46 protein-coding genes and 1 pseudogene (1 of these 47 cut by a window edge) are annotated in these 49,652 nt (G+C 60.0%); 22 read left to right on the top strand and 25 right to left on the bottom strand.

Annotation, left to right across the window (positions count from 1 at the left end; translation table 11 throughout):
- The 3 genes and pseudogenes from KUH32_RS18535 to KUH32_RS18650 form a co-directional block, all read left to right on the top strand.
- A pseudogene (locus KUH32_RS18535) lies at positions 1-136 on the top strand (succinyl-CoA--3-ketoacid-CoA transferase); the annotation flags it as partial.
- The gene (locus KUH32_RS17040; protein WP_217779791.1) at positions 129-1,337 is read left to right on the top strand and encodes a benzoate/H(+) symporter BenE family transporter; all 1,209 of its coding nucleotides are present in this window, start codon (positions 129-131) and stop codon (positions 1,335-1,337) included. The pseudogene KUH32_RS18535 and the gene KUH32_RS17040, both read left to right, overlap by 8 nt.
- Complete coding sequence (locus KUH32_RS18650) at positions 1,223-1,504, top strand: phosphate acyltransferase (protein ID WP_348541141.1); 282 nt, start codon at positions 1,223-1,225, stop codon at positions 1,502-1,504. Before KUH32_RS17040 ends, KUH32_RS18650 begins: the two co-directional genes overlap by 115 nt.
- Before the next feature lie 67 nt (positions 1,505-1,571).
- Here KUH32_RS18650 and KUH32_RS17030 read toward each other — a convergent pair whose 3' ends face one another.
- Positions 1,572-3,494, bottom strand: coding sequence for an FAD-binding monooxygenase (locus KUH32_RS17030; RefSeq protein WP_217779864.1), 1,923 nt, complete (start codon positions 3,492-3,494; stop codon positions 1,572-1,574).
- A gap of 208 nt (positions 3,495-3,702) precedes the next feature.
- Between KUH32_RS17030 and KUH32_RS17025 the strand changes: the two genes are divergently transcribed.
- On the top strand, positions 3,703-4,071 hold the full coding sequence (locus KUH32_RS17025; protein WP_348541135.1) for a MarR family winged helix-turn-helix transcriptional regulator: 369 nt from the start codon (positions 3,703-3,705) through the stop codon (positions 4,069-4,071).
- 623 nt (positions 4,072-4,694) lie between these two features.
- Here the strand turns inward: KUH32_RS17025 and KUH32_RS17020 are convergent.
- The gene (locus KUH32_RS17020; RefSeq protein WP_217779789.1) at positions 4,695-5,459 is read right to left on the bottom strand and encodes an IclR family transcriptional regulator; all 765 of its coding nucleotides are present in this window, start codon (positions 5,457-5,459) and stop codon (positions 4,695-4,697) included.
- A gap of 214 nt (positions 5,460-5,673) precedes the next feature.
- Here KUH32_RS17020 and KUH32_RS17015 point away from each other — a divergent pair, with 214 nt between their 5' ends.
- The 12 genes from KUH32_RS17015 to KUH32_RS16960 all read left to right on the top strand — a co-directional run bounded on the left by KUH32_RS17015 (position 5,674) and on the right by KUH32_RS16960 (position 15,112).
- The gene (locus tag KUH32_RS17015) at positions 5,674-6,510 is read left to right on the top strand and encodes a cyclase family protein (RefSeq protein WP_217779788.1); all 837 of its coding nucleotides are present in this window, start codon (positions 5,674-5,676) and stop codon (positions 6,508-6,510) included.
- Positions 6,511-6,579: 69 nt separating this feature from the next.
- Complete coding sequence (locus KUH32_RS17010) at positions 6,580-6,936, top strand: cupin domain-containing protein (RefSeq protein ID WP_217779787.1); 357 nt, start codon at positions 6,580-6,582, stop codon at positions 6,934-6,936.
- A 3-nt stretch (positions 6,937-6,939) separates the two neighbouring features.
- Entirely contained in the window at positions 6,940-7,737 is a 798-nt protein-coding gene (locus tag KUH32_RS17005; RefSeq protein WP_217779786.1) for an SDR family NAD(P)-dependent oxidoreductase, read from the top strand.
- 3 nt (positions 7,738-7,740) lie between these two features.
- On the top strand, positions 7,741-8,667 hold the full coding sequence (locus KUH32_RS17000) for a 3-hydroxyacyl-CoA dehydrogenase family protein (RefSeq protein WP_217779785.1): 927 nt from the start codon (positions 7,741-7,743) through the stop codon (positions 8,665-8,667).
- Positions 8,668-8,706: 39 nt separating this feature from the next.
- Positions 8,707-9,981 carry an ABC transporter substrate-binding protein gene (locus KUH32_RS16995; RefSeq protein ID WP_217779784.1) on the top strand — a complete coding sequence of 425 codons (1,275 nt, stop codon included), beginning with the start codon at positions 8,707-8,709 and terminating at the stop codon, positions 9,979-9,981.
- A gap of 56 nt (positions 9,982-10,037) precedes the next feature.
- Positions 10,038-10,766: an ABC transporter ATP-binding protein gene (locus KUH32_RS16990; protein ID WP_217779783.1), complete on the top strand. Its 729-nt coding sequence runs from the start codon at positions 10,038-10,040 to the stop codon at positions 10,764-10,766.
- Complete coding sequence (locus KUH32_RS16985) at positions 10,759-11,466, top strand: ABC transporter ATP-binding protein (RefSeq protein ID WP_217779782.1); 708 nt, start codon at positions 10,759-10,761, stop codon at positions 11,464-11,466. The genes KUH32_RS16990 and KUH32_RS16985 overlap by 8 nt, the downstream gene beginning before the upstream one ends.
- Position 11,467: 1 nt before the next feature.
- Positions 11,468-12,331 (top strand): branched-chain amino acid ABC transporter permease, encoded by an 864-nt coding sequence (locus tag KUH32_RS16980; protein ID WP_217779781.1) that lies wholly within the window; start codon positions 11,468-11,470, stop codon positions 12,329-12,331.
- Positions 12,328-13,344 (top strand): branched-chain amino acid ABC transporter permease, encoded by a 1,017-nt coding sequence (locus tag KUH32_RS16975; protein ID WP_217779780.1) that lies wholly within the window; start codon positions 12,328-12,330, stop codon positions 13,342-13,344. Before KUH32_RS16980 ends, KUH32_RS16975 begins: the two co-directional genes overlap by 4 nt.
- Positions 13,345-13,354: 10 nt before the next feature.
- Positions 13,355-14,290, top strand: coding sequence for a 3,5-dioxohexanoate:acetyl-CoA acetone transferase (gene kce, locus KUH32_RS16970; protein WP_217779779.1), 936 nt, complete (start codon positions 13,355-13,357; stop codon positions 14,288-14,290).
- 9 nt (positions 14,291-14,299) lie between these two features.
- Positions 14,300-14,932, top strand: a complete 633-nt coding sequence (locus tag KUH32_RS16965; RefSeq protein ID WP_217779778.1) for a glutathione S-transferase family protein — start codon at positions 14,300-14,302, stop codon at positions 14,930-14,932.
- 42 nt (positions 14,933-14,974) lie between these two features.
- Positions 14,975-15,112: a hypothetical protein gene (locus tag KUH32_RS16960; protein WP_217779777.1), complete on the top strand. Its 138-nt coding sequence runs from the start codon at positions 14,975-14,977 to the stop codon at positions 15,110-15,112.
- Positions 15,113-15,169: 57 nt separating this feature from the next.
- Here KUH32_RS16960 and KUH32_RS16955 read toward each other — a convergent pair whose 3' ends face one another.
- Genes KUH32_RS16955 through KUH32_RS16945 form a run of 3 tightly spaced genes read right to left on the bottom strand, consistent with a single transcriptional unit; the run spans position 15,170 to position 20,006 of the window.
- On the bottom strand, positions 15,170-18,274 hold the full coding sequence (locus tag KUH32_RS16955; RefSeq protein ID WP_217779776.1) for an efflux RND transporter permease subunit: 3,105 nt from the start codon (positions 18,272-18,274) through the stop codon (positions 15,170-15,172).
- Entirely contained in the window at positions 18,271-19,407 is a 1,137-nt protein-coding gene (locus tag KUH32_RS16950; protein ID WP_217779775.1) for an efflux RND transporter periplasmic adaptor subunit, read from the bottom strand. The genes KUH32_RS16955 and KUH32_RS16950 overlap by 4 nt, the downstream gene beginning before the upstream one ends.
- Positions 19,404-20,006 carry a TetR/AcrR family transcriptional regulator gene (locus KUH32_RS16945; RefSeq protein ID WP_217779774.1) on the bottom strand — a complete coding sequence of 201 codons (603 nt, stop codon included), beginning with the start codon at positions 20,004-20,006 and terminating at the stop codon, positions 19,404-19,406. The genes KUH32_RS16950 and KUH32_RS16945 overlap by 4 nt, the downstream gene beginning before the upstream one ends.
- Before the next feature lie 78 nt (positions 20,007-20,084).
- Here KUH32_RS16945 and KUH32_RS16940 point away from each other — a divergent pair, with 78 nt between their 5' ends.
- From KUH32_RS16940 to KUH32_RS16915, 6 genes are all read left to right on the top strand, one after another.
- Positions 20,085-20,810 carry a DUF1499 domain-containing protein gene (locus KUH32_RS16940; protein WP_217779773.1) on the top strand — a complete coding sequence of 242 codons (726 nt, stop codon included), beginning with the start codon at positions 20,085-20,087 and terminating at the stop codon, positions 20,808-20,810.
- A gap of 43 nt (positions 20,811-20,853) precedes the next feature.
- The gene (locus KUH32_RS16935) at positions 20,854-22,692 is read left to right on the top strand and encodes an ABC transporter ATP-binding protein (protein WP_217779772.1); all 1,839 of its coding nucleotides are present in this window, start codon (positions 20,854-20,856) and stop codon (positions 22,690-22,692) included.
- Positions 22,689-24,578, top strand: coding sequence for an ABC transporter ATP-binding protein (locus KUH32_RS16930; protein ID WP_217779771.1), 1,890 nt, complete (start codon positions 22,689-22,691; stop codon positions 24,576-24,578). The genes KUH32_RS16935 and KUH32_RS16930 overlap by 4 nt, the downstream gene beginning before the upstream one ends.
- Positions 24,575-25,114 carry an RICIN domain-containing protein gene (locus KUH32_RS16925; protein ID WP_217779770.1) on the top strand — a complete coding sequence of 180 codons (540 nt, stop codon included), beginning with the start codon at positions 24,575-24,577 and terminating at the stop codon, positions 25,112-25,114. The genes KUH32_RS16930 and KUH32_RS16925 overlap by 4 nt, the downstream gene beginning before the upstream one ends.
- A 123-nt stretch (positions 25,115-25,237) precedes the next feature.
- The gene (locus tag KUH32_RS16920) at positions 25,238-25,774 is read left to right on the top strand and encodes a cytochrome b (RefSeq protein ID WP_217779769.1); all 537 of its coding nucleotides are present in this window, start codon (positions 25,238-25,240) and stop codon (positions 25,772-25,774) included.
- A 131-nt stretch (positions 25,775-25,905) separates the two neighbouring features.
- Positions 25,906-27,456: a phospholipase D family protein gene (locus KUH32_RS16915; protein WP_217779768.1), complete on the top strand. Its 1,551-nt coding sequence runs from the start codon at positions 25,906-25,908 to the stop codon at positions 27,454-27,456.
- Positions 27,457-28,014: 558 nt separating this feature from the next.
- Here the strand turns inward: KUH32_RS16915 and KUH32_RS16910 are convergent.
- From KUH32_RS16910 to KUH32_RS16815, 20 genes are all read right to left on the bottom strand, one after another.
- Positions 28,015-28,287 carry a DUF2274 domain-containing protein gene (locus KUH32_RS16910; protein ID WP_149884418.1) on the bottom strand — a complete coding sequence of 91 codons (273 nt, stop codon included), beginning with the start codon at positions 28,285-28,287 and terminating at the stop codon, positions 28,015-28,017.
- The gene (locus KUH32_RS16905; protein ID WP_254899194.1) at positions 28,284-29,483 is read right to left on the bottom strand and encodes a TraB/TrbI/VirB10 family type IV secretion system protein; all 1,200 of its coding nucleotides are present in this window, start codon (positions 29,481-29,483) and stop codon (positions 28,284-28,286) included. The genes KUH32_RS16910 and KUH32_RS16905 overlap by 4 nt, the downstream gene beginning before the upstream one ends.
- Positions 29,480-30,460, bottom strand: coding sequence for a P-type conjugative transfer protein TrbG (gene trbG / locus KUH32_RS16900; RefSeq protein ID WP_217779767.1), 981 nt, complete (start codon positions 30,458-30,460; stop codon positions 29,480-29,482). The genes KUH32_RS16905 and trbG overlap by 4 nt, the downstream gene beginning before the upstream one ends.
- The gene (gene trbF / locus KUH32_RS16895) at positions 30,457-31,140 is read right to left on the bottom strand and encodes a conjugal transfer protein TrbF (protein ID WP_217779766.1); all 684 of its coding nucleotides are present in this window, start codon (positions 31,138-31,140) and stop codon (positions 30,457-30,459) included. Before trbF ends, trbG begins: the two co-directional genes overlap by 4 nt.
- Positions 31,140-32,426 carry a P-type conjugative transfer protein TrbL gene (gene trbL, locus KUH32_RS16890; RefSeq protein ID WP_217779765.1) on the bottom strand — a complete coding sequence of 429 codons (1,287 nt, stop codon included), beginning with the start codon at positions 32,424-32,426 and terminating at the stop codon, positions 31,140-31,142. Before trbL ends, trbF begins: the two co-directional genes overlap by 1 nt.
- Positions 32,427-32,430: 4 nt before the next feature.
- The gene (trbK-alt, locus tag KUH32_RS16885) at positions 32,431-32,700 is read right to left on the bottom strand and encodes a putative entry exclusion protein TrbK-alt (protein WP_217779764.1); all 270 of its coding nucleotides are present in this window, start codon (positions 32,698-32,700) and stop codon (positions 32,431-32,433) included.
- A 4-nt stretch (positions 32,701-32,704) separates the two neighbouring features.
- Positions 32,705-33,487 (bottom strand): P-type conjugative transfer protein TrbJ, encoded by a 783-nt coding sequence (trbJ, locus tag KUH32_RS16880; RefSeq protein WP_217779763.1) that lies wholly within the window; start codon positions 33,485-33,487, stop codon positions 32,705-32,707.
- Positions 33,471-35,951 (bottom strand): conjugal transfer protein TrbE, encoded by a 2,481-nt coding sequence (gene trbE, locus KUH32_RS16875; protein WP_217779762.1) that lies wholly within the window; start codon positions 35,949-35,951, stop codon positions 33,471-33,473. The genes trbJ and trbE overlap by 17 nt, the downstream gene beginning before the upstream one ends.
- A 4-nt stretch (positions 35,952-35,955) precedes the next feature.
- The gene (locus KUH32_RS16870) at positions 35,956-36,225 is read right to left on the bottom strand and encodes a VirB3 family type IV secretion system protein (RefSeq protein ID WP_217779761.1); all 270 of its coding nucleotides are present in this window, start codon (positions 36,223-36,225) and stop codon (positions 35,956-35,958) included.
- The gene (locus KUH32_RS16865; RefSeq protein ID WP_217779760.1) at positions 36,225-36,551 is read right to left on the bottom strand and encodes a TrbC/VirB2 family type IV secretion system protein; all 327 of its coding nucleotides are present in this window, start codon (positions 36,549-36,551) and stop codon (positions 36,225-36,227) included. The genes KUH32_RS16870 and KUH32_RS16865 overlap by 1 nt, the downstream gene beginning before the upstream one ends.
- On the bottom strand, positions 36,548-37,483 hold the full coding sequence (gene trbB, locus KUH32_RS16860) for a P-type conjugative transfer ATPase TrbB (protein WP_431358196.1): 936 nt from the start codon (positions 37,481-37,483) through the stop codon (positions 36,548-36,550). The genes KUH32_RS16865 and trbB overlap by 4 nt, the downstream gene beginning before the upstream one ends.
- 351 nt (positions 37,484-37,834) lie before the next feature.
- Positions 37,835-38,767 carry a hypothetical protein gene (locus KUH32_RS16855; protein ID WP_203198769.1) on the bottom strand — a complete coding sequence of 311 codons (933 nt, stop codon included), beginning with the start codon at positions 38,765-38,767 and terminating at the stop codon, positions 37,835-37,837.
- Complete coding sequence (locus tag KUH32_RS16850) at positions 38,767-40,458, bottom strand: AAA family ATPase (RefSeq protein WP_217779758.1); 1,692 nt, start codon at positions 40,456-40,458, stop codon at positions 38,767-38,769. Before KUH32_RS16850 ends, KUH32_RS16855 begins: the two co-directional genes overlap by 1 nt.
- Positions 40,459-40,471: 13 nt before the next feature.
- The gene (locus tag KUH32_RS16845; protein WP_217779757.1) at positions 40,472-41,449 is read right to left on the bottom strand and encodes a GIY-YIG nuclease family protein; all 978 of its coding nucleotides are present in this window, start codon (positions 41,447-41,449) and stop codon (positions 40,472-40,474) included.
- Positions 41,442-41,957: a hypothetical protein gene (locus KUH32_RS16840; RefSeq protein ID WP_217779756.1), complete on the bottom strand. Its 516-nt coding sequence runs from the start codon at positions 41,955-41,957 to the stop codon at positions 41,442-41,444. Before KUH32_RS16840 ends, KUH32_RS16845 begins: the two co-directional genes overlap by 8 nt.
- A gap of 9 nt (positions 41,958-41,966) precedes the next feature.
- On the bottom strand, positions 41,967-42,896 hold the full coding sequence (locus KUH32_RS16835; protein ID WP_217779755.1) for a DUF5655 domain-containing protein: 930 nt from the start codon (positions 42,894-42,896) through the stop codon (positions 41,967-41,969).
- Entirely contained in the window at positions 42,893-44,011 is a 1,119-nt protein-coding gene (locus KUH32_RS16830) for a restriction endonuclease subunit S (RefSeq protein WP_217779754.1), read from the bottom strand. The genes KUH32_RS16835 and KUH32_RS16830 overlap by 4 nt, the downstream gene beginning before the upstream one ends.
- Before the next feature lie 5 nt (positions 44,012-44,016).
- Positions 44,017-45,537, bottom strand: a complete 1,521-nt coding sequence (locus KUH32_RS16825; RefSeq protein WP_217779753.1) for a type I restriction-modification system subunit M — start codon at positions 45,535-45,537, stop codon at positions 44,017-44,019.
- Positions 45,537-48,953, bottom strand: a complete 3,417-nt coding sequence (locus tag KUH32_RS16820; protein WP_217779752.1) for a DEAD/DEAH box helicase family protein — start codon at positions 48,951-48,953, stop codon at positions 45,537-45,539. The genes KUH32_RS16825 and KUH32_RS16820 overlap by 1 nt, the downstream gene beginning before the upstream one ends.
- Positions 48,950-49,652 carry the 3' portion of a BrxR family helix-turn-helix transcriptional regulator gene (locus KUH32_RS16815; RefSeq protein ID WP_217779751.1) on the bottom strand. It continues 152 nt past the right edge of the window, so only the last 703 of its 855 coding nucleotides appear in the window; the start codon falls outside the window, past its right edge; the stop codon is at positions 48,950-48,952. The genes KUH32_RS16820 and KUH32_RS16815 overlap by 4 nt, the downstream gene beginning before the upstream one ends.

The raw sequence follows: 49,652 nt of genomic DNA, 5'->3' as shown, positions 1-49,652 counted from the left end.
CCGCGGCGTGGTGGACCTGATCATCACCAACCTGGGCGTGCTCGAGGTCGGCCACAAGGGCCTGCACATCCTGGAATGCGCCCCCGGCGTCACCCGCGACGACATCCACGCCGCGACCGAGGCGACGATTGTCTGAGGCTGCAGGATATAAAGGTCTACGCCTCAATGACATTTCCGGTTCCGCGATCGGGGCCGGATTTCTGGCGGTTCTCGTTTCCTACGCCGGTCCTCTCCTGATCTATCTGAGCGCGTCCGAAGCTATGGGGATCTCCAAGGACGGGTTTTCGTCCTGGGTTTTCGCGATTTCGGTTGCCGCTGGCCTGTCGAGCATCGGCCTCAGCCTTTGGTTCCGCGTTCCTGTCGCGATGGCGTGGTCGGCCCCTGGTACGGTCCTTCTGATTTCGCTCGGGACATCCTTGTCACCCGCCGAGATGGTCGGTGCCTACATCGCTGTGGCAGCAGTTCTGGTACTCATCGGCGTTTCCGGTGTATTCGAACGCCTTGTCCAACTCCTGCCGCCTTCGGTGACCAATGGGATGATGGCTGGCATCCTTTTCGGATTCGGGCTGAGGGCCGCGGGAGGATTGGCAACCGATCCCGCCGCGATTGCGCTGCTGATCATCGTCTTCGCCGTCTGCGCGATGGTCTTTCCCCGTTATGTCATGCTGGTCCTGCTGACGACGGCTCTGCTGATCAGCGCCGTCTTCTACGATGCATCGGTTGGAACCGTGGGCGTGGCTTTTGCGTCTCTTGAAGTCAGGGGACCGGCCCTTTCAACCGGGGCCATGCTTGGCTTGGCATTGCCTTTGCTCATCACGACGCTGAGTGGCCAGTACCTTCCGGGCATGGCGATCCTAAGGGCCAACGGCTTCCAGGTATCGGCAAATCCGATCCTGATCGTCGGCGGCCTTGTCTCTGTCCCGGCCGCGCTGTTGGGCGGCATCACAACCGCGCTGGCCTCGATCACTGCAGCCTTCTGCGCGGGACCCGATAGCCATGACGACCCCGATCGCCGCTATGTCGCCGGCATCGCCTGTGGCGTCTTCTTCTGTCTTGGCGGCGTTTTTGCTGGAAGCATAGTCGAGACGCTAGTCCTTTTGCCCTCCGCGCTCATTGCTCTGCTGGCTGGTCTGGCGCTTTTGCAGCCCATTCTGAAGTTCACCAGAGCGATGCTGGCATCTGACGATGCTCAGGCCGGGCTGCTCACGTTCCTGTTCACGGCATCCGGTGTGTCCTTGTTCGGGATCGGTTCGGCGTTCTGGGGTGTGGTCATTGGGATTGCCGTCCACTTTCTGGGCAGATCTGCGGCGTCATTTACGGGCGGCAAGAACGACTGAGGATCGCACTAAACCTGCTGCGTGAAATGGGCGAAGGGGTGTCTGTCGGACCGGTTTTGATCGGCGCCGCACGGCCCGTCCACGTTGCGTCTCAATCTGTGAGCGTGCGCGGGCTATTGAACCTGACCGCTTTGGCCGCGGTCGATGCAGCGGGATCGAAGACGTAACCTGACTCTGGGCCCGGAATAGCCGAAAGATACCATTCCGATTGGAGGCCCCGGCTGCTTGTTGCTGTTATTGTTGTGTGAGTATCCCGTTGAAAAATGCCGCCAGCTCGTCGAATGCATCCAATGGCAGGACATGCGCGACATACTGATCGGGACGCACGACGATCAGACACCCGCTTGTTCGGTAGATCCCGCGCATCTCGTAGATGTCATCGCCCAGCTTGTGGTCGACACAGAATACTTTCTCGAAATCGCGCAAGCCGTAGCGCCCCTTCGCGGGCCGAAGAAGAGAGGGCATGTCTTCGTGGTTCAGTGATCGGAAGCCTTGCTGGAACACCGCCCGCAGGTCGATCACGGCGTCGATGTCGTCATTTTCCCGCCTGAACCGCTGCAAGGGCGAGGCGGGGTCACTTCCCAGCCAGTCGCACAGCCGTTCGATGGTGCCGCCCTTGGCGCCCACGTCGCTTTGTCCGGCAAAGGCATAGAGTCGCCATCGGCCGTCCGCTTCGGCCACATGACCGAGGTGCAGCGGTTTCGCATCTGACAGCCGCAGCACTGGCGCGGAATGGAACCGTTTTCCGATGATCTGTCCGGTCGCAAGCTGCTGATGTGTGGGCTCGGCAATGATGCGCGACGGATCGTACTGTACGGCAAGACCGCCCGTGAATTCGAGGTTCTCGATGAACTGCTTCTGAAAGCGCGGCATGTCCGTGTCGTCCAGCTCGGACTCGCCCGGAGGCGCGCTCATGATGCGGGCCCATTTATGATCGGTCTCGACCAGACGCTTCGCCTCTTCCAGACGCTCGGCGGAGTAGCTGTGCAGCAAGCTGGCATCCGCCCGGCCCGTCAGAACATGGGCCAGTTTCCAGCCGAGGTTGAAGGTATCGCCCATGGAGACGTTCATTCCCTGGCCCGCTTTCGGGCTATGCGTGTGACATGCGTCTCCGGCAGTGAATACCCTTGGATTGCGTCTGGCCGTCTCGCCCTCCGGCACGTCATCGAACTTGTCCGTCAGCCGGTGGCCGATCTCGTAGATCGACCACCAGACCACCTCTTTCACATCGATTCTGTAGGGGCGCATGATCCGGTTCGCCGCAGCAATGATATGTTCGGACGTCAGCTTCCGGTTCGCGACGCGTTCGTCGGGATTGAGTTTGTCGAGTTCCACATACATCCGAAACAGGTAGCCGCCTTCGCGGGGGATGATCAGCACATTGCCTTCCATGGCCGACTGGATCAGGCATTTGCGCCGCAGATCCGGGAAGTCGGAATTGGCCAGGATGTCCATTACGCCCCACGCCTGATGCGCGGCATCGCCATGCAACTTGCCGCCGATGGCGCGGCGGACTGTGCTGCGCGCGCCGTCGCATCCGACGACATAGTTCGCCCGCGCCATCTCGGTCTTGCCCGCGCTGCCGTCCGCGTTCACACGCTCCAGCGTCACGGTCACGGGGTGATCCTGGGTGGCGGTGTCGATCTGCAGGTCCGCCACGCGCAGCCCGTAATGCGGTTCCAGCCGGGTCGGGGATTTCTTCATCACGTCCAGGAACAGCTGGTGAATCCGCGCCTGGTTGACGATAGTATGCGGCATCTCGGATTGGTCATCCGCCACGTCCTGAGCGATCCCGACACGAGTAATGTGGTCCGTGTTTGTGGGATCGGGCTTCCAGAACGTGGTCTGGTTCACCCAGTAGGCTTCGCGCTTCACCTTTTCGGCAAAGCCGAAGGCCTGGAACATTTCCATCGACCGCACATTCACGCCGTCCGCCTGACCTTTTTCCATGGGACCGTGCTTGGGTTCGACGATCATCGTCGTGATCTCAGGAAAGCCAGCCAATTGCGCCGCAAGGCACAGCCCCGCGGGCCCGCAGCCGGCTATCAGCACGTCGACGGTTTCCGGCACCACGCCGCCATGCGGTTGCTCTCGACCGGGGGCGGGGTCTTTGACGTCCGGATCGCCGGGTCTGAACCCGTCCACATGGTACTGCATGGCTTCCTCCGGGTGCTGTCTTTTCTGACTATGGTATCTATGCTTACCAATCCAACCAGGAGAAGGTATGTATGCATACCTTTTCGGTCGATCTGGCGTAACGAGACAGCGGTTGGGATGGCTGACTGAGGAGATCAGGAAGATGAAAGTCGCTTCTATGGCAGGACATCTGATCCGACGACTGAACCAGACGTCAACCCAAGTCTTCATGCAACGTGTGCAGGCAGCAGGATACGACCTCACGCCGGTTCAGTTCGCAGCCCTCGACGCCATTCATGCGACCCCCGGACTGGAGCAGGCGCGCATTGCTGCAAGGATCGCTTACGACAAGGCAACAATTGGAGGAGTTGTCGACCGACTGGAACAAAAGGGTTTGATAGAACGGTCGATCAGCAAATCAGATCGCCGAGCGAGAGAAGTCAGGCTCACAAATCGTGGCCGAGAAATACATTCCAAGCTATTACCTATCGTTGAGGATCTGCAGGCGGAAATACTGTCTGGTCTCGAACCAGCGGAACAAGAACAGTTCCTAGTGCTCGCAAGGAAGGCAATGCGTGTTGCCCAAGTATCTGAGTAGCGGTCGATATATGGCATACATCCCACTGCACTTAACGTAATGCTTTTTCCAATTGGTTCGGCAAACGTTTAGCGGCCCATCGGCCAAACTTAGCCCCAGTAATGATCGATTTGATACATTGGCGTCCTCCATCCAAATCATCCCAGAAAGGAGGGCCGGACAAACCGGCGGAGTGCCCTTGTTCCCAGTTTACGTTTGCGCACCAACCAAACGCCGCCGATTGCCTGTCTTTGTTCGGGGTAGGGTGGCAGTACGTGTATCGTGTGCGTATGGTGCGCAACGTGGGTCCGTTCAAAGAAATGGCGGTCCCGAGGAGATCGCTGAATGCCCCTGAACGCAGCCGCCAACGCAGCGCGGTTATCTACTGCGCCCATGATGGACGGGACGGGTTTAGTTTTACTTTCAGAGGCTTAATCGGAGTCGTGTGCATTGTGTGTACAACATGAAACCGCTTTCTAGCGCGGGAACGCGGAAGACCGCTGCGGGAGCGAACACGGCTGACAAAGCCTATCGAAACCGCTATTCAGGACTTCTCAAAAATAGTGAACCGCTCACGGCCAAAGACATGCCGAAGATCAGAGCCCCACTAGGAGAGTAGCAAAGTGCGCGCCGCAAGGTGACGCCTATTGATTAAAAGAAAACTCTGCCAGCACCTTCTCATGTGCCTCACGGAGGGTGGTTTCCAGAAGGGGTTTGATATCGGCAAAGCGCATCGTCGGGACAGGCACCGAAATTGCGTGATAGTTTCCGCTCAGGTCACAGAAGGCGAAGCCGATGGCAGAGATGCCATCGGTGTGCTCGTTCATGTCATAAGCCAGACCCGTTGCGCGGATATCATTCAGCTTGGCCCGCAAGGCATCCAATTCACCCTTCGACAGTTTTCCGGCGGTCTCATGTTCGATAAGGGACTGGGCCTCTTCTTCGCTCATAAGAGCAAGGCAGGCGAGACCGTTGGCGGTTGTCGTCAGGGGGAAAACCTCGCCTACGGATGACACCGTGCGCAGCCTGTGCAATCCCGGCACTTGATCCAGGAAGATCATGCCGCCGTTGCGCAGCACAGCCAGATCCGTGGTCTCTCCCGTCTTCTGGGTGATATCGATCAGGATGGCACGACAGCGTTCGACGATGTTGAAATTTGCCGCCTCAGCAAAAGCGCCCAGCTCGGGGCCAAGGCGGAAACCACGGCCATTCGGGTCCTGGATAATGAACCGCTCTGTGGACAGGGCACCCGTGATTCGCTGTACCGTAGAGCGGGGCAGGTCGACACGGCGAGCAATCTGGCCAAGGCTGAGCCCACTTCGTTCCTCTTTCAACGCACGCAAGATTGCGGCGGCGCGCGCAATGACCTGAATGCCTGAGCGGTCTTTTTTGTCATTCTGATCAAGCATCTAACATCAGCACCTTACAATTCCATCTACGTTATTGCCTGCTTATCTAATTTCGTTATGTACCGCAATGCGGTGCAGGTCAATCGGATTGCGGGTTTTCATTGACCGCATGGTGGGCAGTTTGTATCGTCATCCGGGACAGGGGGAGGAGCTTCCTGCCATGACATTCAATCCGACACCGGCCCATTGCTGGTGAACAGAGAAGGTGCATCCGATGGTCGAAATCCGCGGGATCGAGTTTCAAGGCAACACTGACAACGACATGGGGCTGGAGTTCTACAACCTCAGCCATCGGTTCGGTTTCCAGAACCCCAACTGGCCGTATTTCCAGGATACCAAGATCGAACGTATCCACTACATGGCCAAATCCGGCGTGCTGAGCCAGCGCATCACCACGACGATGCACGCCACCACCCATATCGACGCGCCGGCGCACGTGGTGCAGGGCACGCCTTTCATCGACGAAGTGCCGCTGCCGCATTTCTTCGGCACGGGCATCGTTGTCTCGATCCCAAAGAAGAAATGGGAGCCGATCACCGGTGAGGATCTGGAGAAAGCCTGTGGTCACGCAATCCGAAAGGGTGACGTGCTGATCATCAACACCGGCTGGCACCATGACTACGAAGACGGCGATTATTTCGCCTACTGCCCCGGACTTGTCCCGTCGGCCGGCGAATGGATGGTCGAAAAGGGCGTAAAGGTCGTCGGCCACGACACCCAGGCGAACGACCACCCGCTTGCAACCGCGATCGGCCCACAGCGCAATGGCCCGCTGCTGCCGCATCTGGAGCAGGAGTATAAGGAATGGTCCGGCGGAAATGACTGGAAAGACGATTTCCCCGAGTGGGAGCCGGTGCATAACATCCTGTTCAAGAACGGTATTCTGGGCATCGAGAACGTCGGCGGCGATCTGGATGCGGTGACCGGCAAACGCTGCACCTTCGCCTTCTTCCCGTGGAACTGGGACCGTGGCGACGGCTGTATCATCCGCCTTGTGGCAATGATCGACAAATCACAGAACTTCCGCATCGATGATGGCGCGAACTTCTAATCACTCCCTGACTGGCCGCCGGGGTGACCGGCGGCCTTTTTTGATGATGCAACCGCGCGGGAGGGCGCCATGCATGTGAAACGATTTGCCGATGCGCAATCCTACGAGGCGCCCAATCATTTCGGCTGCTACGGTCTGCGCTTGCAAGGCTTTGAGGACGGCGGGCCGACGAACCAATGGGTCGGGTTCAGCCAGTTCCTGCCCGGTGGCGGCGCGGGGCCGGACAGCACCCCGTTTGAAAAGGTTTACGTCGTTCTTGAAGGCGAGATGACGGTGATCATCAACGGTGCCGAAACCGTGCTGGGCCGGATGGATAGCTGCACCATTCCGGCAAACGAGGTTCGCAAGATCGAGAACCGCGCGAACGACGTCTGCAAGATGCTGGTCGTGATGCCCTATCCGCCACAACCCAAGCCGGAGACCTGAGACATGAACGCATTGGCAAATCCCCTTTCGATGTTCGAAGTGACTGGCCAGGTGGCGCTGATCACCGGAGCCTCTGGCGCGTTCGGCATGGTTGCCGCCCGTGTGCTTGCGGGGGCTGGCTGCAAGCTGGTGCTTGTTGCAGGAAATCAGGGTGCCTTGGATGAAATCGCCGAAGAGTGCCGCGGCATGGGGGCCGAGGTGACGGCGATCAACAAGCGCCCCTCGGACGAGGATACCTGCAACGGGCTGGTGGCAATTGCTGTCGAGGCCTACGGGCGGCTCGACATTCTTGTTGTGGCGTCCGGCATGAACAAGGTCGCGCTTATCAATGATATGGAGCCGGAAACCTTCGAGGCTGTCATGGACGCCAACGTCACACAAAGCTGGCTATTGGCCCGTGCCGCTGCGGGGCAGATGAAGGCGCAGGGCGAGGGGGGTAAGATCGTGCTGGTCTCTTCCGCGCGCGGGCTGCTGGGCCATCCGGCGGGCTACACTGCCTATTGCGCATCCAAGGCGGCGACGGACGGTATCGTTAAGGCTCTGGGCTGCGAGCTTGGCCCCACGGGCATCACAGTCAACGCCATCGCGCCCACCGTCTTCCGCTCGCCATTGACCGCGTGGATGTTTGGCGACGACGATAAGGCCAAGACTGTGCGTGCAGGTTTCCTTGCCCGTGTGCCCAAGGGCCGCCTGGGCGAGCCCGAAGACCTGGCCGGGCCGCTGCTGTTCCTCGCCTCCAAGGCATCAGATTTTTACACCGGGCATATTCTCTATGCTGACGGTGGCTATACGGCGGGTTGATCGATGGTTCCCAAGAAGCAGCAGATCGCGGTTATCGGTGCAGGGCTAATGGGCCACGGGATCGCGCTGACGCTTGCCCGCGCGGGGCAGTATGTGGCCCTCACCGATCCGCATGAGGACACGCTGAAATCTGCACCAAAGAGGATTTCCGACAGTCTTAAGGTGCTAGGGGCGGATGAGGACGAGATCGCCCGCGCGCTCAAGATGATCGAGCTGTGTTCCTCGGTTGGCGCAGCCGTGCGCCAGGCGGATTTCGTGTTCGAGGCCGCACCCGAAAAACTGGACCTGAAACGCCGGATTTTCACGGACATCGAACAGCACGCGCCGGCGCAAACGGTACTGGCCTCCAATACCTCGGTCATCCAGATCACCAAGATAATGGAGGGGCTCAAACACCCCGAACGGGCGCTTGGCACCCATTGGTGGAACCCGCCCCACATGATCCCGCTGGTCGAAGTGATCAAGACCGAATGGACCGATGCAGAGGTTGCAGACCGGATGTTTGCGCTGCTTTCCGACGCCGGCAAGACCCCCGTGACGGTCGAAAAGGACGTGCCTGGCTTTATTGGCAATCGCCTGCAGCATGCCCTTTGGCGCGAGGCGGTGAGCCTCGTGGAACGCGGCATTTGCGACGCGGAAGCGGTTGATACAGTTGTGAAATCCTGTTTCGGACGCCGCTTGGCCGTGCTGGGTCCGTTGGAAAACGCCGACCTCGTCGGCACCGATCTGACGCTCGATATCCATGAAAACGTGCTTTTCGATCTGGAGAGCCGTCAAGGGCCGTCACCCTATCTCAGGCAACTCGTGGAGGAGGGAAAGCTTGGGATGAAAAGCGGCGAGGGGTTCCGCAAATGGACCGAAGCCGAAGCCGAAGCCGTGCGCGCCCGCGTCGGAACGCATCTGCGAAAACTGGAAGGCATCCTAGATTAAACCAAAATGCCGGACGGAGACCGGCGAAAGGGAGGAAAAATGACCAAACTCAAGACATCATCACGCCGTGGATTTCTGGCCGGTGGCACAGCGCTCTTGGCGGCACCCGCGATCCTGCACAGCACCCGCGCCTATGCGCAGACCCCAACATTGCGGGTCGGCCATGTCAGCCCACGCACCGGCCCTCTGGCCGGATTTGCTGAGGCCGATGATTACGTGCTGGGCGCCATTCAGGACCATTTCAGCACTGGCATCGAAAACAATGGTAAGACATGGAACATCGAGATCATCTCGAAGGACAGCCAGTCAAATCCGAACCGGGCGGCCGAGGTCGCTGCCGATCTAATCCTTGGTGACGAGGTGGATATCATCGTCGCGGCGTCGACCCCCGACACCGTGAACCCCGTATCAGATCAGGCCGAGATCAACGAAGTGCCCTGCATCACCACTGATTGCCCTTGGCAGCCTTACTTCTTTGGCCGCAACGGTGTGCCGGGGCAGGGGTTTGACTATACCTACCACTTTTTCTGGGGCCTTGAGGACGTGATCGCGGCCTTCCTTGATATGTGGGATAGCTCGGGCGTGGCGAAAGTGGTTGGCGGCTTGTTCCCCAACGACGCAGACGGCAACGCCTGGGGTGACGCCGAACTGGGCTTGCCCAAACCACTCGCGGCTGCCGGTTACGATCTGACTGACCCCGGCCGTTACCAGCCGCTGAACGATGACTTTTCCAACTATATCAACGCGTTCAAAGAGGTCGGCGCGGAGATTGTCACAGGCAATATGATTGCGCCCGACTTTGCGACATTCTGGGCGCAGGCGGCACAGCAGGGCTTCAACCCCAAGATCGTGACTATCGGAAAGGCATTGCTGTTCCCGTCGGTGATCGAGTCCTTGGGCGATCGGGGCGATGGCCTGTCGTCCGAGGTGTGGTGGTCGCCCAATCACCCGTTCAACTCGTCCCTGACCGGCGCCAGCTCGAAAGAACTGGCGGACGGGTATACGGCCGCTTCCGGCCGCCCGTGGACACAGCCCATCGGCTTCAAGCACGCGCTGTTCGAAGTGGTGGCCGACGTGGTCAAACGGGCCGCGGATCTGGAGGACTATGAGTCCATCGCCGCCGCAATTCCTGAAACCAAACTCGACACCATCGTTGGGCCCGTCGATTGGTCCAATGGTCCGATCAACAACGTCACCAAGACGCCGCTCGTCGCAGGCCAATGGCAGAAAGAGGGGGATGCCTTCGATCTCAAGATCGTCGCCAACTCTCACGCGCCCGAAATCGCGACGACGGGCGAGCTGAGGCTGCTCTGATCCATGCGGGCGGCGGCGCAGGCTGCCGCCCGACGCCATTCACCCCGGAGATCGAAATGACGCAGATCCTGCAACTTGATGGCTTGTCGAAAGCGTTCGGTGCAGTCACCGTTGCCGACAGCCTCAGCTACACGCTGAAGGAAGGCGAGGCACTCGGGGTGCTGGGCCCGAACGGTGCAGGCAAGACTTCCATGTTCAACCTGATCACCGGCACCCTGCAACCAAATTCAGGGCATATTACTTTTGCGGGTGAGGACATCACCTCTCGCAGCGCGGCGCACAGATCCCGTTCTGGGATCGCGCGCAGCTTTCAAGTGCCGCAACCCTTTACCCATATGACGGTTTTCGAGAACGCTATGGTGGCAGCTACGCAATCGGCCGGATTGCGAGGCCATGAGGCGGAGCGGTTGTGCATTGACGTTCTGGAACAGACCGAATTGCTGGATAAGGCCAACGACCGCGCCGGCGGGTTGACCCTGCTGAACCGCAAGCGGCTGGAACTGACCCGCGCGCTCTGCGCAAAGCCGCGTCTGCTGTTGCTTGACGAGATCGCAGGCGGGCTGACCGAGGCGGAATGCACCTCGCTCATCGCCACGATCAAGTCGATCCACGCCAGCGGTGTTTCGATCATCTGGATCGAACATGTGGTGCATGCGCTGATGGCAGTGGTTGAACGCCTGATCGTGATCGATTTCGGCAGGAAGATCGCTGAAGGCGAACCGAAGGCCATCATGGACAGCCCCGAGGTGCAAGCAATCTATCTGGGGATTGAAGCCGATGTCTGAACCGATCCTAACGCTTGCCGGGCTAGATGCTTTCTATGGCGACTTCCAGGCGCTTTTCGGCGTTGATCTCACCGTCTCTGAAGGCGAGGTTCTGGCGATCATCGGCGCCAATGGCGCAGGCAAAACGACGCTTTTGCGCTCTATCTCGGGGCTGATCGGCAACAAGGCCGATCAGGTGCAGTTTCGGGGCGCATCCATCGGGGCCGAACGCCCGGACGTGATCGCGCAGATGGGCCTTGCGATGGTGCCCGAAGGCCGCCAACTCTTCCCGTCGCTTTCGGTCGAGGAGAACCTGATGATCGGCGGGCGGGTCAACCGAAAAGGCCCGTGGAACCTGCAAAAGGTCTTTGATCTGTTCCCGATCCTCGAGGAGCGAAAGGCGCAGGCATCGACCTCTCTGTCCGGTGGCCAACAACAGATGGTCGCAATTGGCCGAGCGCTCATGGCCAACCCCGATCTCATCATGTTCGACGAAATCAGCCTTGGCCTCGCGCCGGTGATCATCCGCGACATCTACAAGGCGCTACCCGGTATCGTGGGCGGCGGCATGAGTGCGGTGATCGTCGAGCAGGACATCACCAAAGCACTGGAAGTCTCTTCCCGCGTCTACTGCCTGCAAGAGGGCCGCGTTTCCCTGGAAGGCAAGTCTGACGCCGTATCGCGCGAGGACATCGCGCGCGCCTATTTCGGAGTGGAATGACATGGATTTTTTGAATGCGGTTGTTCAGGGCACTTTGCTGGGCGGGCTTTACGCGCTTTTCGCGGCGGGGTTGTCGCTGATTTTTGGTGTCATGCGGCTGGTCAATATCGCGCATGGTGATCTGATCGTGCTTGCTGCCTACCTCGGGTTGACCACGACCGTGGTTCTGGGGGTGCATCCGGTGGTGGCGCTGATCGTGGTGGTACCGGCAATGGCGGGGATCGGGTACTGTTTGCAACGCGGGGTTCTGAACCACACCCTTGGCGATGATATCCTGCCGCCGTTGCTGGTGACCTTCGGGCTGTCGGTGATCATCCAGAATGCTCTTCTCGAAGGCTATTCAGCTGACCCGCAGAAGATGGACGCAGGTGCCTTGGAGACCGCCTCGGTCGCGCTCGGCCCACTTTCGCTCGGCGTGCTACCGCTCCTGACCTTCGCCATTGCTGTTGCGGTGATCGCGGGGTTGCAGTGGGTTTTCTATCGAACGCCTTTGGGTCGCGCGTTTCGCGCCACTTCGGATAATCAGGACATCGCGCAGCTCATGGGGCTTAACAAGCGGCATGTGTTTGGAATGGCCATGGCACTTTCGCTGGCGGTAACAGCTGTGGCGGGCATTCTCTTGGGCATCCGCACTAGCTTTGATCCCTCAGTGGGCGGCGGGCGGCTGATCTTTGGCTTCGAGGCCGTGATCATCGGTGGCTTAGGCAACCTCTGGGGCACTTTGGTTGGCGGTGTCATCCTAGGCGTCGCCCAGACCGTGGGCGCAACGATCAATCCCGGTTGGCAACTCTTGGCCGGCCATATCGCCTTTCTCGTCATTCTTGCCGTACGTCCCAACGGCCTTTTCCCGAGGATCAGCGGATGAAAACCGATATCCGGATAAGCCGCACATCAAACGCCGCGAAAGTGGCCGCTATTCTGGCTGCGTTGATCGTGGTCATTCTGATCGCCGCGCCATATTGGGCGGGCCGTGCCGATTTGCGGCTGATGGGCGAGATATTCCTCTACCTCGCCTTGGCCTCATTATGGAACCTGCTGGCGGGCTACGCTGGTTTGGTCTCGGTCGGGCAACAGGCCTATGTCGGCTTTGGCGGCTACATGCTGTTTGCGCTGACCATCTTTGCGGGTCTGCCGCCGCTGGTCGCCATCGCGCTGGCGGGTGTTCTGGGCGCGCTGATCTCGATCCCTGTTGCCGCGTTGATCTTCCGGCTGCGGGGCGCTTACTTCGCCATTGGCACCTGGGTCATGGCAGAGGTTTTCCGGCTGTCGTTTGCACAGGTTTCCGCTCTGGGCGGCGGCTCTGGCACCTCTTTGCCAACAGACATCGTGCGTTCAATGGCGGATGGCCGATCCGAGCGCGAGGCGCTTGCTTATTGGCTGGCCTTGGGCGCGGCGCTGTTTGTCGTTACCACTGTCTACCTGATGTTGCGCTCACGCAAGGGGCTGGCGTTAACAGCGATCCGTGACAATGAACTGGCGTCCGCGTCTCTGGGCATCGACATTTGGCGAACGAAGTTCGTCGTCTATGTCGTGACCTCTGGTCTCACAGCCGTCATCGGCGCGCTTATCTTCCTGCAAAAGCTGCGGATTTCCCCCGATGCCGCGTTCAGCGTCAATGACTGGACCGCTTTTGTGATCTTCATCGTGGTCATCGGCGGCATCGGGACAATCGAAGGCCCGATCATCGGCACGCTAATCTTCTTCCTGCTGCGCGAAACCCTCGCGGACCTCGGCACCATTTACCTCATGGTCCTCGGCCTCGTGGCCATCGTGGTGATGCTCAAAGCACCGCAAGGGGTCTGGGGTTTCATCAGCCAGCGTTTCAACTTGCAACTCTTCCCGCTCGGCTACCGCGTCGAGCGACACAAAGACAGCTAAGGAGGCCATAATGGCTCGCCAGAAGACAATCATCACCTGCGCCATAACGGGCGCGATCCACACGCCCACCATGTCGGACGCGCTGCCCTATACGTATGACGACATCGCCCAACAGGCGATGGAGGCGGCCGAGGCTGGCGCGTCGATCTTGCACTTGCATGCCCGCGACAACGAAACCGGTGCGCCCTCGGTTGATGTGAAGGATTTCCAGCCCTTCCTGCCACGGATCAAGCAGGCGACGGATGCGGTGGTGAACATCTCCACCGGCGGCTCTCTGTCGCTGTCGATCCAGGATCGGATCACTCCGGCCAAGACTTTCAGCCCAGAGATGTGTTCGATGAATATGGGCTCGATGAACTTTTCTTTCCATCCACTCGCCAACCGCTACAGCGACGACGACTGGAAATTCGACTGGGAGAAGGATTACGTCGCCAATTCCGACGGAAACATCTTCCGCAATACCTTCCGTGACATCAAGGAAGCGGCCGAGACGTTGGCCCCCCATGACATCAAGTTCGAGCATGAGTGCTATGACGTTGGCCACCTCTATAACCTGAAATTCTGCATGGATATCGGGCTGTTCAAGGCACCGATCTTCATCCAGTTCATCTTTGGTATTTTGGGTGGCATCGGGCCGGAGGTTGATAATCTGGTGTTCATGAAACGCACCGCAGATCGGCTGTTCGGCGATGATTACCGCTGGTCCGTTCTGGGGGCGGGTGGATCGCAGATGAACCTTGCGACCACCGCCAGCCAGATGGGCGGCAACGTTCGTGTCGGACTGGAGGACAGCCTATTCATCAGCCGTGGCAAGCTGGCCGACAGCAACGCCCAGCAGGTCGCCAAAATCCGCCGTATCGTCGAGGATCTGGGCTGCGAGGTTGCCACACCTGACGAAGCCCGCGAAATCCTGGACCTCAAGGGAGGCGATAAGGTCGCCTTTTAAGGATCGGCAATGCCCGAGATTGAACCACAAGATCAAAGCCTGAAAACCCTGAAGGGCCTGCACCTGTGGCACGCTCCAATGTCGAGCTGTTCGCAGCGGGTGCGCATAGTTCTGGCCGAAATGGGCAAGACATATGAAAGTCATCCGGTCGATCTTGAACGCGGTGAACACGCCTCCGCAGCCTATCAGGCAATTCACCCCAAGGGCGTCGTTCCGGCACTTGTGGATGACGGGCGCCTGATTATTGAAAGCATCGATATCATTCAACATGTCGCGGGTCAGGATAGCCCGTTGATGATAGGGGCCTCACCCGAGGTGCTTGCACGGTCGGACAAGGCTCAACTGGATCTGAAGCTGTTGACCTTTGAGTTTCTGTTTCGCGGCGCGCCTGCGAAATCGGACGAGGTAGCGCAGGCTTTTCAGCAAAACCACAAGAACGACTGGCTGACCGCGTTCTACCGCGATTTCGCAGCGGGATTTGACCGTGACCGCATTGAACAGGCCGTTATTCGCACCCGCGATGATTTCGACTTTCTTGATGCGCGGCTAAGTGACGGGCGTGCCTTTCTGGCGGGCGACCGGATGTCATTGGAAGACGTGGCATGGATGCCAAACGCGCACCGGTTCGATCTGATGGGCTGACCGTTCGAGCACACGCCGCATCTTGCACAATGGTATGGGCGGATGCGGCTGCGGCCGAGCTACCGCAAAGGTCTGGCCGAATGGGAAGACCCGGGTGCTATCGTGATGTTCGGCGATTACACAGCCAAGCGACAGGCCGAGGGCACAGACATCCGGTCATTTGCCGGATTGGCCGACTAGGCCCTACTCTTTTATGGCGCGGCCGTCCGGCGGCCGTGCCATGATTGTATTTCAAACCTATTCCGCCGCCGTCAGCATGTCGCGTTCCTGCTGCAAACGGCGGGCAGACACGCCGGGCTCTGCGCCCCAGACGCTTATCCAGCGGTAAAACACCGGCGTGAGGAACAGGGTGAAGACGGTGGCAAAGCCCAGTCCGCCGACGATGACCCAACCGACCGCAACGCGCGCCTCGGCACCGGCGCCCGACGACAGGACAAGGGGCAGGCCGCCGAAGACGGTGGACACCATCGTCATCATCACCGGCCGAATGCGCAGGCGCAGGGCGTCGCGAATGGCGCTGTCGATATCCTGTCCGGCCTCGCGAAGCTGGTTGGCAAATTCAACGATCAGAATGCCGTTCTTGGCCATCACGCCGATCAGCAAAACCAATCCGATCTGGCTGTAATAGTTCAGCGAACCGCCGGTGATCGAAATAGCCAGCAGCGCTGCGGCAAGGCCGAAGGGCACGGTCAGCATGATGACGACAGCACTTGCGATGCTTTCGAATTGCGCGGCCAGAACAAGGAATACGACAATCGCAGCGACGCCGAACACCATATACATGCCCGACTGGCTATCGCTCAGCGAAGCGGCTTCGCCCGTGTACACAATCCCCATGCCCTCCGGCAGGGTTTCGGTGGCCAGCGCCTCGACACGAGCCATCGCCTCGCCCAGATCGACACCGCTGACAAGGTTGGACTGTATCGAAACCGCCAGTGTGCCGCCCTGACGTTCGATCGAGGATTGGCTGACCACCGGGATCAGCGTCGCCACGGACGAGAGCGGCACATATTCACCACTTGGCATGCGGAGTTGAATCCCCTCCAGATCATTTGGATCGTTGATGGGCGGCCCGCCCGGGACCACGCGTACGTCGGTTTCGGTGTCATCGAGGAACACGCTGACGGGTACCGAGCCTTGTGTCAGGGCGCTGATCGTTCTGGTGATATCGGCCTCGCTGAGACCAAAAACCGCCGCCATCTCCTGATCCACGGTGATCTCATATTGTGCCTGCACGCTGTCGCCCGAAACCTGTGGATTGGAAAAGGCATCGTCCCGAGCCATGACGGAAACAAGCGCGTCGGCGGCTTCGGTCATGTCATCGACATTGGTCCCACTTACCGCAAAGGTCAGCCCGTTGCCGCCGCCGCGAATATTGAGGCTGTTTGGCGAGATTGCGAAGACCTGCACCCCTGGCACGGCCGAAAGCATCCCGTTGATCGGTCCCATCAACTCTTGTTGGGACCAGTCACGATCCGACCAATCCGGCAGACGCACGACGATGAAGGCCGTCGTGCCGCCGCCGATGCCGATGATGCTTTGAACCGAACTGATCTGCCCGCTTTCCTGAAACGGCGCGAGAACGTCTTCGATCTGTGCCACTTGCTCATCAAGGTATTCGGCGGTCGTATCGGATGACCCACGGGCCTGAATCAGGAAATAGCCGCGGTCCTCGGTCGGCGTGATGGTCGAGGTCAGCGTCCCAGCCACACCGGCTGCGATCAGCGCAAATCCGAACGCTATAGCCACGACGAGCAGGGGTGCACGAATGGCGCGATCCATCACCCAGTCAAAGCCGCGCGCGAGGCGACTTGGAGTCTGCGGGGCCTGCGGAGTTTTTTGCGTCTCTCTGCCGGGGTCCAGGAGAGCCGCCAGAACGGGTGCCAGCGTCAGCGCTGCGACGGACGACAGTGTCACCGCGAAGGCAAGGACGAAGCCGAATTCGCTGAAGACGCCGCCCGCTTGTCCGGGAAGAAACGAAATGGGAATGAATACGGCTGCAAGCGTTGCCGTGGTCGAAATGACAGCAAAGAAAACCTCATTGGTGCCTGCTGCGGCAGCCGCGAACGCCCCCATGCCGTCTTTCCGCTTCCGCACGATGTTCTCGACCACAACGATGGAGTCGTCCACGACCATCCCCGTCGCGAGAACCAATGCCAAGAGGCTGATCGTGTTGATCGAAAACCCCGTTAGCCAAACGGCCGCAACGGTACCAACCAACGCAACCGGGATTGTGACAGCGGGGATCAAGGTTGCACGCAAGGAGCGCAGGAAGGCAAAGATCACGAGTACTACGATGACGGTGGCCAAACCGATGGATTTGATGACCTCGGTTAAAGCACCTTCGATAAACACACCGTCATCGGTCGAGATGATAAGCTCGACACCCTCTGGCAGCTCCGCGCGCAGCTCTTCCACGGCGGCGCGCACGGCCGTCGAGATTTCGAGCGTGTTGCCCTCGGATTGGCGGGTGATATCGAGGCCGATGGCGGTCTGCCCGTTGACGCGGGTTGTCACATCGGTGTCTTCGGGTAGCAATTGAACCAGCGCGACATCTGCGACCCGCGTGGTGTTGTTTATCAGGATCTGGCCGATGCTATCGACGGTGACATCGGCATTTCCGACCTGCAAGGCAATCGTCTGCTTATCGGTTTCCAGCGCGCCCAAGGGCGTATCGTCGCGCAGGTCTGCAAGCGCTTCTGTCACGTCGAAGACAGTCAGGCCGCGGCTCAGCAGGAGACGATCATCGAGTGTCACGCGAAACTCGTTCGGCCTGTCGCCCCGGATCGTGACTTCAGCGATACCATCAATGAGTGACAGTCGATCGTAGATCCGACCCTCCGCGATGGCGGTCAACTCGTCCAGTGTTGCATCGCCCAGCACGGCCAGGCGAATGATGGCACTCGCGTTGATGTCAGATTTCGACACGGTCGGATCGTCGTCAAGATCGCTTGGAAGCTGACGCGCTGTTGCAGAGATGATTTCGCGCGCTTCGTTGGCGGCCACGTCGATGTCGGTATCATCTGACAGATCGATCGTAATGCTGCTCATCCCATTGGTTGAGCTGGCTTCGATGTAGGACAGGCCCTCCAGCGCGCTCAGCGCATCTTCCAGAACCTGCGTGATTTCCTGATCGACCGTTGCAGGTGTTGCGCCTTCATATTCAGTTCGGATTGAAAGTACTGGCTGATCGACATCCGGCATTTCCCGCACATCGACGGCGGTCATCGCCGCCATCCCCGCGATCACTATCAATAGGCTGATGACAAACCCGAAAATGGGTCGTGCAACGAACAGGTCGGCGAACCCGGAGGCCGCCCGCTGGAGTTTTGGGGTGCTCATTTCGACTCCTGATCGGGCTGCTGCGGCTCGGCATTCGCATCTGTGACCGCAGCGCCCTGGCGCAGCTTGTGTGCGCCCTCAATGATAACCATCGTGCCCGCTGGCAGATCAGCGTCCAGCCAGACGTTCTCGTCGCGGCGGTGAAGGATCGTGACCGGGATGCTCTGCGCGTGGCCCTCATCTTCGTACCAGACACTTGCACCATCGCGGGACCATGTGATGGCTGTTGCCGGCACCACCAAAAGCGGTTCGCTGAGGTTGCTGAGCCGCGCGGTGAACGTCATGCCCGGCCAGAGTGTTCCGTCCGGATTCGCGACACGCGCCCTGACGGTCACACTGCGGGTGACCTCATCGATCCGGCTGTCAAAGGATACGATCTCGCCTTGGAAAAATCGCCCCGTCAGCGAGGGCGTTTCCAACGTGACATCGCGCCCGAGTGACAGGAAGCCGACAGAGCGTTCGGGGAGCTCGAATTCGACCAAAAGCGCGCTCGAATCGTCGATCGTGATAATGGGGTCATTGGCGGTGAGGTAGTCGCCGACATTGACGTCGCTCAGTCCAAGGCGCCCTGAAATCGGAGCACGGATCGTGCGGTCTTCCAGTGCGAGCTCGGCTTGCCCGACATTTGCCTCTGCCAGGCGCAGCGCCAGCCGCGCTTCCGAGAGCGTCACATCCGTAATCGTGGAATTTCCCGATTGTTGTAAACGTTCGTATCGGGCGACCGTGGCGGACGCCTGTTCCAGCTCGCTCTGCGCAGTCTCAAGGGACAGCGTTGCAGCGCGCGCGTCGAGCCGCACAAGAACATCACCCTGCGAAACCTCGGCGTTCGCAGTCAGGTCGACCGAGACTGTTCTTCCAGACACATCGGAGGTAACGGTCGCGCTCCTCACCGCTTCGGAATTGCCGATCGCGCGGAATGAATCCTCGAACGGCTGCATTTCCAGGGGTGCCAAGACGACGGTTGTTGCGCCTCCGCCGCCAGGTCCACCGGGACCCCCGGGTCCAGCCGGAGCCTGCGATACCGGTGCCTCGCTGCCCACACCGGGCGCAAAGGCGTCAGGAACACCAAAAGCCCAAAGATATGCGCCCGCTACGATGGCGATCGACGCAATGACGTAGAATGTCTTTTTCATGTTCCGGTCTCCTCGCCGGTTGAAGACAAGAGGAGCCGTGCGGCGTCCATCTGTGCCTGCCAAACAGCATCCATTGCCGCGCCGAGAGTAATACCTTCTTCGTGTTCCCAAAGGGCAATCGCCGCTCCGATCGTGGCAGTGATGATACCGGCCAGCGCTGTCGCCGTTTGACGATTGTCCACGCGACCAGTCAGCGCCTCTGTGAGCCTTCGACGCTCGGCGCCTAGAAGGCCATCGAGGATCCCTCGTGCTTTCTCATTTGATCGCAGGATTTTGCCAACCATCCGAAGGATGTCCGCTCTCTGCGACAAAGCCTCCATGTGGCTGTCCAAGAACTGTTTGATGTCTGCCGCCAAAGGCCCCGTTCCATCGCGCAAAGCGTCCATCTGCGCCTCGGTAAACGGCGGTGGGTGCCCGATCGCTGCGGCTTCCTTGTTGGGATAATAGTTGAAAAAGGTTCTCGTGCTGACGCCGGAGGCCGCAGCAATCTCATCAGTTGTCACGTCCTCAAGGCCACTCTCCATGGCCAATTCCAAAGTCGCTTTGTGGATTTGGAAGGCAGTTTCCTGCCGCCGTCTTTCCCGTAACGAAAGTGTCATTCATCAAAACCTTGCGTAGTCTGCAACTTTTGCATACCAAGCAAATATTCACACTGCAAGTCACGGATTGGACAGAGAATGAAATACGTTGGAACGATCGTCCTAATCGCCGCGGTCATCGGCGGAGCGGCTGCGGCCTTGATGCTGTTTGGCGCGCGTTTGGGGCTGTGGGAGCCGATCACGGGGTTTGGTCTTTATCGCAGCTATTTCAATCCGCTGGCGGCGGTCATTGCGGGTGCAGGGCTGCTTGCGCTGGTCGTTCATCTTGTCCGCAGGGAAAAAGCACAGGCCTTGCTCGGCGGCGTGGCTGCGTTCATTGGCATTGCTCTCTTGATCCCCATGATCGCTAGCACGCTCAACCCGGCACCACGCGCGGCACCGATCCACGACATCTCGACCGACACGGTGAACCCGCCGCTCTTCGAGGTTCTGGACGACACCCGCGCGGGAGCCAGCAACACGCTCGACTATGGCGGGCCCGAACTCGCCGAGGCGCAGGCCGCCGCCTATCCGGATATCGCGTCGCTCGAAACGGACCTCTCCGCGGATGAGGCGTTCCAGCGCGCGCTGACGGTCGCTCAGGACATGGGATGGGAGATCGTCGCCGCGGACGCCGACCGTCTCCGTTTCGAGGCCACCGCCCGCACCTCTGTTTTCTATTTCGCGGACGATGTGGTGGTCGTCGTGACGCCGCTTGAAGACGGAAGCCGCATCGACATGCGCGGCGTCTCGCGGGTCGGGCGCAGCGATCAGGGCGTCAACGCCGCGCGGATCCGCGACTTTCAGCAACGGTTCCGCGAATGACCTTCGGGCTTTTTCAAACCCCCGCAGGGCCACCTGTACAGCGGTGGCCGCGCATGCAGAGCCCTGCAATCCAACTCCGAACAGGGCGCGTCTCGGCATGATTGAAGCGACAAATACAGCAAGCGATGACGTTCGCCTCCCGGGCGCATTTACCTGGCGCGACAGGTTCATGGAACACAGGTGGACCCTCCTTGCCCTGTTGCTGTGCCAGGTGGGCCAGATGACCGCCTCGCTGCTCTTGCCGAGCTTCAGCGCCGATGTCATCGACACCGGGATCGCGGCCGCAGACATCTCGGTCATCCGCTATTATGGCGGGCTCATGGGGATCGCCGCCGGGGTACAACTCGTGCTGAGTGCCGTGGCGGTCTTTCTCGGCGCATCGGTCGCCTACCGGATCGGCCAGAGCCTGCGCGCCGATGTGTTCGGCAAGGTGCACAGCCTCGCCCTGTCGCAGGTGCAGGGCTTTACCGTCGGCTCGCTCATCACCCGCTGCACCAATGATGTGCTGCAGGTTCAGTCGATGCTGATCATGGCATTCACGATGATCGTGGTCGCCCCCATCATGGGTGTGGGAAGTGCGATCATGGCGGTGCGGCAGGATGTGCAGCTCTCTTGGCTGATGGTGGTCGCGGTGCCGGTCCTGGCGGGCATCATCGGGTTTCTGACCTTCAAGGCCATCCCGCTCTATCAGCGCATGCAAAGGCAACTCGACGGTGTGAACAGCATCCTGCGCGAACAGATCGAGGGCATCCGCGTCATCCGCGCCTTTCTGCAACAATCCCGGGAAAGCACGCGTTTCGAGACGGCGAACACCGACCTGACCGACACGGCGATCCAGTCCGGCCGGTTGATGGCGATGATCATGCCATCGCTGACGGCGGTGATGCAGCTGACATCCGTCGCCCTGATCTGGGCCGGCGCCAGCCGGGTGCGCGAGGGCGATCTGGAGATCGGCTCGCTGATCGCCTTTCTGTCCTATGTCGCGCTGATCCTGATTGCCGTGATGATGTTGGGCCTGATGATCGTCATGCTCCCCCGTGCGCTTGTCAGCGCCCACCGGATCACGACGCTGCTGCAAAGCCCGATCGAAGTCGGGCCGTGCGCGCATCCCAAGCCCCTGCCGCAAAGTGGCGACGGACTGCCCCTGCGGCTCGAGGACGTGGGCTTCGGGTATTCCGGCGCGGAAGCGATGGTCATCGAAGAGATCGGCTTCGATCTCGGCCCCGGCGAAGTGCTGGGCATCATCGGCGCGACGGGCTCGGGCAAATCCACCATTCTCAACCTGATCGCGCGGCTCAATGATCCCAGCACCGGGCGGATCACGCTGGGGGACGTCGATCTGCGGCAGATCGCGCCGCAGGAGTTCTCCTCCCATATCGGCTACGTCCCGCAGAAGGCCTACCTTTTTTCGGGCACCGTTGCGGATACGCTGCGGCTTGGAAACCAGCAGGCGGACGAGGCCACGCTCTGGAAAGCGCTGGAGATCGCGCAGGCCGCCGATTTCGTCCGCGCCATGCCCGAAGGGCTCGGGGCGCCAGTGGCGCAGGGCGGCGCCAATTTCTCCGGTGGACAGCGCCAAAGGCTCGCCATCGCGCGGGCGCTTGTGTGCGATGCCGATCTCTATCTGTTCGACGACAGCTTCTCCGCGCTCGATCAGACGACGGATCGCAAGCTGCGCGCGGCACTGAGGGGGGCCGTCAGCCATGCCGCCACCGTGATTGTCAGCCAGCGCGTGGCCTCGATCAAAGATGCCGACCGGATTCTCGTCATCGAGAAGGGCCGCATGGTCGGCCTTGGGCCGCACGACACCTTGATGCGGGAGTGCCCCGTCTACGCGGAAACCGTCCACTCGCAGGCCATGCCCGAGGAGGACGCAGCATGACCGCAGCCGCAGAGCCGAAACTCGAAACGGTCTCAAGGACACAAGACAGCGCCCCCGGGCCGCGAACGCCCGGCGGTTCGATCGTCGGGGAGAAACCGAAAGCCGCCCGCGATGCCGCGCGGCGGGTCTGGACGGCTTTTGGCAGCAACCGCAAGATCCTGATCGTCACGCTGTTGCTCAGCGTCGGCAGCGTGATCGGCAGCACCCTCGGCCCCTGGCAGCTTGGCCTTGCAACCGACCTTCTGGTCAGCGACGGCTATACGTGGTCGGCCCTCATGCGCCAGCTTCTGGTTGTGGCGGCGATCTATCTCGTCGCCTCGGGCCTCAACTTCGTTCAGGCGTGGCTGATCAACGATCTGGTGCAGAACATGGGGCGTGATCTGCGCGAGGCCGCGCAGGCCAAGCTGTCGCGGGTGCCGCTCAAATGGTTCGATGCGCAGCCGCGTGGCGAGGTTCTTTCGCGCTTTACCAACGATATCGACAACATGATCCAGAACCTGCAGCAGGTCGCCAGCCAGGCGATGCTGATGCTGATGACGATTGTCGGCGTGCTGGCCATGATGCTCTGGCTGTCTGTTCCCCTGGCAGCCGCAGCGCTCGTGGCCATTGGGGTCTCGCTTGGGGCGACGCGCTTGCTCAGCCACGCGGCGCAGCCCAAATATGCCGAGCAATGGCGTGAAACCGGCCACCTGAATGCGCTGGTGGAGGAAACCTTCACCGGCCAGACGCTGATCCGGGTGTTCGGCGCGCGCGACCGTGTGGATCAGCAGTTCGCCGAGAAAAACAGCACTCTGACCGCGGCAAGCATGCGCGCGCAGATCTTCGCCAGCCTGATCCAGCCGACCACGATGTTCGTGAACAACGTCGCCTATATCGTGGTGGTCGTTTTCGGGGCGCTCCAGGTTCTGTCGGGTGCGCTGAGCCTCGGTGGGGTGCAGGCTTTCATCCAGTATATCCGCCAGATAGGTCAGCCGATCTCGCAGCTTGGCAGCATGGCCGCACAGGTGCAATCGGCCCTCGCATCGGCGGAACGGGTTTTCGAGCTGCTGGACGCGCCCGAATTGTCCACCGACACGGAGGTGACGACACATCCCTCCCTGCCGGTCACGGGCGATGTCCGCTTCGAGCATGTCGGGTTTCGCTACATCCCCGATCAGCCGCTGTTCGAGGATGTCAGCCTCGAGGCGAAGCCGGGCCAGATGCTGGCCATCGTCGGCCCCACCGGCGCGGGAAAGACGACACTGGTCAATCTTCTGATCCGGTTTTACGAGATCGACAGCGGGACGATCCGGCTGGACGGCGAAGACATCGCCACTCTGTCCCGAAAGGATCTGCGTCGCGCCATGGCGATGGTGTTGCAGGATACCTGGCTCTTTACCGGAACGGTGCATGACAACATCGCCTATGGCCGCCCGGATGCGACCCGCGCGCAGGTCATCGCCGCCGCGAAACGCTGCCATGTGGATGACTTCGTGCGCACCCTGTCGGACGGCTACGACACGGTTCTGGAGAACGGCGGCGGGAGCCTCTCGCAGGGTCAGCGCCAGCTCACGACGATTGCGCGGGCCTTCCTGCTCGACGCTCCGATCCTCATCCTCGACGAGGCGACAAGTTCGGTCGACACGCGCACCGAACTGCAGATCCAGACCGCCATGGCCGACCTGCGCGAGGGCCGCACCAGCTTCGTTATCGCGCACCGTCTGTCGACCATCCGCGACGCGGACATGATCATTTACATGGAGAGCGGAAACGTGCGCGAAACCGGTACGCATGACCAACTCATGGCGTTGCGCGGCGGATACTGGCAGCTCCAGAGCGGCGCGCAAGGTCGACCTCCACGAGACATCCCTGAACCCCGGAACACCCTGGAAAGGACTGCCCCATGACATACAGCACCACAATCCACACCGCCCTCATTGCCACTGCATTGGGCCTGACCATCCCCCAGGTTTCGCTTGCCGAGGCTCCGACCATCCAGACCCAAGGGCCGGTGATCTACCTCGCCGATAACCTCGGCGAGGAAGCCATGCTCGGATGGTGCATCGACACCGAAGGCCGGGGGGTGAGCGACCAGCTTCACGCCCATTCCTGCAAGCCCACCGGTGACGACGTGCTCTTCACGTACACGGCTGACAGCGGCCTGATCCAATCGGCGACCTACACAGGCATGTGCATGGCCTATAACGCGCCGAACAATTCCGAAAACCCCTTCGGTCTGATCGCCTGCGACGCAGCTGATGCGGCCCAGCTGTTCGTACACGACGATACCAACATGGAACTCTCCCTGGCTTCAGACCCTTCGCAATGCGTGACCGTCGCGCCGACCATCGACGACGCCGGCCCCTTCCAGTCCCGCGATCTCATACTCTCGGCCTGTGCCGATCTGGACCCGGCCTTCAAGCAATGGGTCATTCGAGAGTAACCTTCTTTCGGTTTCCGGGGGCCCTTGCGTTCAGTCACGGCGACCCAGCAACCAGTGGTGGCGTGACGGAAGTATCGTGCGGCCGCGTATCAAATGAGACCTTTCAAAAGACGGACACATTCAATGACCAGATTGACCGACAGCCCTGACCGTTACGGCCTTATAAGCCGCGCGTTTCACTGGAGCATGGCCGCATTATTTGCCACCCAATTTGCTTCAGCCGCTGCACACTGGGCCCTGCCGCGCGAAAACGCCCTGCGCGATACGCTTTGGACGTATCACGTCGATCTGGGCGTGACGCTGCTCCTGTTGGTGCTGTTGCGCGGTGTGTGGGGGCTTTTGAACCTTAGCAAGCGCCCGACGGAGTCCGGTCCGATGGGGTATGCGGCTAAGGCCGGACATGCGGGATTATATGCGCTCATGATGATCGTCCCTGCGATCAAGGTCATCGGGGCCGCTGGCGGCACGCGCGGCTTCAGCTATCTCGGCATCCAAATTTTTCAGGCGCGCGACGTCGCAATTGCCTGGACGAAGACGATCTCGGAATGGCACGGCACATTGGGGTGGATCCTGGCCGCGTTGGTGATTGGACATATCGCAGCCGCGGTGATCTGGCATCACTTCATCAAGCGTGATGAGGTCCTTGGACGGATGGCGTGACGAGGAAAGCGAAATCACGGCTTCTGCTGAAGTGGTGTTGGAGTTTTTTCAAATGGCTTGTCGGGCCGACGTCGTGTCTCCTGTCGCGCAAGCCAGTATGATTTGATCCAGTTCAGGTCTATCAGCCAAGCATGAAACGCACGTTGAAAATCCTCGCCGCGCTGGCCGCCTCTTTCGTTGTTTTTGTCGTTGTGGCGCGGGTTCTTTTCCCTTTGCCCGACATCTCGGCCCGCCAAGTCAGTGCCGCTATTCCCGCTGATCCGGAAACCAATCTTGGTGCGTCTTTCGTGGATGCAGCCGATCAGCAACCCGGCTTGTCCGGCGTCATTGCCCTTCAAAGCGGACAGGATGCGCTTGCAAGCCGGTTAGAGCTTGCGGCTGTCGCTGAACAGTCGATCGATGCCCAGTATTACATTTGGCAGGACGACACGTCTGGCATCATCTTGCTGAACGCGCTGTATCAGGCGGCGCAGCGCGGCGTGCATGTGCGCTTGTTGCTGGACGACAACGGCGTGCCGGATATGGATAACTTCATGGCCGCGCTGAACACGCAGGCCAATTTTGAAATACGCCTTTTCAATCCATCGACAGTGCGCAGCCCTAAGTTGCTTGGATATGCGTTCGATTTTTTCCGTATGAACCGGCGGATGCACAACAAATCCTTCATCGTCGATGGGGCCATCGCAATTGTCGGTGGTCGGAACATCGGCGATGAATATTTCGACGTTGGTGATGATACCTTCTATATTGACTTGGACGTACTGGCGACGGGCGCCGTGGTTCCGGAAACAGCTGATATGTTCGACGCCTACTGGAACAGCGCATCGGTCTTCGGGGTCGATACGATCATCGACGGTGAGGGCGACCTAGCGGCATTCGAAGACCGTGTCGCCGACGTTTTTTCGACGCCTGAGGCAGACACGCTCTTGGGAGATTTGCAAAGCAGTGTGGACCGACATGCAAATGGCGAGATACCATTTGAGTGGACGACCGTTCGGCTTATCGCCGATGATCCGGCAAAAGGGCGAGGGATCGCAACACGTGATCAGCTGATGATTACCCAGTTGGGCGAGATACTCGGGAGTGTCGAAAACAGGCTGGATCTGGTGTCCGCCTATTTCGTGCCGGGCGCGCAAGGAGCCACGTATCTCACAGACCTGTCAGACGCAGGTATCGACATTCGTATTCTTACGAATGCGATGAATACCACCGATGTTTTGATGGTTCATGCTGGATACACCAAGTATCGGCGGGAATTGCTGGAAGCGGGCATTTCGCTTTATGAGCTGAAACTGCGCGGCGATACGTCGCCCGAAGCCGATTTGCAGATTTTGCCGTTTGGCCTGTCGGGGGCCAGTCTGCACGCAAAGACATTCGCTGTCGACGGAGAGCGTGTCTTTATTGGATCGTTCAATTTTGACCCACGCTCTGCCATGCTGAATTGTGAAATGGGTTTTCTGATCGATAGTTCAACTCTCGCGGCGGAGTCGAACGAGCGCTTTGACGATCACCTAGAAACTGTCAGTTACCGGCCGCAACTGACGCCCGAAAACAAGATGATCTGGCTTGAACTCCTCGAAGACGATACAACTGTGATCTATCAGGAAGAGCCCGGCGCAAGCTGGTTTCAACAGGTCGCCATCGTCTTGATAGGGTTGCTGCCGGTGGAGTGGTTGCTTTGATGGAAAGCTGGCTCATACAAAAGCCGGCTGGTCCAATCGACTTTGGGATTAGTGAGCATTCGCTCCGCGCACGGTGCCAATACGTTGTTTTGCCGACACATAAAATAATGTTGCGACTGCTGTTCCACCCATTCTTTTAGTCTCCCAAAGCTTGCCTCTCCACGCTTAATCAAATTGCCAAGAACTGTGTGCCACGTTGTTGGTTCAGCATGTAAAAGAGCCGTTAATGCAACTGCGCAGCGGCTAAAGGAATCTTGGAATCGTTCTGGATAATAAGGCTTCTAAAAGCTCAGGCTGGAAATCTATGATTCGAGCAATGCCATGCATTCATCATAAGCTTGCCTCAGTGTGTTTTGGGGGCTGTTTAGGGGCTGTTTGGCGGCCCATCAAAAGAATTGAAGAGAGTATTCATTGCAGTGATGCGTTGGAAACCTCGATACATTGCAGCACCGATGGAGGATCGGCTCGACTCCGTCGCAACTTCAGGCGGGTAGGGGGTGCCTATGTGCGATCCGTGTGCAATGCGATCCGCCAAGAGACTTATGATTTCTCAGATACTTAGCCCTGATCGGAATCCAGTGGCTTCGGTGGGTCTGGCTTCTTGCGATTAGCCCTCGATCCCGCTTTGCGCGCTGCAGCGAACCCGCGGTCCGTGGCCATGAAGCGGTCGAGCATGGGGGCGACGAGGCGGGCGGGCTCAAGATCCTGGCCGGTCTGTTGGCCCAGGACAGCCGCGTAGTCGCAAAGGTCACGGTGCACATCAGCGGGAAGTTCGACGGTCAGCTTGACCGGCTTGTCGTCATGGATCGGGCCAAGCTTCAGTTTCGTCATCGGACTTCTCCCAAGGGCTCGAGGATCAGATCGCGGGTGACCATGACGCGGACGGGGAAGCCCGGGCGTATGGTCAGTGTCGGCGGGACGGCGAGCTGCTGGCGGACGATCTCGTCCCCGGTCCGTCCGATCGTGTCCTGCGCGGCCTCGCGGATGGCGCGGGCGACATCGTCTTCGGTTTCTGCGCCACTTTCCAGGCCGAGGTTCAGGATCGTGGCGAGGCCAGCAGCAAGGAAGACGCGACCCCAATGATAGTTGACCCGGTCCTGCAGGCCGGACGCGCCTGTTCCGTCAGTGCCGGGCGCGCGCTCCAGCATAATGGAGCGACCATCTGGAAGGATGAGGCGGGTCCAGACCAGAAGCAGACGGCTTTGCCCGGATGCGATGCGGCTGTCGTATTCTCCCAGAAGCCGAGCGCCTTGCGGGATCAGCAAGTACCGCCCTGAGGGGCTATCAAAGACATTCGACGTCACCTGTGCCGAGATCTGGCCGGGAAGGTCGGAGCGCAGGCCGGTGATCAGGGCGGCCGGGATCACCGTGCCGGCCTGCAGGATGTAGGGGCTGGGCGGCGGCACTATGCGTTGCGCACTGACGGTGTCCGTGTCTCCGGGACGGGTGAGGAACGCCTCCCGGCCGGAAATCGGATCGCTTGCCGTAGGGCTGCCCAATGTGGAGGGGAAGAGCGCGCCGGTCACGGGGGAGGTCGGTGTGGCCTGTGTTCCGCTGCGCAGCACGGTTTGCGCCTCGGCGAAAAGGGCGCTCAGCCGGGCGGCGTCGAGTTCCTGGAGACGGCGTTGTTCCTCCGGATCGACTGTGGGGGCCAATGGACCGGAAAGGGGCGGTGCCGGAACCGGCTGGCCGCGATCTTGCGCCCCAAGGATGGCGCGGCCCAACTCACCGGGCAAGGGTGGGCCGAGACGCGGGACATCGGCGTAATCCCGAGGTAGCGTGGACAGCCCTTCAGCCGCCTGAATGCGTTCGGTGGAAAAGAGCTCGGTCTGCGTGCCCTCCTGCCGATTGTTCTGCAGGGCCACGATCAGGACCGCGCCCAGACCCAGACCGCCGATGGCGGTGGCAAAGGCAATGGCCCGGCGGGACAGGCGCATGACACGGGGCGGATCGGGCCTGAGGCGAAGCTCGTGGGCGATGTCTTCCTCGGTCCGTGGCGGCTCTTGGATATCAGGGTTTTGTGTCATCGCTCCACCTCTGGCTGGGGCGCGCGCGGCGGGCGTTGATCGCCATCTGTCCGCACGATCCGCACGACCTGCTGTCGTCTTTCGCCGAGACGCAGTTCTGCGGCCCCGAACAGGCGGTCCACGATCAGCACGTTGCCGAGAACGCGGGTGTTGACGATCTGGCCGCGTCCATCCGCGCCGATCACGAAGAGCGGGGGCATTTCGCCCTGGGCGATGCCGGGCGGGAAGACGACATAGACACGCCGTCCATCGTCGAAGACCGAGACCGGCCGCCATGGTGGGGCGTCGCCCTGCAAGCCGTAACGGTAGTGCCGCTCGGCCTCGTGCGGGATCGCCGGGCGGCGGATTGTCGGGGTGCGGGGCGTGGATCGCACCTCTGGATAGGCCCAAGCAACGCTGGGCATCCAGGTCTCCTCGTCGGCGTGCAATTCGATGTGATAGGTGCGCCGGTCGGTGTTTACGACGAGATTGGTGGAGATGACGGGGCGGGTGGGTTTCACGAGGATATGGACGCGCTCGGTGGATCCAGCGCCGCTTGTGGTGTCGCCAATGATCCAGCGGGCGGTGTCGCCCGCCGCGATCGGGCCGGGACCGGTCAGGCGTTCACCGGGTTCGAGCGCGATATTCGTGATCTGCCCGGGGGCGGCGTAGATCTGGTAAAGCGCGCCTTCGCTCCACGGAAAAACCTGCATGGCGTTGTAATAGCCCTGCTGGCGGGGTTCGACGCGGGCGGCGGCATTGGCGGCGATGATGCGGGCTTCCGGTGTGTCCGCTTCCGGATCGCCGCCGCGGGAGGGCGTCCAGGCAGGCGGTGTGTGAACCGGGCTGGGCAGCCCCTCGGCCGAGGGTGGTGCCGGCGGCGGAGCAAGGGCCGGGACCTGGTCGTCATAGGCGATTTCGGGCGGGCGCTGCCCCGCGCAGGCGGTCAGCGCCGTGGCCGCGAGGAGAAGAACGGGGATGGGGGGAAGTCGTCTCATTGGGCATTCTCCCTCGACCAGTTGATGGCATGGACATAGACGCCGAGCGGGTTGGCCCGCAGACGCTCCGCATCGCGCGGCGGCTGGACCACGACGGTCAGGATGGCGGTCCAGCGTTCGGTGGCGGCGAGTTGACCGTTCTCGTAGCGCCGCTCGATCCAGGCGACGCGGAAGCTCGTGTCCGAAGCGCGGATGACGCTGGAAACCTCAACGGAGACCTGCGTGTCGCCAACGCGGGCGAACGGATCGTTCACGCGGGCATAGTCGTTCAGCGCAATGGCCCCGCGATCCGTGGCGAAGTCATAGGCACGTAGCCAGTTCTGGCGCAGCACGATCGGGTCGGCGGGAAGCTGGCGGACATGCTCGACGAAGCGGGCGAGATGCCAAGCGATTTGCGGATCGGTCGGGCGGTACTCGGCGAGCGCGGGGGCGACGGCCTGCGCTGCGCCGAGGTTGTCGACCTCGACCACGTATGGGAAGACGCTGCTGCGCGTCGATTGCCAGACCAGCGCCGTGCTGACCCCGGCGGACAGGGCCAGGCAGCCGAGCGCCATCAGGCGCCAGTTGCGGGCCTGAACGCGGGCCGAGCCGATCCGCTCGTCCCAGACCTGGGCGGCCTTCTGGTAGGGGGTGACAGGCTCGGGCGTGGTGCCGTAGCGGACACTGGGGCGTCGGAACATCAGGAGGACCTTTCGGAGAGGCTGACGACCGTGCCGCCACCGCCATGATCGCCGGAGCGGAGCGCATGGGCGGCCGTCGAGAGGCCGTGCTGGAGGGACTGCTGGCGCTTCATCCGCCGCGCCCAGTCGGGCGGGCCATCATTCGCCGGGGCGGGCATGGTGTTCCCCGCAAATCGACCGCCTGTGGCTGCATAGGCGGTGCGGGCGCCGGTCCCAGCGCCGTCCGAGATCGCACGCCGGAGCGGGCTGAACGCGGCGACGGCACCGGTCTTGCCGACAGCGGCCACGCCGCCAACAGACTTGCCCAGTGCCGTGCTGCGCGATGCGGCGCCAAGTTGATAGGCGGTGGCGGTTCCGCTGCCGACCGCGCTCGCGCCACGCAGACCGGAGCCAACGGTGCCAAGGGCCATGCGGGTCCCGGCCGCACCGGCGACCGCGGCCCCGCCCACGGCGATCCCGGTACCGACGGCGGCGCCTGCGCCAAGCTGCGGCCCACCCGAGACGATGCCGTTCGCGATGCCGGGACCGAAGATGCCGAGGGCGAGGAGTGCCAGCGCGCCGAGCACCACGGACATCGTGTCGTTGATTGTGGGCTCACCCGCGAATCCGGCGGTGAACTCGCTGAAGATGGTGGAGCCGATACCGACGATGACGGCCAGCACCAGCACCTTGACGCCAGAGGAAATGACGAGGCCCAGCACACGTTCGGCCATGAAGGCGGTCTTGTTGAAGAGGCCGAAGGGCACGAGGATGAAGCCCGCCAGCGTGGCCAGCTTGAATTCGATCAGGGTGACGAAGAGCTGGATCGCAAGGATGAAGAAGGACAGCAGGACCACGAGCCAGGCGAAGAACAGGATGAGGATCTGGATCAGGTTTTCGAAGACGGCGACGAAACCGGTCAGTTCGGCGATGGAGGCGAGGATCGGCTGACCCGCCTCGAGCCCAACCTGCGCGATGCGCCCGGGCTGGAGGAGTTCGGCGGCGGAAAGGGTGCCGCCGGTGGCCACCAGGCCAAGGCCTGCGAAACTGTCGAAGACGATCCGGGCCAGCGTGTTCCAGTTGCCGATGATGTAGGCGAAGACCCCGACGAAGAGGGTCTTCTTCACCAGCCGCGCGATGATGTCGTCATCCGCACCCCAGGCCCAGAAGAGCGCGGCCAAGGTTATGTCGATCACGATCAACGTGGTCGCGAGAAAGGCGACGTCGCCCCCGAGAAGTCCGAAACCGGAGTCGATGTAGGAGGCGAAGACTTCGAGAAACCGGTCGATGACACTGACGCCGCCCATCGCCTCACTCCGTCCCGGCCGGCTCTGGAGCCAGATCGAAGAAGCGCTGCCGGGCCGCCTCCCAGGCGGCGCGGCATTCGGTGTCGGTGGCGTAGTCTTCGGGCGTCAGGTCACGGCAACGCGCGAGGATGCCGCGCAAGGCGTCATCCCTGACCACATGCCCGGTGTCGGTGGGCAGGACGGTGCGTGTCAGTTCGACCGCGGCGGCGAGGGCGGCAAGGCCGCCGATACCGAAGGCGACAAGGCGCAGAGTTCGCGGGGTGTCGAGGGCCATGCGCTTACTCCCCGAACAGCCGTACTGTGCCGGGGGAGTAGCCGCCGCCGTAATCGAGGAACCGGGCGAGGTTTTCGCGGCCCTGCGCCTCGGCCGAGGCGATGCGGGCGGCTTCCAGCGCTTCGGCCCGGTTCTGCGCGGCGATGGCTGCCGTCAGATCGGCGATCTGTGTCGATTGCAATGCGAGCAGTTGGTTGCCAGCCTGCGCGACCTGCAGGGCCCCAACGGCTCCTTGGCTTTCGCGGATGAGCGCGTCCATCTGAGTTCGCGCGCCGTCGATATTGCCCACGACCCCGGCCTGTACGCGCAACGCGTCCTCGAAGCCCGCGACGGAGGTTTCCCACCGCTCACGCGCACCGGCGATCATCGCGTTGAAATCACCCTGGGCGGCTGCAGCACCGTAGTCCTGCGTGAAGGCCTGTTCGATAGTGGCCACGTCGAAGGCGAGGCTCTGGGCATCGGCCAGGAGTCGCTGGGTTTCGCCGATGGCGTCCTGCAGCTGCGCCAGAGAGGAATGGGGGAGGTTCGCGAGGTTCAGCGCATCGTTCATCAGCATCTGCGCCTGGTTCTGGATCTGGGCGATCTGGTTGTTGATCTGTTCCAGTGCGCGGGCAGCCGAGAGGATGTTTTCAGCATGGTTCCGCGGGTCGTAGACGATCCGCCCACCGCCGCCGAAGAAGAAGGCCTGGGCGGGTGTCGATATAACCGGTGTCAGGACGAGGGCGCTGGCCATCAATGCGGCGGCGAGTTTGCGGGGCCGGGCAGGGCGCTCAGGATTGCGGGTCATGTTCTGTCTCCTTTTGGTCAGGGTGAGGGGGTGTCGGATCGGCTGGTGCGATGTCGGGCCCGAGCAGGTCGATGGCCCAATCAAGACCGCGATGACGCAGCCAGGCGGCGGCAAAGCCATCCCGGCCATGGGTGGCGATAAGATTGCTGATTGCGGCCTGATCGGCCTTGGATGAGGAGGCGGTGAAGGCCAGCGCCACCTCGCCGAGGCCCAGCGAGAAGAGCCGGTTGCCCCGCCGCGACTGGCAGTAGTAGTCCCGCTTCGACGTCGCGCGAGCGAGGATGTCGATCTGGCGGTCGTTCAGCCCGAAGTTCCGGTAGATCCGTGCGATCTGGGGTTCGAAGGCGCGCTCGTTGGGCAGGAAAATCCGTGTGGGGCAGCTCTCGATGATGGCGGGTGCTATGAGGGACCCGTCGATATCGGCCAGCGACTGAGTCGCGAAGATCACTGAGGCGTTCTTCTTCCTCAACGTCTTCAGCCATTCGCGCAGCTGTCCGCCGAAATTGGCGTCATCCAGCGCCAGCCAGCCCTCGTCGATCAGGATCATCGTGGGGCGGCCGTCGAGGCGTGCCTCGATCCGGTGGAAGAGATAGGCCAGCACGGCGGGTGCGGCGGGGGACCCGATCAGCCCCTCCGTTTCAAACGCGAGCACGTCCGCGCTGCCCAGGTCTTCGGCCTCAGCATCGAGAAGCCGTCCGAAAGGCCCGCCTAGGCAGAAGGGCTTCAGCGCGCGTTTGAGTTCGGTTGATTGAAGCAGGACCGAGAGGCCGGTCAGCGTGCGTTCCTCGCGCGGGGCCGAGGCGAGCGAGGTCAGCGCCGACCAGAGGTGATCGCGCGCGACGGGTTCGATCTTCGCGCCTTCCCGTCCGAGGATTCCCGCGAGCCAGTCCTGCGCCCAGGCGCGTTCCGACGCCTCATCGATCCCGGCGAACGGCTGCAGTTGCACCGCCGGTTCCTCGTCGGCTAGCGCATCGCCGAGGTTTTCCCAGTCCCCGCCCATGGCGAGCGTGGCGCAACGGATCGATCCGCCAAAATCGAAGGCGAAGACCTGCGCGCCCGGGTAGCGGCGGAACTGCAGCGCCATCAAAGCTAGCAGGACTGATTTGCCCGCGCCGGTCGGGCCGACGATCAAGGTATGGCCGACATCGCCCACATGGGTGGAGAAGCGAAACGGGGTCGTGCCGTCGGTTTCGGCGTGGAACAGCGGCGGGCCGTCCAGATAGTCGTTCCGATCCGGCCCCGCCCAGACCGCAGAGATCGGGATCATATGGGCGAGGTTCAACGTCGAGATGGGTGGCTGACGGACATTGGCGTAGAGGTGGCCGGGCAGGGAGCCGAGCCAGGCCTCGAGTGCGTTCAGGGTTTCCGGGATGCAGGTAAAATCACGCCCCTGTACGATCTTCTCTACCGCCTTGAGCTTCGCTTCGGCCGCCCGCGGGTCTTCGTCCCAGACGGTGATCGTGGCGGTGACATAGGCCGCCCCCGCCACATCGGCGCCGAGTTCTTGCAGTGCCTCATCGGCATCTGCCGCCTTGTTGGCCGCATCGCTGTCGAGCAAGGTCGAGGCCTCGTTGGTCATCACCTCCTTCAGGATCGCGGCGACCGACTTGCGCTTGGCGAACCACTGGCGGCGGATGCGGGTGAACACCCGGGCGGCATCCGTCTTGTCGAGGCAGATCGTGCGCGTGCACCAGCGATACTCGAACCCTCGCCCGTTCAACTCGTCGAGCAGTCCGGGCCAGGTAGCGCTTGGCAGCCCAATGATGGTCAGGGTCTTGAGATGTGCGGCCCCGAGGCGGGGTGTCAGCCCACCCACAAGAGGGTCATCGGCCAGCAGCGCGTCCAGATGCATCGGGACCTCCGGGACGCGGACGCGCTGGCGCCGGGTCGAAACGGTCGAATGCAGGTAGGACAGGGTCTCGGCATCGGAGAGCCAGGCGATTTCCGGCATGAACCCGTCCAGCAGATCGATCAGCCGATCCGCACGGCCGACAAAGCTGGAGACAAGATCCTGAGGCTTGGTGCTGCGATCAGGGGCGTTCTCCAGCAACCAGCCTTCGGCGCGGCTCGCGTCGTCAGCGGGCGGCATCCAGACCAACGTCAGGAAATACGCGCTCTCGAAATGCGCGCCCGCTTCTTCGAATTGCGCGCGGCGTTCGGCATCGACGAGGGCGGAGACAGGATCGGGAAAGTCGGAGGCGGGATAGTCCTGTGCCGGGGTCCGCTGCGCTTCCACGAAGACAGTCCAGCCGGAGCCAAGCCGCCGGAGCGCGCTGTTCAGCCTGGCCGATGTGGCTACCAGTTCGGCGGGCGTGGCTGAATCCAGATCCGGCCCCCGAAACCGCGCGGTGCGTTGCAGGCTGCCGTCCTTGTTCAGGATGACGCCGGGCGCGATCAATGCAGCCCAGGGCAGAAAATCGGCCAGTAGGGCGGATTTGGAGCGGTATTCGGCCAGACGCATCAACGGTTCAGACCCCGAACCAGGACGGGTAACGGAGATGCCGCCGCGACACTTCGGCGATCTGTGCGTCCCGCTTCGCGGCCCAAACAGCGAGGAGGTGGCCAACCAGCCAGAATGCGAGGCCCACGAGCCAGAGCCGCAGGCCCAGCCCGATGGCGGCGGCTAGGGTGCCATTGGCAATGGCGATGGTGCGCGGCGCACCGGCCAGCAGGATCGGATCGATCAGGGCGCGGTGCACCGGAGCGAAATAGCCGGGAATGTCGTTGGCGTTCTCCATCAGATCAGCGCTCCGCCGTCGAAGGAGAAGAAGGAGAGAAAAAAGCTCGAGGCCGCGAAGGCGATGGACAGCCCGAAGACGATCTGCACCAGCCGCCGGAACCCGCCCGAACTGTCGCCGAAGGCCAACGTCAGCCCGGTCACGATGATGATGATCACAGCAACGATCTTGGCGACCGGGCCTTCGATCGACTCGAGGATGGTTTGCAAGGGGGCTTCCCACGGCATGCCGGACCCGGCGGCGAGCGCCGGTTCGGGCAGGGCGAAGACGACGAGGCCGAACGCGGTTGCGCCAAGGGCTGTGCGAAATGATGGCAGAAGGGTCATGGATGGCTTCCTTGTGTTGGTGGGAAAAGGGGGCTGAGAGCGTAATCGCCGGAGGCGGTCAGGCCGGTGACACGCGCCAACTCGGAGAGGCGACGCTCGGCGCCCCGTCCGGACAGAACGGCGATCAGGTCGATGGTTTCTGCGATCAGCGCGCGCGGAACTGTCACCACCGCTTCTTGGATCAGCTGTTCCAGCCGCCGCAATGCGCCGATGGCGGACCCGGCGTGGATCGTGCCGATCCCGCCCGGATGGCCGGTACCCCAGGCCTTGAGCAGGTCGAGCGCTTCCGGCCCGCGCACCTCGCCGATGGGGATGCGATCAGGCCTCAGCCGCAGCGAAGCGCGCACGAGATCGGACAAGGTCGCGACCCCGTCCTTGGTGCGGAGAGCCACGAGGTTGGGGTTCAGGCATTGCAGTTCGCGCGTGTCCTCAATCAGGACCACGCGGTCCGAGGTCTTGGCGATCTCCGCCAACAGCGCATTGGTGAGGGTCGTCTTGCCGGTGGAGGTCCCGCCCGCGACGAGGATATTGGCCCGGCTCGTGACACCAATGCGCAATTGGTTGGCGGCGCCGGCCGAGAGAATGCCGCCGGAGACATAGTCCTCGAGGGTAAACACCGCGACGGCTGGCTTGCGAATGGCAAAGGTAGGCGCGGAAACCACTGGCGGCAGCAAACCTTCGAAGCGCTCGCCCGTGTCTGGCAGTTCAGCTGAAACCCGTGGGGCTGCAGGATGGACCTCCGCCCCGATATGATGCGCGACAAGACGGATGATGCGCTCGCCATCGGCGGGAGACAGCACCGCGCCTGTGTCGCTCAGCCCTTCTGCCAGTCGGTCAACCCAGAGCCGCCCGTCCGGGTTCAGCATCACCTCGACGATGCCCGCATCTTCGAGCCAGGCAGCGATGCCAGGCCCAAGGGCTGTGCGCAACATGCGTGCGCCGCGGGAAGACGTCTCGGTTTTGAAAGGGGTAACGGTCATGATTGGCCTCGCGATGGATCACGAGACCGATCAAGAAGACCGCTATTGGCCTACCGGCAACACCTGTGAAGGCGTAGTAGGGGCTTGGCGCGTAAAGGCAGGGGCAATGCTGAGTTCACCTGCCAGTCAAAGTGCATTTGGGCCATAGGATTTGGTTCTTGGAACGTGCCACCGTCGTTTGATGCCTTTTGGTATGGGTTGAACAACTACTCATTTCGAATCTGCTTTTCTCCGCTACTTGCCCTGGCGAAAGCGTTCTCCCTGTGCGGCCGCGCAAGATGGAAGATAATCGAACTCTCACCGTCAGAATAACTCGGTGCTACCGTCGTCATGGATTCGAACAGCATATCCCGCGCGCGCGTAGGTTGTTGATTCGTCTGCAAATCTGTTGCGAAGGCTCTGAGCGTGTTCGAAGTCCAAGAGTGTGAATGCAGCAGACTCAGCCGGTGCATCTGCAGATAAGCCCGCACCAATCATGATCCCGCCCAAGTCTGTCAAAACGAAGCGATCGTGGAAGTCTTCGCCGTCCTTTTTTTCCGACCATGCATAAAGCTCCAAACAGTAGCCTAATGGGAGGCGTCCTTTGATCTGGGGGGCACCGTCTCGAGCAACGAGCTCAGGCGGGGGGCGCGAACCATGTTCTCGGAAATGGATCTTGATGACTTTTGGTGGCCAAGGCCCACGTCCGAGTCGATCAAGAAGCGCTACAAGTGGGGCGAGATAGTTGCCCTCGGTTGGCCGAAGATCAAAGTAAGGATCGACGATGTCGACCTCCTTCGACACCGCAACGAAGGCATTTAGGGCGTCGGCAATTTCATCTGCGGTCCTCAACACGTTATAGCTTGTTGCTGCTCTAAAAAGCGCATGCCCATCGGAGCAGTCATCCGGATGTATTGTTTCTGCGCAGGTTGTTTTTCCAGCGTCGCATATGATCGCTCTGAATGGCCGGGCGGCGTGCTCGCATAGAGCGTTTTTTATCCAGTCTGTCTCGCTGTCATAGGCACGATTGAAATCGACGACCTTATGCTTCGAGTTGCGCAAACGCTCTATGATGCTGGACATACGAATATCCGGCACCCCAGCCTCTTTCGCTGCTTGGATGACCTTCTTCTCCCACTTTGTCGGGAGTCGTGAAATGAGCCGACCTTTATCGGCGCCGAAGCGGTCGATCAGGTCCTTGAAGGTTCGCCAGTCGGCGCCGATGGTTGCAGGCTCTACTGCGTATTCCGACAGCATCAGAACAGTTCCTCCGCCCTTTCTTCGAAGAATCCGTCTGGCCACCGGTCAGAGAAATCACCGTCTCTATCCACGCGAAGCCGGCGAAAGTGCACTTCTTCTTCGCTATTCTCGACATATATTACCGAGAGGTCATCGGGCTTCAGTGCGTGTTTCCTTGGCGGAAGTGCTCCTTCGGTGGTCTCTCGCACCCTGCGTAGGAGCCGCAGCATGATGTGTTCACTATGGGTTTCGACAAGTAGGCTTTTGCCTGAACCGAAAGATCGCTCGCCGGGCACTACAGAATGAATGAAAAGGTCACCGACCCCAACCTGAATTGCCGGATGTATGTGAAGTTCGGGCTGCTCGATTGCCAGAATGCCATCCCTGTCGCGAAGGCAAGCAACGATGACAGGAATCATCTGAGAGATGCCGACGCCCACATCGCTTGGGGCAACATCAATGCCTTTCACCACGTCACGCAAAACAACCTCGGTACGCGATCCCAGCTTCTGAAACTCTTCCTGCAGTTCTCCGATGTCGTCTTCGCTGATGCCGCGTTTGAACAGTTGATCGATACGGCTCGAGACCGGTACTTCCAGATATTCCGACTTGGAGATTTCGTAATTGGTCCCCAGACCTTCCTCGCCACTCAGCCAGGCATTCACTTCGCTGAGTAGTTTGCCCTTGGTGTCCGAATAGATGAGGTCCCATGCTGCCAGACCCTGTGCCCAGCGTCCCTCATCGGGTGAAACCTGGGGTCGGAAAGCCCTGGGCGGGATGTCCCTTAGCGGACCGATATAGGTCATCTGCGAAAGGTAGTCGCGTGTAATGCGCAATGGCCCAAGCAGCAACTCGTCGAGCAATGCAGACAGGCCGCGAACGCGAGGCGTGTTGCCCTCCAATTCCAGCTTCTTCGGTTCCGGATCGCGCAGTTCCAGGTTCCACGGCTTGTTGATATCCGGCAGAGCGCCAATCACGGATGCGGCTGCGACGCGAAACTCGCTGGCACCTTTCAAGTCTGCGGATCTGGCCATGTCACGGGAAAGCTCCCAAATCTCGATACCCAGTTTGGTGCCAAGTGGGTCGCTCTCTTCCGTGTCCTGAGAAGGTTCTTCATCGGCGTCCATATACTCCTGCAACAGTGGATGTTGGAAGTTGAACTCGGTGAGCTGAGCCTGGCCGGGTTGCGGTGGGGATTTGATCGTGGCGATGTTTTCGCCATCCATGTCGACAATCAGACCCGACACATAAGGTGCATTGATCAGGTCGCTCCATTGAATCTGCAGGGAGACACCGATCTCCTGGACGACAGCATATTCCTTCAGATCGGTGTTCTCACCGACGATGTACCGGATGCGCAGATTTTCAAATTCAGGGTCGTCGAGCGAGTTCCCATTGTTGATTGGAAGCCGTTCGTTACCCTGATCATCCGACAAATCGATGACCAGTTTGACCGTCATCGACTTTGAGAGATCATGATTGTGGATCAGGTTCTTGAAGCCGCCGAGATCGATCAGGCCGCCCGCAATTGTTTGATCAGGATCGGGGTTCTTCCTCTCCAAAATCTCGCGGACATAGTGCAACGCTTGAAGGATCGTACTCTTGCCTGCGCTGTTCGGGCCAAACAACAGCGTGATCGGGCGCAGCTCGATGACCTGTCTGGCGCCAACGCCCTTGAAGTTTTCGATTTCGATCCGGCTCAGTCGCATGACAATCTCATTTTTATTTCACGCCCATGGCTTTGCCAGCCGCAGCGAGAATCTTGGGTATCTTGGAAAAACAAAAAGTTTGGAAAGCCCGCTCAATCGCAGACCAATCACCGGTGTAGAACTCTCCAGCTTGTGAGGTGAATTCTCTGGCAAAGAGCTCTTTCAATTCGGTTTCGTAGTTGTGAGCCGTTTCGCCGTCTTCAAATGGCTGATTATGCTTGAGTTCCCACCTGCAAACCGCGCGATCAGGGAACCCGCCATTGACTTCTTTCAACCGGCGGTTCGGATCATTCGATCTGCCGATCTTCACCAGAGCTTTGCCGACATGAGGGCCAGCTTTTCCAAGCAGCGCCTCAGCATCGGCTGACAGCTTCATCAGGTAGAGGTGGTTCTCTCCATCTTCATGCGTTGAGGTGCGGTCCCCGAAACTAGGAGGAATACCCTTGGACGGCTTGAGCAGGTCGTTCATATAGCCGCTGACGAGTTCATCCGCTGCGATGGGCGGTTCACCGTAGACGTTCACCTGCCGGACATGGTGGCTGAGCGCCCTGCGCTTTTCGTCTGGCTCAAGCAGGACAGCCTTTGTCGTTCTCTCAAACCGCTTCTTGCTGTCATAGGCTATAGGCGCAATCGTCTTGATGTGAACCCGGTTTGTGACGCGCCATGCACGGACAACCTTCAGGCCGTAAGTCCACCGATCCTGAAAACCATGATCTAGCTTCCATTTCCTCGACTCTTCAGTCTGCCGGTCCAGATCATGGCATCGCTCCAATTTCACTTCCATGAAGCCAAGGGCCTGCCTCTGTAAATCGGTGTCAGTGAGAGAGTCTACGGCACCGTAGATGAGGACAAGATCCCCGTCCTTCATCTTGGTCAGCATGTCTTCGCGCTGCGCTTCATGGGTGAAGCCGATGTATCCCGCTTCCTCGGGGTTGAAGCCGTAGAATGCGCGCACCCATATCTGGCGGTTTTCGGGGAGGAGGTCACCCATCGGCGCGCCCCGTCGTCAGCTTCGGAAAGTTCTCCGAAAACGCCGCGAGAACTGCCGACCAGTTTTCCGGATCGGATTGAGCCTTGCTGCGCACCACATTGAGGAGCGAATAGCCAGCATCGGCTAATGCGTCGCGCAGGTCCCGTTCCAGTGCTGCCATCCGGTCGCGAACAGGTTTGTGTAGCTCCATCTGCTCGCCATGATCCTGCTCCGCAGTCTTCCCGATCTCTGGAAAAATCGGCCCGTAGGAGACCAGATCGTATTGGGCGCATTGTTCCGGTTCGATGCCCTGTTCGGTAAGCAAGCGGCGAAGGCTGTTGGATGCTTTCTGAAATCCCAGATGTTGCCCCATCCGCGTGTACGGCGCGGTCGCATATGGGCTGCTGTTGTCCCCGGTGCGCCCGACATACAGGCGCTCACCCTTCGGCGTGTCGATCCGCCAGACATAGAGCCAGAACCCGCGTTGCAGCATCGGGCCGGGCAGGGTGAGGGTGTGGAGTTCCGCCATCACCCCACCTCACGCATTCTCATAGCTGCGCTCGAACAACGGCTTGGCCTTCTCGAAGTCCTCCATCGAGCGGATGGTGATTTCCAGATCGCCGGTGCCGAAATGGCCGATGGTGCGCACATCGCGGGTAAACCCGTCTTCCAGCGTGATGGTGTCGGGGTCGACCTTGACGTGGACGATCAGCTTGCGCTCCTGGGTCTTGATCTCGACGCAGGCGAAATTCTTGATCCGCTTGAACGCGAAATAGAAGCGCAGCACCTTGAACTGCACGTCATCGCCCAACCCTTCAAGATGCTCCTTCACCGTATCAAAGAGCGCGCGCAGCTCAGCGTCTGCCTTGTCGAGATATTGCGAGACGGTGGTGTATTTCTGCTTTTGCCCGCCGTCCGTGCCGCCATCAACTTTATCCGTCGCGATCATGCCGTTGAGCGGGGCAGAGGCCGCGTTGACCTGTTCAAGCAGCAGCAGGTCGTCATCGAATTTCATGTAGCGAATGAGTTCGATGTTGCGGTTCATCTGCTTGATGGCGTGTTCGTCATAGCGGGAGAAGTCGCCGGCGATGCAGATCAGGCGCGGTGAAGACCACTCGACCGATTGGGCGGCCTTTTCGCCGAACTTCTTCAAGACCAGCATCTCGAAATCGCCGCGATGCGTCACCAGCCAGTCGAGATAGAACAGGCCCTGATTGATGACGTTCATGTTGGAGGAACGCTTGTATTCGATGATCACAGGGCAGGAATTTTCATCGATGCCGAGCGTGTCCATCCGCCCGCCATGATCGCGGCCGGTGGAGAATTCCGACGCGAGGAAGCGGACACCGAGAAAGGTCTCCAGGTTCTGCTCGATCAGCGTCTGCAGCGATTTTTCCAGCGCCAGCGACGTGCCATGCACCTCGCAGACATCCGTGCCGCCAATCCGGAAGAGTTTCAGATCGCTCATAGCTCCCCCCGGAAAGCGCGTTGTGAGAGGGAGGCGAAGAGGTCTTCCGATAATATCAAATTGTCCTGAAGCTTCTTTTTCAATGAAATTCTCTTAGAGTAGTATTTAGTAAACTGGACTTGATCCTCCGGTTTGGCGATTGGGAGGAGGACAGATCTGAGTCTTTCTTTTCCAATGTTTGGCATCGACGCAGCCGATCCACCGGCTACTTTTCTCAAGCGCTCTCTGATTGAGTCTTGGGTCAAGAGCATCCACAGATACGGAAGTTCAATTTTGCGATCCGATCTTGGTACGAGCCTAAAAATCAGGTCGGGCAGCGCCAGTTTTCCATGTGCGTTCTCAACAATCGCGGACGCGCCTACTAACTGGTAAGTGTTCTTTCTGGAAAAGAGAAGATCACCTTTATGAACGAGGTTTCGTTCATCAATAGGATATCCTTCGAAAACGGCCTTGTTTTCTTCTGGCCTGAAGTGAGTGGATGAGATCGAGCTCACTTTCAAAATCCCGATTTCGTCCTCTGCAGCTGGCCTAGCTTCGCATTTGGGGCTATGACCGCTATCGATCCTTTCCAATAGTTTGCCAAGCTCCTCTTGTGGTAGTTGTTTCGGGTTCGTTTCAGGATCACCGAACATCTCCACAAACACCGACTTGAGAAAATCGTCGGCGAGGGCGAGGGCCTGCTGGCGTTTGCGGCGGATGGCATCGGCCTTGTCGAGGATCGACGCAATCCGTCGTTGTTCGTCGATAGTGCTCGGTACAAAGAGCTTGCGCTCGTATGCATCGTTCCGGTTGAGGCCAGGTACGCCAGTAGCTTTGTTTAATTCGTCAAGACGAAGTGATTGCATGGCGTGAAAAAGCCAACGCAAATCTACATCGGTGCTATCCTTTTCAACATAATAGGTCGTATCGATCGGCCAACATGGTTTCTCGGAGTAGATTAGTTTTCCGATTGAGCCTTTGCGTCCAACAATGATCGCTGGCGACTTGGTTACGGCGTCACAATGGAATCCGACCGCACCATTCGAGCCATACACTGCGATACTGCCTTCCTTCCTCTTTGAGGCGGGGAGACTTTTTCCATAGACAAACTCGCAAACATCGCCGAGACGCGACATTCCACTCATCCCAACATCCCCTCAAGTTCGGCGAGGTCCTTGGCGATGTCGCCGTTCAGGGTTTTCATCCGCTTCAGGATGAGCTTCGGTGGGTCGTATTCCTGCTCCTCGTAGACACGTTCCTTGTATCTGGAGAGCGAGAGGTCGAAGTTCGCCTCGCGGATGTCATCGGCCGGAACGAAGAAGGCCTTCTGCTTGCGGTCCGTGTCCCGCTTCGGATCACGGTTGCGCCAAGCGGTGATGCAATCGGGCAGGTCATTGGCCTCGATCGGGTCGCGCTTGTCGTCCAGCGAGTAACCGTCCGCCTCCACATCGTAAAAGAAGACATCATCGGTGCGCCCGCCTTTGGTGAAGACGAGGATGCCAGTGGACACACCCGCATAGGGCTTGAACACGCCCGAGGGCAGCGAGATCACCGCCTCCAGCTGGTTGTGATCGACCAGCAGCTTGCGTAGCGCCACATGGGCGGTGGACGAGCCGAACAGCACGCCGTCGGGCACAATGGTGGCCGAGCGCCCGCCGGTTTTCAGCATGCGCAGGATCAGCACCAGGAACAGCAGTTCCGTCTTCTTGGTCTTCACCTGCCGCAGCAAGCCGGCATGCACATCTTCGAAATCGAGCGAGCCCTTGAAGGGCGGATTGGCGAGGACGATGTCAAAGCCTTCGCTTGCGGATTTGGGGAAGCGCTCAGGAAAGCTGTTGCTCAGCGTGTCCTGGTAATGGATGTCGGGATTGTCGACACCGTGCAGCATCATGTTCATGGCCGCGATGCGCAGCATGGTGGCGTCGAAATCGAAGCCATGGAACATGTCGTTGCGGATATGGGTCCAATGATCCTCGAGCAGGTCGCCGGTGAAGGTCTTCTCGGTCTTGCCGGTGTCCGGATCCGTTTCCTCCATCACCGCCTCGGGCGACGTGTGGTTTTCGAGAAGGTAGTTCATCGTCTCGACCAGAAAGCCGCCGGTGCCACATGACGGATCGGAAATCACATCGGTGGGCTTGGGCTCCAGCATGTCCACCATCAGGCGGATGATGTGGCGCGGTGTCCGGAACTGGCCGTTGATGCCTGCCGTCGTCAGCTTGCCCAGCAGGTATTCATAGAGGTCGCCTTTGGTGTCGCCAGACGTGAGCGGCAGATCGTTGATCATGTTGACAGCCTTCACCAGAAGGCTGGGCTTCTGGATCATCAGCTGCGCATCCTTCATGAACTCGGCGAAGGTGGTGCCGACGGACGCCTTGCGGAAATGCGGGAAGACGCGGTCGCGCACCAGCGGCAGCATCTCGTCGGCACCCAGATGGCGGAACTGCGACCAGCGGAGTTCCTGTTCATCAGCATTGAACCGGCGCTTGAACTCCACGCCGCTGCGCTTCAGGCGGTTTTCGTCGCGGGCCTCGTTCACGTCGAGCAGGCGCACGAAGATCAGGAAGGTGATCTGCTCGATCACCGTCAGCGGATTGGTGATGCCGCCAGTCCAGAACTCGGTCCAGAGGGCATCGATCTTCTTTTTCAATTCGCCGGTTACCATTAGTGCAGCTTTCCTTGGGATGTATCGGCTCCGTCATCGCCTTTGGGCGCCGGAGCGAAGAGATTGACGATCTTCATCAACTGGTCGATGTCATCGGGTTTTTCGAAAATGCCCTCGGGACCATCGGCATCGACAACCGTGAATGGCTGGTCGTAGAGGCGGTCGATGGTGATGAAACCGAACTTGATGATGTGGTTTTGCAGCAGCGCCAGGAAGCGTGTCTGCTTGGCGGTCAGTTCGGGATGGCCCAGCACGAAAGCCGAGAACTTTTCCTTCACGGCCTGTTCTTCGAGCCCGACCATCTTGCGGATGGTGATGTCGAGCGGCAGCGTCGTGGACGCAAAAAACTCTTCCAGCGCGTTGCGGTTGACATCGGGGTTCTGGGTCAGGACCAGCGAGATGATTGCGTTGAGGTCCTCGGGCGTGACCGCCTCGCCTGCGCGGATTTTCTTCAACGTCGCGTTGGTCTCGAAGTGCTTCTTTAGTTCCGCCTCGACGAGCTGCTCATAGGCAGCCATATCCACGGTCTTGAGCGAAGCGCTGCGGCGCGAGGACTGCACGAGACCGGTGTCTTCCGTGATGTCGACGATCTTGGGGCCGTTGCCGCCAATCTTCTGTCGGTCGCGGTATACCATGATGCAGCGCAACGGCTCGCGCACGGCCTCAAGGTCCATCACGGTCACGCCGTTCCAGAAGGCATCGGACTTGGCCTTTTTGATCACCTCGGCCTGTTCCCGAACCGGGTTGAGATGCATCTGGAGCGAGCCCAGCCGGTCGAGGAAATCGATCTTGAGATCGGTGACTTCGGCAGACTGATGCAGGACCGCGATCTGGGCCTTGCACACAAGCAGATCGAACGCATGCGCCTCGGCCTTGCCCCTGATATCGCGCCATTGCATCAGCGGGGCGATGGTCTGGCGTAGCACCGATACTGTCCCGGGATCGAACCGTTTCAGGTTCTCAATCGAAGCAGTCGAGCGCTTCTCCCGCCACTTCTCCCGCACAGCGACTGTGTTTTCATCGAGCGCATTGATGTCGGCAGCGATCAACTGGATCACGTGATCGAAGACGGCAATCTCGCTTTTCTGCAGTGCCGTTTCAGCAAGCTGGATGCGCTGTTCGAAAAGCTGTTGGAGCAGTGATTTCGTTACCGTCGGCTCGGCAGGTTTGTAGCCCTCTTCGAAGCGTTTGAAGTTGGCCCAGTGATCGAAGATCCGGAAGACGGTCTTGTCCTTGCCGGAGCCAAACAGATCGGGGCAAAGCCGTGTGCCGCGTCCTACCATCTGCCAGAACTTGACCGGAGAGCGAACAGGCTTGGCAAAAACGAGGTTCACGATCTCAGGCACATCGATACCAGTATCCAGCATATCCACCGAAATAGCGATGGTGAGCTCGCTGTTGGTGCCCGTGCCCTTGAAATCGTCAATCAGGCTTTCTGCGCGGGGGTCATAGTTGTCGATCACCTGACAGAATTTTCCGCCATATTGCGGATACATCTCGTCGAATAGCCGGCTCATCAGCATGGCGTGTTCGTGATTGCGCGCAAAGATGATCGTCTTGCCGATGGTCTGTCCGTTCGCATCTCGGATGGCGTTTTCCATTAGATTGCGAATGATCACACGGTTGGTGTCGCGATTGTAAATCGCCTTGTCGATCTGTTCTGAAGAGTAGTCATAGTCGTTTGGGTCTTCGCCTTGGGCTTCCAGTTCGTCGATTTGCGTTTGGGTCAGCCCATCAAGCGTGATGCCGTCACGAAGGAATTGAGTGGTATGATCGATCACCTCGAAGGGAACGAGATGCCTCTCACCCACCGCCTCTTCCAGATCATAGCTGAAGGTCGGCAGCTTGCCCTCGCAATTGAAAAGGCCAAAGGTCGATCGTGTCACGAAATTGACCGGCGTCGCCGTCAACCCGACCTGGAGGCTGTCGAAATAGTGAAAGAGATCACCATAGATGTTGTAGATGCTGCGGTGCGACTCGTCAGCGATAATCAGATCGAAGAACCCTACATCGAACGACTGATACACCTTGAGCATCGCTGGGTACGTCGAAATGAATACGCGCTCCGTGGCAGCACCGTTGACACGAGAGTTGACCACCCGGATCGGCTCTGAATCGAGGAAGTCAGTGAAGGCGTTTTTCGCCTGTTTGCGGAGCTCCTTACGGTCGCACAGAAACAGCACCCGCTTTGCCCATCCGGCGCGGATCAGCAATTCGGCAAGAGCGATCGCAACACGCGTCTTGCCGGTACCTGTTGCCTGGACGATCAACGCCTTTCGATGCTTGTCGGTAAAGCGCTCGGACACGCGTTTGATCGCTTCGATCTGATACAAGCGATTGACGATCCGCTCTTGCGGTACCAGCGACTTAAGATCCTTGCGGCTCTTCCGCTGGAACTTGACCAGATACTGCAGACTGTCCATGGAGTAGTAGCCGAACACCTTTCGCGGCGGGTACCCGGCTGCATCGTCCCACATCCAGATATCGTATCCGTTGGTGTAGAAAATGACCGGCCGCTGGCCAGACTTCTTCTCTAGTGCATCTGCGTACAGCACCGCTTGCTTTCGGCCGAGTTCCGGATCGACGGAGGTCTTCTTTGCCTCAATAACCGCCAGTGGCGAGCCGTCTGCGTCCAACAGGACATAGTCGACGAAGCCCTTTCCGGACGGCGTAGGTTGGCCATCGACCTCCATCTCTTTCACGACTTCATTCGTCGATGTTTCTCCCGTCGCAACATTCCAACCGGCAGCTGCGATTAGGTTGTCAATGATGCGGGACCGAGTTGTCGCCTCGTTGAACTCAAGGACGTCGGCGGTCCGCTGAGCAGATTTTGCGAGGCCTGCTAGTTCGTCAGCCTTTTTCTCGGCGGCTTGAACTTGCTCGCGGGACTTTTCTACCTCTGCCAAAAGCGCAACGATTTGCTCTTCCTGAGCAGCTAGCTTTTGGAGGGTCTGCTTCTCTTGCTGAGTAAGCGGTTGCTGTTCCTTGCCCACGCTTTCGAGTTTTGGCTGCTCGAATGCCGGTAGCGTTTTGTGGTCTACCTGACAGTAGTTGATGATAGCCCACTTACTGAGATCATGAGCTTCCTTGAGCAACCACAGGGCGTCATTCCGGGAAACATCATCGCCGTGTGCCGCCTTATTTCCGAATTTCCTTATGGCATGCAGCTTGTTCAGTACGACTTTCGGCACCACGGCTACAAAGGCGCTGTTGGTGAGAAGATCGATTTGAGTCGGTCTAACCGGTTTGGGCAGATGAAGTGCGTGATAGATGTCCTTCACCAGATTCTCTGCCAGAAGCCGGAGATTGAATATAGCACTCCTGGCATCGAGCATCGCGTAGCTCTCGGCCCTTGCGCCAAGAACAGCAACCTCGGGCCAGTGGTCCTTTAGAAAGTCGAAATTGGAGGCGGTCATTTTGTCGCCTCCTCGACGGCGGCGTCGAAAGCCGATTTGTTCTCAATAATCACCGGGCATTCGCCTGGGTCGTCCATGAGATGCGCAACGTCTAACCGCAAGCGCTTCTCAAAATAGTACAACATGGCCATCCGCGTGGAAACGGTAAGCCTTGCGTCGCGCATGCCATAGTCGGTTGCCACTACCCTCTTCTGCGAAGTGGACAGTGCGGGGTTGGGCACGAGGCGGATCTCGAAAGACTTGTTCCAATAGATATCGTCATGAACCGATGCGGCAGATGCTCCAGGCTCGCGGGAGCCAAGACACCTAGATATCAGGAAGTCTTTGAATTTTTGATCGATGTGACAGTAGGCCCTCGTGTGCCAACGAAGCCCATCAGTTGCAAAGCTGTGGGGTGTTATACGGCGCCAGATTGCATCGGGTTTGTTCGAGCTCATCGACTGATACAGAATTTCCACCGACTGATTGGTCGCAATGCACTCAGTCAGGGATTGCAGCACAAATGGGTCAATCAGTCGCTTCGGAATCGGGATACCTTCAGTCGGCAGCAGTACAGGATTTTGACAATCATCTGCTTCTCTCAACAGGCCATTGAGGAATACATCTGGCTTCAGCTCTATGAAGTGAGGCGCAAACTCCTTCGTCACAAAGTACCGCTTCTCGCTGTGATCGTATTTTATGTTTTGCGGGTGTAGAGAC

The sequence above is a fragment of the Thalassococcus arenae genome (genome assembly GCF_019104745.1).
GTDB lineage: Bacteria > Pseudomonadota > Alphaproteobacteria > Rhodobacterales > Rhodobacteraceae > Thalassococcus_B > Thalassococcus_B arenae.
This window is presented reverse-complemented; position numbering and strand designations above follow the sequence as displayed.

What these genes read in the sequence shown, in the direction of transcription:
- KUH32_RS17030 (WP_217779864.1), bottom strand. Translation starts at nt 3,494, where the DNA reads ATGCAGTACCATGTGGACGGGTTCAGACCCGGCGATCCGGACGTCAAA.
- KUH32_RS17025 (WP_348541135.1), top strand. Translation starts at nt 3,703, where the DNA reads ATGCAACGTGTGCAGGCAGCAGGATACGACCTCACGCCGGTTCAGTTC.
- KUH32_RS17020 (WP_217779789.1), bottom strand. Translation starts at nt 5,459, where the DNA reads ATGCTTGATCAGAATGACAAAAAAGACCGCTCAGGCATTCAGGTCATT.
- KUH32_RS17015 (WP_217779788.1), top strand. Translation starts at nt 5,674, where the DNA reads ATGGTCGAAATCCGCGGGATCGAGTTTCAAGGCAACACTGACAACGAC.
- KUH32_RS17010 (WP_217779787.1), top strand. Translation starts at nt 6,580, where the DNA reads ATGCATGTGAAACGATTTGCCGATGCGCAATCCTACGAGGCGCCCAAT.
- KUH32_RS17005 (WP_217779786.1), top strand. Translation starts at nt 6,940, where the DNA reads ATGAACGCATTGGCAAATCCCCTTTCGATGTTCGAAGTGACTGGCCAG.
- KUH32_RS17000 (WP_217779785.1), top strand. Translation starts at nt 7,741, where the DNA reads ATGGTTCCCAAGAAGCAGCAGATCGCGGTTATCGGTGCAGGGCTAATG.
- KUH32_RS16995 (WP_217779784.1), top strand. Translation starts at nt 8,707, where the DNA reads ATGACCAAACTCAAGACATCATCACGCCGTGGATTTCTGGCCGGTGGC.
- KUH32_RS16990 (WP_217779783.1), top strand. Translation starts at nt 10,038, where the DNA reads ATGACGCAGATCCTGCAACTTGATGGCTTGTCGAAAGCGTTCGGTGCA.
- KUH32_RS16985 (WP_217779782.1), top strand. Translation starts at nt 10,759, where the DNA reads ATGTCTGAACCGATCCTAACGCTTGCCGGGCTAGATGCTTTCTATGGC.
- KUH32_RS16980 (WP_217779781.1), top strand. Translation starts at nt 11,468, where the DNA reads ATGGATTTTTTGAATGCGGTTGTTCAGGGCACTTTGCTGGGCGGGCTT.
- KUH32_RS16975 (WP_217779780.1), top strand. Translation starts at nt 12,328, where the DNA reads ATGAAAACCGATATCCGGATAAGCCGCACATCAAACGCCGCGAAAGTG.
- kce (WP_217779779.1), top strand. Translation starts at nt 13,355, where the DNA reads ATGGCTCGCCAGAAGACAATCATCACCTGCGCCATAACGGGCGCGATC.
- KUH32_RS16965 (WP_217779778.1), top strand. Translation starts at nt 14,300, where the DNA reads ATGCCCGAGATTGAACCACAAGATCAAAGCCTGAAAACCCTGAAGGGC.
- KUH32_RS16960 (WP_217779777.1), top strand. Translation starts at nt 14,975, where the DNA reads ATGCGGCTGCGGCCGAGCTACCGCAAAGGTCTGGCCGAATGGGAAGAC.
- KUH32_RS16955 (WP_217779776.1), bottom strand. Translation starts at nt 18,274, where the DNA reads ATGAGCACCCCAAAACTCCAGCGGGCGGCCTCCGGGTTCGCCGACCTG.
- KUH32_RS16950 (WP_217779775.1), bottom strand. Translation starts at nt 19,407, where the DNA reads ATGAAAAAGACATTCTACGTCATTGCGTCGATCGCCATCGTAGCGGGC.
- KUH32_RS16945 (WP_217779774.1), bottom strand. Translation starts at nt 20,006, where the DNA reads ATGACACTTTCGTTACGGGAAAGACGGCGGCAGGAAACTGCCTTCCAA.
- KUH32_RS16940 (WP_217779773.1), top strand. Translation starts at nt 20,085, where the DNA reads ATGAAATACGTTGGAACGATCGTCCTAATCGCCGCGGTCATCGGCGGA.
- KUH32_RS16930 (WP_217779771.1), top strand. Translation starts at nt 22,689, where the DNA reads ATGACCGCAGCCGCAGAGCCGAAACTCGAAACGGTCTCAAGGACACAA.
- KUH32_RS16925 (WP_217779770.1), top strand. Translation starts at nt 24,575, where the DNA reads ATGACATACAGCACCACAATCCACACCGCCCTCATTGCCACTGCATTG.
- KUH32_RS16920 (WP_217779769.1), top strand. Translation starts at nt 25,238, where the DNA reads ATGACCAGATTGACCGACAGCCCTGACCGTTACGGCCTTATAAGCCGC.
- KUH32_RS16915 (WP_217779768.1), top strand. Translation starts at nt 25,906, where the DNA reads ATGAAACGCACGTTGAAAATCCTCGCCGCGCTGGCCGCCTCTTTCGTT.
- KUH32_RS16910 (WP_149884418.1), bottom strand. Translation starts at nt 28,287, where the DNA reads ATGACGAAACTGAAGCTTGGCCCGATCCATGACGACAAGCCGGTCAAG.
- KUH32_RS16905 (WP_254899194.1), bottom strand. Translation starts at nt 29,483, where the DNA reads ATGACACAAAACCCTGATATCCAAGAGCCGCCACGGACCGAGGAAGAC.
- trbG (WP_217779767.1), bottom strand. Translation starts at nt 30,460, where the DNA reads ATGAGACGACTTCCCCCCATCCCCGTTCTTCTCCTCGCGGCCACGGCG.
- trbF (WP_217779766.1), bottom strand. Translation starts at nt 31,140, where the DNA reads ATGTTCCGACGCCCCAGTGTCCGCTACGGCACCACGCCCGAGCCTGTC.
- trbL (WP_217779765.1), bottom strand. Translation starts at nt 32,426, where the DNA reads ATGGGCGGCGTCAGTGTCATCGACCGGTTTCTCGAAGTCTTCGCCTCC.
- trbK-alt (WP_217779764.1), bottom strand. Translation starts at nt 32,700, where the DNA reads ATGGCCCTCGACACCCCGCGAACTCTGCGCCTTGTCGCCTTCGGTATC.
- trbJ (WP_217779763.1), bottom strand. Translation starts at nt 33,487, where the DNA reads ATGACCCGCAATCCTGAGCGCCCTGCCCGGCCCCGCAAACTCGCCGCC.
- KUH32_RS16870 (WP_217779761.1), bottom strand. Translation starts at nt 36,225, where the DNA reads ATGGAGAACGCCAACGACATTCCCGGCTATTTCGCTCCGGTGCACCGC.
- KUH32_RS16865 (WP_217779760.1), bottom strand. Translation starts at nt 36,551, where the DNA reads ATGACCCTTCTGCCATCATTTCGCACAGCCCTTGGCGCAACCGCGTTC.
- trbB (WP_431358196.1), bottom strand. Translation starts at nt 37,483, where the DNA reads ATGTTGCGCACAGCCCTTGGGCCTGGCATCGCTGCCTGGCTCGAAGAT.
- KUH32_RS16855 (WP_203198769.1), bottom strand. Translation starts at nt 38,767, where the DNA reads ATGCTGTCGGAATACGCAGTAGAGCCTGCAACCATCGGCGCCGACTGG.
- KUH32_RS16850 (WP_217779758.1), bottom strand. Translation starts at nt 40,458, where the DNA reads ATGCGACTGAGCCGGATCGAAATCGAAAACTTCAAGGGCGTTGGCGCC.
- KUH32_RS16845 (WP_217779757.1), bottom strand. Translation starts at nt 41,449, where the DNA reads ATGGGTGACCTCCTCCCCGAAAACCGCCAGATATGGGTGCGCGCATTC.
- KUH32_RS16840 (WP_217779756.1), bottom strand. Translation starts at nt 41,957, where the DNA reads ATGGCGGAACTCCACACCCTCACCCTGCCCGGCCCGATGCTGCAACGC.
- KUH32_RS16835 (WP_217779755.1), bottom strand. Translation starts at nt 42,896, where the DNA reads ATGAGCGATCTGAAACTCTTCCGGATTGGCGGCACGGATGTCTGCGAG.
- KUH32_RS16830 (WP_217779754.1), bottom strand. Translation starts at nt 44,011, where the DNA reads ATGTCGCGTCTCGGCGATGTTTGCGAGTTTGTCTATGGAAAAAGTCTC.
- KUH32_RS16825 (WP_217779753.1), bottom strand. Translation starts at nt 45,537, where the DNA reads ATGGTAACCGGCGAATTGAAAAAGAAGATCGATGCCCTCTGGACCGAG.
- KUH32_RS16820 (WP_217779752.1), bottom strand. Translation starts at nt 48,953, where the DNA reads ATGACCGCCTCCAATTTCGACTTTCTAAAGGACCACTGGCCCGAGGTT.